At 70.1% G+C, this 56,819-nt stretch carries 52 protein-coding genes and 4 pseudogenes (2 of these 56 running past the window's edge); 34 read left to right on the forward strand and 22 right to left on the reverse strand.

The window, feature by feature from the left end; genetic code table 11:
- Both M2266_RS18595 and M2266_RS18600 read left to right on the forward strand, forming a co-directional pair.
- A protein-coding gene (locus M2266_RS18595) for a hypothetical protein (RefSeq protein WP_277439195.1) crosses the window boundary here: on the forward strand, positions 1–143 show its 3' portion. Its footprint begins 823 nt before the window's first position; 143 of the gene's 966 nt are visible here — the last part of the coding sequence; its start codon lies off the left edge, out of view; it ends in the stop codon at positions 141–143.
- 48 nt (positions 144–191) lie between these two features.
- Positions 192–845, forward strand: coding sequence for a class F sortase (locus tag M2266_RS18600; protein WP_277439196.1), 654 nt, complete (start codon positions 192–194; stop codon positions 843–845).
- 293 nt (positions 846–1,138) lie between these two features.
- Here M2266_RS18600 and M2266_RS18605 read toward each other — a convergent pair whose 3' ends face one another.
- Positions 1,139–2,965 (reverse strand): acyl-CoA dehydrogenase, encoded by a 1,827-nt coding sequence (locus M2266_RS18605; protein WP_277439197.1) that lies wholly within the window; start codon positions 2,963–2,965, stop codon positions 1,139–1,141.
- 194 nt (positions 2,966–3,159) lie between these two features.
- Between M2266_RS18605 and M2266_RS18610 the strand changes: the two genes are divergently transcribed.
- The 3 genes and pseudogenes from M2266_RS18610 to M2266_RS18620 all read left to right on the forward strand — a co-directional run bounded on the left by M2266_RS18610 (position 3,160) and on the right by M2266_RS18620 (position 4,912).
- A complete protein-coding gene (locus M2266_RS18610; RefSeq protein WP_203674324.1) occupies positions 3,160–3,543 on the forward strand; it encodes an SseB family protein in 384 nt (127 codons plus the stop codon).
- Positions 3,544–3,637: 94 nt separating this feature from the next.
- Positions 3,638–3,862 (forward strand): annotated as a pseudogene (locus M2266_RS18615) (pirin family protein); the annotation flags it as partial.
- A 78-nt stretch (positions 3,863–3,940) separates the two neighbouring features.
- Positions 3,941–4,912 (forward strand): pirin family protein, encoded by a 972-nt coding sequence (locus tag M2266_RS18620; protein ID WP_277439198.1) that lies wholly within the window; start codon positions 3,941–3,943, stop codon positions 4,910–4,912.
- A 434-nt stretch (positions 4,913–5,346) separates the two neighbouring features.
- On the opposite strand, the gene M2266_RS18625 is transcribed toward M2266_RS18620, so the two are convergent.
- From M2266_RS18625 to M2266_RS18655, 7 genes are all read right to left on the reverse strand, one after another.
- Positions 5,347–5,532: a hypothetical protein gene (locus tag M2266_RS18625; protein ID WP_277439199.1), complete on the reverse strand. Its 186-nt coding sequence runs from the start codon at positions 5,530–5,532 to the stop codon at positions 5,347–5,349.
- Positions 5,532–6,077, reverse strand: a complete 546-nt coding sequence (locus M2266_RS18630; RefSeq protein WP_277439200.1) for an HAD domain-containing protein — start codon at positions 6,075–6,077, stop codon at positions 5,532–5,534. The genes M2266_RS18625 and M2266_RS18630 overlap by 1 nt, the downstream gene beginning before the upstream one ends.
- 19 nt (positions 6,078–6,096) lie before the next feature.
- Positions 6,097–6,765: a class I SAM-dependent methyltransferase gene (locus tag M2266_RS18635; RefSeq protein WP_277439201.1), complete on the reverse strand. Its 669-nt coding sequence runs from the start codon at positions 6,763–6,765 to the stop codon at positions 6,097–6,099.
- 1 nt (position 6,766) lies between these two features.
- On the reverse strand, positions 6,767–7,681 hold the full coding sequence (locus tag M2266_RS18640; RefSeq protein ID WP_277439202.1) for a phosphotransferase: 915 nt from the start codon (positions 7,679–7,681) through the stop codon (positions 6,767–6,769).
- Positions 7,682–7,771: 90 nt separating this feature from the next.
- Positions 7,772–8,521, reverse strand: a complete 750-nt coding sequence (locus M2266_RS18645; RefSeq protein WP_277439203.1) for a hypothetical protein — start codon at positions 8,519–8,521, stop codon at positions 7,772–7,774.
- A 172-nt stretch (positions 8,522–8,693) separates the two neighbouring features.
- Positions 8,694–9,323, reverse strand: coding sequence for an HAD-IA family hydrolase (locus M2266_RS18650; protein WP_277439204.1), 630 nt, complete (start codon positions 9,321–9,323; stop codon positions 8,694–8,696).
- Positions 9,320–10,666, reverse strand: a complete 1,347-nt coding sequence (locus M2266_RS18655; protein ID WP_277439205.1) for a helix-turn-helix transcriptional regulator — start codon at positions 10,664–10,666, stop codon at positions 9,320–9,322. Before M2266_RS18655 ends, M2266_RS18650 begins: the two co-directional genes overlap by 4 nt.
- 283 nt (positions 10,667–10,949) lie before the next feature.
- Here M2266_RS18655 and M2266_RS18660 point away from each other — a divergent pair, with 283 nt between their 5' ends.
- Positions 10,950–11,135 carry a hypothetical protein gene (locus M2266_RS18660; RefSeq protein WP_277439206.1) on the forward strand — a complete coding sequence of 62 codons (186 nt, stop codon included), beginning with the start codon at positions 10,950–10,952 and terminating at the stop codon, positions 11,133–11,135.
- A 230-nt stretch (positions 11,136–11,365) separates the two neighbouring features.
- Here the strand turns inward: M2266_RS18660 and M2266_RS18665 are convergent, their stop codons facing one another.
- The 6 genes from M2266_RS18665 to M2266_RS18690 all read right to left on the reverse strand — a co-directional run bounded on the left by M2266_RS18665 (position 11,366) and on the right by M2266_RS18690 (position 19,374).
- Positions 11,366–11,956 carry a hypothetical protein gene (locus tag M2266_RS18665; RefSeq protein ID WP_277439207.1) on the reverse strand — a complete coding sequence of 197 codons (591 nt, stop codon included), beginning with the start codon at positions 11,954–11,956 and terminating at the stop codon, positions 11,366–11,368.
- A 376-nt stretch (positions 11,957–12,332) separates the two neighbouring features.
- Positions 12,333–13,982 (reverse strand): relaxase/mobilization nuclease domain-containing protein, encoded by a 1,650-nt coding sequence (locus tag M2266_RS18670; RefSeq protein ID WP_277439208.1) that lies wholly within the window; start codon positions 13,980–13,982, stop codon positions 12,333–12,335.
- Positions 13,979–14,629: a MobC family plasmid mobilization relaxosome protein gene (locus tag M2266_RS18675; RefSeq protein WP_277439209.1), complete on the reverse strand. Its 651-nt coding sequence runs from the start codon at positions 14,627–14,629 to the stop codon at positions 13,979–13,981. The genes M2266_RS18670 and M2266_RS18675 overlap by 4 nt, the downstream gene beginning before the upstream one ends.
- Positions 14,630–14,810: 181 nt before the next feature.
- The gene (locus M2266_RS18680) at positions 14,811–16,067 is read right to left on the reverse strand and encodes a DUF3631 domain-containing protein (RefSeq protein ID WP_277439210.1); all 1,257 of its coding nucleotides are present in this window, start codon (positions 16,065–16,067) and stop codon (positions 14,811–14,813) included.
- Between the two features lie 554 nt (positions 16,068–16,621).
- A complete protein-coding gene (locus M2266_RS18685; protein WP_277439211.1) occupies positions 16,622–17,278 on the reverse strand; it encodes a hypothetical protein in 657 nt (218 codons plus the stop codon).
- 344 nt (positions 17,279–17,622) lie between these two features.
- Entirely contained in the window at positions 17,623–19,374 is a 1,752-nt protein-coding gene (locus tag M2266_RS18690) for a recombinase family protein (RefSeq protein WP_277439212.1), read from the reverse strand.
- Between the two features lie 45 nt (positions 19,375–19,419).
- Here M2266_RS18690 and M2266_RS18695 point away from each other — a divergent pair.
- Positions 19,420–20,148, forward strand: a pseudogene (locus M2266_RS18695) (pirin-like C-terminal cupin domain-containing protein); the annotation flags it as partial.
- Between the two features lie 22 nt (positions 20,149–20,170).
- Here M2266_RS18695 and M2266_RS18700 read toward each other — a convergent pair.
- Positions 20,171–22,231 (reverse strand): SpoIIE family protein phosphatase, encoded by a 2,061-nt coding sequence (locus tag M2266_RS18700; RefSeq protein ID WP_277439213.1) that lies wholly within the window; start codon positions 22,229–22,231, stop codon positions 20,171–20,173.
- 120 nt (positions 22,232–22,351) lie between these two features.
- Between M2266_RS18700 and aspS the strand changes: the two genes are divergently transcribed.
- A complete protein-coding gene (aspS, locus tag M2266_RS18705; RefSeq protein WP_277439214.1) occupies positions 22,352–24,118 on the forward strand; it encodes an aspartate--tRNA ligase in 1,767 nt (588 codons plus the stop codon).
- 74 nt (positions 24,119–24,192) lie between these two features.
- Here aspS and metG read toward each other — a convergent pair whose 3' ends face one another.
- A complete protein-coding gene (gene metG / locus M2266_RS18710) occupies positions 24,193–25,923 on the reverse strand; it encodes a methionine--tRNA ligase (protein WP_277439215.1) in 1,731 nt (576 codons plus the stop codon).
- A gap of 267 nt (positions 25,924–26,190) precedes the next feature.
- On the opposite strand from metG, the gene M2266_RS18715 reads away from it, so the two are divergent.
- Positions 26,191–26,424 carry a DUF397 domain-containing protein gene (locus M2266_RS18715; protein ID WP_277441259.1) on the forward strand — a complete coding sequence of 78 codons (234 nt, stop codon included), beginning with the start codon at positions 26,191–26,193 and terminating at the stop codon, positions 26,422–26,424.
- Between the two features lie 12 nt (positions 26,425–26,436).
- Here M2266_RS18715 and M2266_RS18720 read toward each other — a convergent pair whose 3' ends face one another.
- Positions 26,437–26,928, reverse strand: a complete 492-nt coding sequence (locus M2266_RS18720; RefSeq protein WP_277439216.1) for an ATP-binding protein — start codon at positions 26,926–26,928, stop codon at positions 26,437–26,439.
- A gap of 180 nt (positions 26,929–27,108) precedes the next feature.
- On the opposite strand from M2266_RS18720, the gene M2266_RS18725 reads away from it, so the two are divergent.
- The 4 genes and pseudogenes from M2266_RS18725 (at position 27,109) to M2266_RS18740 (ending at position 30,463) form a co-directional block, all read left to right on the forward strand.
- A complete protein-coding gene (locus tag M2266_RS18725) occupies positions 27,109–27,975 on the forward strand; it encodes a helix-turn-helix transcriptional regulator (RefSeq protein WP_277439217.1) in 867 nt (288 codons plus the stop codon).
- A 64-nt stretch (positions 27,976–28,039) separates the two neighbouring features.
- Positions 28,040–29,498, forward strand: a pseudogene (locus tag M2266_RS18730) (aldehyde dehydrogenase family protein).
- A gap of 207 nt (positions 29,499–29,705) precedes the next feature.
- Positions 29,706–30,098 carry an STAS domain-containing protein gene (locus tag M2266_RS18735; RefSeq protein WP_277439218.1) on the forward strand — a complete coding sequence of 131 codons (393 nt, stop codon included), beginning with the start codon at positions 29,706–29,708 and terminating at the stop codon, positions 30,096–30,098.
- A 191-nt stretch (positions 30,099–30,289) separates the two neighbouring features.
- The gene (locus tag M2266_RS18740; RefSeq protein ID WP_277439219.1) at positions 30,290–30,463 is read left to right on the forward strand and encodes a hypothetical protein; all 174 of its coding nucleotides are present in this window, start codon (positions 30,290–30,292) and stop codon (positions 30,461–30,463) included.
- Between the two features lie 46 nt (positions 30,464–30,509).
- Here M2266_RS18740 and M2266_RS18745 read toward each other — a convergent pair whose 3' ends face one another.
- Positions 30,510–31,562, reverse strand: coding sequence for a YhjD/YihY/BrkB family envelope integrity protein (locus tag M2266_RS18745; RefSeq protein WP_277439220.1), 1,053 nt, complete (start codon positions 31,560–31,562; stop codon positions 30,510–30,512).
- A 273-nt stretch (positions 31,563–31,835) separates the two neighbouring features.
- Here M2266_RS18745 and M2266_RS18750 point away from each other — a divergent pair.
- Positions 31,836–33,981: pseudogene (locus tag M2266_RS18750) on the forward strand (SpoIIE family protein phosphatase).
- A gap of 24 nt (positions 33,982–34,005) precedes the next feature.
- On the opposite strand, the gene M2266_RS18755 reads toward M2266_RS18750, so the two are convergent.
- A complete protein-coding gene (locus tag M2266_RS18755) occupies positions 34,006–35,253 on the reverse strand; it encodes a helix-turn-helix domain-containing protein (RefSeq protein WP_277439221.1) in 1,248 nt (415 codons plus the stop codon).
- A gap of 425 nt (positions 35,254–35,678) precedes the next feature.
- On the opposite strand from M2266_RS18755, the gene M2266_RS18760 reads away from it, so the two are divergent.
- The 17 genes from M2266_RS18760 to crcB (M2266_RS18840) all read left to right on the forward strand — a co-directional run bounded on the left by M2266_RS18760 (position 35,679) and on the right by crcB (M2266_RS18840) (position 51,590).
- Positions 35,679–36,296 (forward strand): hypothetical protein, encoded by a 618-nt coding sequence (locus tag M2266_RS18760; protein WP_277439222.1) that lies wholly within the window; start codon positions 35,679–35,681, stop codon positions 36,294–36,296.
- Between the two features lie 314 nt (positions 36,297–36,610).
- The gene (locus tag M2266_RS18765; protein ID WP_277439223.1) at positions 36,611–38,293 is read left to right on the forward strand and encodes a DUF6801 domain-containing protein; all 1,683 of its coding nucleotides are present in this window, start codon (positions 36,611–36,613) and stop codon (positions 38,291–38,293) included.
- Between the two features lie 55 nt (positions 38,294–38,348).
- Positions 38,349–39,374, forward strand: coding sequence for an ATP-binding cassette domain-containing protein (locus M2266_RS18770; protein WP_277439224.1), 1,026 nt, complete (start codon positions 38,349–38,351; stop codon positions 39,372–39,374).
- Positions 39,371–40,198 carry an ABC transporter permease gene (locus tag M2266_RS18775; RefSeq protein WP_277439225.1) on the forward strand — a complete coding sequence of 276 codons (828 nt, stop codon included), beginning with the start codon at positions 39,371–39,373 and terminating at the stop codon, positions 40,196–40,198. The genes M2266_RS18770 and M2266_RS18775 overlap by 4 nt, the downstream gene beginning before the upstream one ends.
- A 2-nt stretch (positions 40,199–40,200) precedes the next feature.
- Positions 40,201–41,091 carry an ABC transporter permease gene (locus tag M2266_RS18780; protein WP_277439226.1) on the forward strand — a complete coding sequence of 297 codons (891 nt, stop codon included), beginning with the start codon at positions 40,201–40,203 and terminating at the stop codon, positions 41,089–41,091.
- Positions 41,088–42,404 (forward strand): MCE family protein, encoded by a 1,317-nt coding sequence (locus tag M2266_RS18785; protein WP_277439227.1) that lies wholly within the window; start codon positions 41,088–41,090, stop codon positions 42,402–42,404. The genes M2266_RS18780 and M2266_RS18785 overlap by 4 nt, the downstream gene beginning before the upstream one ends.
- Complete coding sequence (locus M2266_RS18790; RefSeq protein ID WP_277439228.1) at positions 42,401–43,432, forward strand: MCE family protein; 1,032 nt, start codon at positions 42,401–42,403, stop codon at positions 43,430–43,432. The genes M2266_RS18785 and M2266_RS18790 overlap by 4 nt, the downstream gene beginning before the upstream one ends.
- Entirely contained in the window at positions 43,429–44,487 is a 1,059-nt protein-coding gene (locus M2266_RS18795) for an MCE family protein (protein ID WP_277439229.1), read from the forward strand. Before M2266_RS18790 ends, M2266_RS18795 begins: the two co-directional genes overlap by 4 nt.
- Positions 44,488–44,510: 23 nt before the next feature.
- On the forward strand, positions 44,511–45,518 hold the full coding sequence (locus M2266_RS18800; RefSeq protein ID WP_277439230.1) for an MCE family protein: 1,008 nt from the start codon (positions 44,511–44,513) through the stop codon (positions 45,516–45,518).
- 44 nt (positions 45,519–45,562) lie between these two features.
- On the forward strand, positions 45,563–46,921 hold the full coding sequence (locus M2266_RS18805) for an MCE family protein (protein ID WP_277441260.1): 1,359 nt from the start codon (positions 45,563–45,565) through the stop codon (positions 46,919–46,921).
- The gene (locus M2266_RS18810; protein WP_277439231.1) at positions 46,918–48,171 is read left to right on the forward strand and encodes an MlaD family protein; all 1,254 of its coding nucleotides are present in this window, start codon (positions 46,918–46,920) and stop codon (positions 48,169–48,171) included. Before M2266_RS18805 ends, M2266_RS18810 begins: the two co-directional genes overlap by 4 nt.
- A complete protein-coding gene (locus tag M2266_RS18815) occupies positions 48,168–48,725 on the forward strand; it encodes a hypothetical protein (RefSeq protein WP_277439232.1) in 558 nt (185 codons plus the stop codon). Before M2266_RS18810 ends, M2266_RS18815 begins: the two co-directional genes overlap by 4 nt.
- Positions 48,726–48,748: 23 nt before the next feature.
- The gene (locus M2266_RS18820) at positions 48,749–49,369 is read left to right on the forward strand and encodes a hypothetical protein (protein WP_277439233.1); all 621 of its coding nucleotides are present in this window, start codon (positions 48,749–48,751) and stop codon (positions 49,367–49,369) included.
- Positions 49,370–49,419: 50 nt separating this feature from the next.
- The gene (locus M2266_RS18825; protein ID WP_346780947.1) at positions 49,420–49,941 is read left to right on the forward strand and encodes a hypothetical protein; all 522 of its coding nucleotides are present in this window, start codon (positions 49,420–49,422) and stop codon (positions 49,939–49,941) included.
- 23 nt (positions 49,942–49,964) lie between these two features.
- Entirely contained in the window at positions 49,965–50,696 is a 732-nt protein-coding gene (locus tag M2266_RS18830; RefSeq protein WP_277439235.1) for a hypothetical protein, read from the forward strand.
- A gap of 40 nt (positions 50,697–50,736) precedes the next feature.
- Positions 50,737–51,219, forward strand: a complete 483-nt coding sequence (crcB, locus tag M2266_RS18835) for a fluoride efflux transporter CrcB (protein WP_277439236.1) — start codon at positions 50,737–50,739, stop codon at positions 51,217–51,219.
- On the forward strand, positions 51,216–51,590 hold the full coding sequence (gene crcB / locus M2266_RS18840) for a fluoride efflux transporter CrcB (protein WP_277439237.1): 375 nt from the start codon (positions 51,216–51,218) through the stop codon (positions 51,588–51,590). Before crcB (M2266_RS18835) ends, crcB (M2266_RS18840) begins: the two co-directional genes overlap by 4 nt.
- A 24-nt stretch (positions 51,591–51,614) precedes the next feature.
- On the opposite strand, the gene M2266_RS18845 is transcribed toward crcB (M2266_RS18840), so the two are convergent.
- Positions 51,615–52,685, reverse strand: a complete 1,071-nt coding sequence (locus M2266_RS18845) for a magnesium and cobalt transport protein CorA (protein ID WP_277441261.1) — start codon at positions 52,683–52,685, stop codon at positions 51,615–51,617.
- Between the two features lie 275 nt (positions 52,686–52,960).
- On the opposite strand from M2266_RS18845, the gene M2266_RS18850 reads away from it, so the two are divergent.
- Both M2266_RS18850 and M2266_RS18855 read left to right on the forward strand, forming a co-directional pair.
- Positions 52,961–53,356: a DUF6344 domain-containing protein gene (locus M2266_RS18850; RefSeq protein ID WP_277439238.1), complete on the forward strand. Its 396-nt coding sequence runs from the start codon at positions 52,961–52,963 to the stop codon at positions 53,354–53,356.
- Between the two features lie 260 nt (positions 53,357–53,616).
- The gene (locus M2266_RS18855) at positions 53,617–54,198 is read left to right on the forward strand and encodes a hypothetical protein (RefSeq protein ID WP_277439239.1); all 582 of its coding nucleotides are present in this window, start codon (positions 53,617–53,619) and stop codon (positions 54,196–54,198) included.
- Here the strand turns inward: M2266_RS18855 and M2266_RS18860 are convergent.
- Complete coding sequence (locus M2266_RS18860; protein WP_277439240.1) at positions 54,186–55,310, reverse strand: hypothetical protein; 1,125 nt, start codon at positions 55,308–55,310, stop codon at positions 54,186–54,188. The two genes, M2266_RS18855 and M2266_RS18860, sit on opposite strands and share 13 nt — an antisense overlap.
- Before the next feature lie 172 nt (positions 55,311–55,482).
- On the opposite strand from M2266_RS18860, the gene M2266_RS18865 reads away from it, so the two are divergent.
- A complete protein-coding gene (locus M2266_RS18865) occupies positions 55,483–56,385 on the forward strand; it encodes a SigB/SigF/SigG family RNA polymerase sigma factor (RefSeq protein ID WP_277439241.1) in 903 nt (300 codons plus the stop codon).
- A 72-nt stretch (positions 56,386–56,457) separates the two neighbouring features.
- Here the strand turns inward: M2266_RS18865 and M2266_RS18870 are convergent, their stop codons facing one another.
- Positions 56,458–56,819, reverse strand: partial view of a DUF5949 family protein gene (locus M2266_RS18870; RefSeq protein ID WP_277439242.1) — the 3' portion only. It continues 142 nt past the right edge of the window; the window shows 362 of its 504 coding nt (coding positions 143–504); the start codon falls outside the window, past its right edge; it ends in the stop codon at positions 56,458–56,460.

A 56,819-nucleotide genomic window follows, 5' to 3' on the forward strand; every position in this document is an offset into this window, starting at 1 on the left:
GCGTCGCCGCCGGTGCGGAGAACGTGACCGCGAAGGACAACTCCGCGCTGATCGTCGCGGGTGGCGTGGCCGGCGCCGCGGGTGTCGCGGGCCTCGGGGTCCTGGTCCTGCGCCGCCGCCGCTCCGCGGTCGCCGGCGTCTGACCCCGGCCGGAACAGCAGGCAGCAGGAACTGAAGGAGCGAGTCGTCCCATGCCCGTGCCCACCGGATCCCGGTCACGCTGGATCGTGGTCGCCTGTGTGCTGGCGCTGGTCGCCGGTGGCTGGGCGCTCGTCTCCGGGCTCAGCGGCGGCGGTCACCCCGCCGCCGCGAGCGCCCACATCGCGGCCACCGCGCCGCCGGCCCGCCCCGGTGCCGCCAAGCCGTCCGCCCGTGCCGCCGCCGCGGCTCCGATGACCGCCTCGAAGCCGGTCCGGGTGCGGATCCCGGCGGCGGGCGTCGACACCGGCCCCGTGCTGGAGCTGGGGTTGGCCGCCGACGGAACGGTCGAGGTCCCCTCGGTCCGGCAGGCCGACCGGATCGGCTGGTACAAGGGCGGCGTCACCCCGGGCGAACTCGGGCCCGCGGTGTTGATCGGGCACTTCGACACGGTCGAGGGCCCCGCCGTCCTGAAGGACGTCGCGAAGGTCAGGGCCGGCGACCGGATCACGGTGGACCGCGCGGACGGTTCGACGGCGGTCTTCACCGTCCGCACGCTGGAGCAGGTGGACAAGGACGCCTTCCCCACCGCGAAGGTCTACGGCGACACGACCCGTCCCGAGCTGCGGCTGATCACCTGCGGCGGGGACCTGCGCGGCGGTCACCGCCCGGACAACATCATCGTCTACGCGGATCTGACGACCTGATCCCGGGCGACCGCGGCGGAGGTCCTGCGGACCGTGCCGCGGATCACGCCTCCCCGAACGTCCCCACCGTGCCACGACGCCCGCCGCGGCCTCGCACTCTGCCCCCGCCGAGTCGTGTCGTGGTGCCCGCACCGGGTTCCCGCGGTTCTTGATGCCACCGGGCCCGTGTTCGACCCGGAGGGCCCGGACGGGGGTGCGGACGGTGGCGCCGACAGGCCGCGGACGCGGGCGCGCCGCCCGCCCGGGGAATCGGGAACGGGCGGCGCGGCCTGTCAATGGGTGCGGCGAACCGCTCAGAAGGCTTCTTCCGGCAGGTCCATCACGTCGAGCGTGACGGTCTCGGCCAGCGACCGCTGGACGCCGACGTTCGGGAGGATGTTGGCGGCGAAGAACTTCGCGGCCGCGATCTTGCCGGTGTAGAAGGCCGCGTCCTTGGCGCCGGCGGACGGCAGCTTCTCGGCGGCCACGGCGGCACCGCGCAGCAGCAGGTAGCCGATGACGACGTCGCCGGAGGCGAGCAGCAGGCGGGTGGAGTTCAGGCCGACCTTGTAGATCGACCGGACGTCCTTCTCGGTGCCGGCCAGGTCGGTCAGCATGGCGCCGACGATGGCCTCCAGGTCCACGGCGGACGTGGCGAGCTGCTCGCGGGCGGCGGCCAGCTCCTCGCCGCCGACGGCCTCGGCGAGGAACTTCTTGATCTCCTCGGACAGGGTGGTCAGCGCCTGGCCCTGGTCGCGGACGATCTTGCGGAAGAAGTAGTCCTGGCCCTGGATCGCCGTGGTGCCCTCGTAGAGGGTGTCGATCTTGGCGTCCCGGATGTACTGCTCGATCGGGTACTCCTGCAGGTAGCCGGAGCCACCGAAGGTCTGCAGGGACTGGGCGAGCTGCTCGTAGGACTTCTCGGAGCCGTACCCCTTGACGATCGGGAGCAGCAGGTCGTTGAGGCCGATCAGCGCCTTGGCGTCCTCGCCCGCCGCCTCCTTGACCGCGATCTGGTCCTGGACGGAGGCGGTGTAGAGCACCAGGGAGCGCATGCCCTCGGCGTACGCCTTCTGCGTCATCAGCGAGCGGCGCACGTCCGGGTGGTGCGTGATGGTGACCTTCGGCGCGGTCTTGTCCATGAACTGCGCCAGGTCCGGGCCCTGCACGCGCTCCTTGGCGTACTCCAGCGCGTTCAGGTAGCCGGTGGAGAGCGTCGCGATGGCCTTCGTGCCGACCATCATGCGGGCGAACTCGATGATGCGGAACATCTGGCGGATGCCGTCGTGCTTGTCACCGAGCAGCCAGCCCTTGGCGGGGTGCTGGTCGCCGAAGGTCATCTCGCAGGTGTTGGAGGCCTTGAGGCCCATCTTGTGCTCGACGTTGGTGGCGTAGGCGCCGTTGCGCTCGCCCAGCTCGCCGGTCTCCCAGTCGAAGTCGTACTTCGGCACGATGAAGAGCGACAGGCCCTTGGTGCCGGGGCCGGCGCCCTCGGGGCGGGCCAGCACCAGGTGGATGATGTTCTCGGACATGTCGTGCTCGCCCGAGGTGATGAAGCGCTTCACACCCTCGATGTGCCAGGAGCCGTCCTCCTGCTCCACAGCCTTCGTCCGGCCCGCGCCCACGTCGGAGCCCGCGTCCGGCTCGGTCAGCACCATCGTGGCGCCCCACTGGCGGTCCACCATGAGCTGGGCGACCTTGGCCTGCTCCTCGGTGCCCTCCTCGAAGACGACGCCGGCGAACGCCGGGCCGGAGGAGTACATCCAGATGGCCGGGTTGGAGCCGAGGATCAGCTCCGCGTAGGACCAGATGAGGGAGGCGGGCGTCTTGGTGCCGCCGATCTCCTCGGGGATGCCCAGGCGCCAGTACTCGGAGTCCATGAAGGCCTGGTAGCTCTTCTTGAACGTGGCGGGCACCGGGGCGGTGTTGTCCGTCGGGTCGAAGACCGGCGGGTTGCGGTCGGCGTCGGTGAAGGACGCGGCCAGCTCGTTCTCCGCGAGGCGCGAGACCTCGCTGAGGATGCTCTTGGCGGTCTCCACGTCCATCTCGGCGAACGGGCCGGTGCCGTAGAGCTTGTCGCGGCCGAGCACCTCGAAGAGGTTGAACTCGATGTCGCGGAGGTTGGACTTGTAGTGGCCCATGACGACGGCTCCGTATCGCACTCGATCAGTTACGTGGCAGTACTACAGCAAGCAGTAATACAGAATGATGCTACCCGCCGGTAATAAGAAGCAACCCCTTGCCGCCCGGATGTGACGGGACACTCGCTAGTCTTGGGGTCGTGTACGGCTACGACCAGACCTCGCATCCCGGCCCACCGCCCGGCGCTGCCCCGATGCCGGGGGTGTACCCCGAGCCGTCCCCACCCTCGCTCGCGGACGCCGTCAGGGCCTTCACCACGGGTTCCCTGTCCGCGGAGGACTTCCAGGCGATCTTCTCGACGTCGAAGGTCTACTGCCCGCGCGGCGAGAACCCCGGATTCCTGGCGCTGCACGACACGCAGCAGCCGGTGATCCCGATGTTCACCTCGCTCAAGGAGCTGCGGCGGTACGCGGGCAAGGAGTCCAAGTACTTCGTCATCACCGGTGCCGAGGTGCTCGACCTGCTGCCGACCGGCTACGGCTTCGTGCTGGACATCGACGGCCAGCACCGGATGGTCTTCGACGCCAAGGCCGTCGAGCAGATGGTGGAGTTCACCATGCGCCGGATGTACGGCTAGCTTCTCAGCTCCCCGCTGACCTGCGGGAATAGGGCATGCCTTGCTGAATGTTCACTATTCAACTAAGTTGGATCCAGAACACGAGGAGGACCCCATGCCCGCCGTGACCGTCGAGAACCCGTTGACCCTGCCGCGCGTGTCCGCGCCCGCTGACGCGGTGCCGCGTCCGGCGCTGGCTGTCTCCACCGCGCCGAGCGGTTTCGAGGGCGAGGGCTTCCCCGTCCGCCGCGCTTTCGCGGGCATCGACTACAAGAACCTCGACCCGTTCATCATGATGGACCAGATGGGTGAGGTGGAGTACGCCCCGGGTGAGCCGAAGGATTCTATCAGTTGGGGGTGTTTCTCGACGGATGCTCGCTGACCTGCGGAAGCTCCCAACCAGAGAAGAGCCGGACCCATGCCTGCTGTAAGCGTCGACAACCCCCTGACCCTGCCGCGCGTGGCCGCATCGGCAGGTGCCGTGCCTCGCCCCGTGCTGGCCGTGACGACCGCCCCGAGCGGTTTCGAGGGCGAAGGCTTCCCTGTCCGCCGCGCTTTCGCGGGCATCGACTACAAGAACCTCGATCCGTTCATCATGATGGACCAGATGGGTGAGGTGGACTATCAGCCTGGGGAGCCGAAAGGCACCCCGTGGCACCCGCACCGCGGCTTCGAAACCGTCACCTACATCATCGACGGCATCTTCGACCACCAGGACAGCCAGGGCGGCGGCGGCACCATCACCAATGGCGACACCCAGTGGATGACGGCTGGCTCGGGCCTGCTGCATATCGAGGCGCCGCCGGAGCACCTCGTCACGTCGGGCGGTCTCTTCCACGGACTCCAGCTGTGGGTGAACCTCCCCGCCAAGGACAAGATGATGGCCCCGCGCTACCAGGACATCCGCGGCGGCAACGTCCAGCTGCTGACCTCCCCCGACGGCGGCGCTCTCCTGCGTGTCATCGCCGGTGAGCTGGACGGTCACGCCGGTCCCGGCGTCACCCACACGCCGATCACGATGATTCACGCGACGCTGGCCCCGGGTGCGGAGATCACCCTGCCGTGGCGTGAGGACTTCAACGGCCTCGCGTACGTGCTGGCGGGCAAGGGCTCAGTCGGTGCCGAGCGCCGTCCGATCCACCTGGGCCAGACCGCTGTCTTCGGCGTGGGCTCCTCGCTTACCGTCCGCGCGGACGAGCGGCAGGACGCGCACACGCCGGACCTGGAGGTCGTCCTCCTCGGCGGCCAGCCGATTCGAGAGCCGATGGCGCATTACGGGCCGTTCGTCATGAACACCAGGGAAGAGCTTCAGCAGACGTTCGAGGACTTCCAGAAGGGGCGGCTGGGCACGATCCCGGCCGTCCACGGGATGTCCGAGGGCGGGCTGTAGGGCTCGCTATGACCAGATGCGGACGAGCCCAGTCTGGACAGGGACGGGGCTCGTCCGCGCTTGCTCCCTGGCTCGGTTCGTCTTGATTGGTCGGCTGCGGGGTGGGCAGGAACAGCCCTTGGTTTCAATGGCCCACTGCTGCGCGAGCGTGAACCGTGCGCGCAAGGGCTCAGTGCCGGGGCCGTCTTCTGGGTCTCCTAGTAAACGGCCAGGTCGGCGACCTGCGGCGATCTTCTCGGCGGGGCGCTGACCTGGCCGTTCTTCGCTTGGTGGCGTTGGGGCCGGACGGCCAAGATCAGCAGTCTTGCGGACTGTGTGCGGACTGCCGGGGACAGCGCTGTGGCGCCCTGTCCTGCCGCCCAGGGGCGACGAGATGAGCGACATGATGACGATGGTCGCTGCTGGGCTGACACGATGAGGGCGGCTTGTCCGGGTCACACGGTCGGCGCCTCGGTGTCTGGGGCGGAGGCGGTGTGGCCCGTCCGGGCGTCGTTGATGATCTGCTGCTGGTGGACCGCCAGGCCCAGGGCGGCGATGCCCACGAGGTGGAGGGCGGCCCAGCTGGCGGTGAGGACCGTGCCGAGTCGGTCGCGGTCCGGTGCCGCGTGGCGGGCGCTCATCAGGCCGCTTCCTTGCTGCTGGCGAGGTCGATGGCCCACTCCAGGGCGGTCGTGACGTGTTCGGGCTGTAGGCCGGCGTGCGGGTCGGGCTCGACCAGCAGGGTCGCGCGTCCGGCGGCGGTGCGGTCGGCGGCCCACTGGTGGTCGAGCGGGGTGAAGTCGTCGTCGATCCACACGACTGGGGAATCTGCGAGCCACCGCTCGGCATGGTCGCGTTTCCACAGGTAGCCGTCGGGGTGGCTGGTGGTGATCGCGGGGCGGGGCAACTCGATGTGCTCGAAGGCGGGCAGGCCGAGCAGGGGGCCGATCAGGCGCGGGGCGTCGATGCGCCAACTGGTGCACCACATCGGCCGGACGAGCCCGGTGTTGATGGCGTCGGCCATCAGCGGGCCGTGCTCCGGATTGAGCCACACGCAGATCGGGTCGGCATAGCCAGTCACCTGGACCTGGTGGCGGGTGTGGGTCGCCGGGGTGGACTTGTCCTGGGCCGGGAACGGGATCAGCACCCCGTCTATGTCCAGCAGCAGGAACGGGATCTGGTGCATCGGTGCCTCCGGGGGTTGGTCAGGGCTTCCGTGCGGTGATCAGGAGGGTGGTGGGCCAGCGGGCGTCGGTCGGCGCGTGGAGGTGGTGGACGCCGGTGACCAGCAGCCCGGCCCGGTTCAGCGCGCGGGACCAGGCGGCGGGGTCCATGTCCCAGCGCTCGACGGTGTGGGTGGTGCCGTCCGGCAGGGTCACGGTGTCGCGGGTGCGCGGGCTGGCGGGGAAGGCGCCGGTCCGCTGTGGGTGCGGGAGGGAGAAGGCCAGGACGCCCCGGCGGGCGAGTCTGCGGGAGCACGCGCCCAGGATCCGGGACGGCTCGGTCATGCCGATCGCGCCGAAGACGGAGACGACCGCGTCCAGGCGCTCAGTGCCCCGGCCGAGGTGGACGGTCGCGCTGGCGTGCAGGAACTGGGCCCCGGTGTGTTCGTAGTGGGCGGCAGCACGACGGATCTGCCCGGCCGAGCGGTCCACGCCGACGACGGTGGCGCCGGCTGTGGCGAGGTGGGCGGTGTTGTGGCCGGCTCCGCAGCCGAGTTCCACGATCCGGCGGCCGGTCAGGTCCCCGCCCAGGATCTCGGCTCCGGGACCGATGCCCGGCCGCTGGGTCCACTCCATCCTCGGTGGCGGCTGAAGGCGGTCCGCGGGCCGCTGGGCGAGCTGGGCAGCGGCGTGGGCGTCCCAGAGATCCACCTCAGGTTTCCAGGAGCCGCACGGCCGTCTTCAGGTGGCGGCGGACGACGGTGATGTACGCCTCGTCCTGGGACGGGTCGTTGATCCAGCGCAGGGCTTGCTCCATGAACCACTCGATCGCCCAGACGCGGTGCCAGCCCATGGCCCACGCCTCCGGGGCGAGGCCGCCGCGCTCAACCAGAGCGCTGGGGTGGCCGCCGGCGGCGGCGTACGCCTGGATGAAGCGGCGGAGCCGGACGGGGTCGGCGTCCTCGATGGTGCCGTGCCAGGAGGCGAGGTCGATCAGGCCGGGGCCGTTGAAGGCGCGGGCGAAGTCGAGCAGGCGCCAGCCGTCCCTGCTGATGTGGAGGCTGGTGGGGTGGAACTCGGAGTGCACCCAGCCCCACGGGGCGGTGGTGGCACCCTCGGCGCGCTTGGCGGCGGCATCTGTCAGGGCGTCCAGCATGCCGACGATGTCGTCGGTGCCTTCCGTCCACCGGCCCTTGTCGCGCAAACGGCGCAGGTGGCCGCGTGCCAGGGCCGGGAGCGCGGAGAGGGCGTCGTCGTCGAGAACGGGCAGCATCGAGGTCGGGGCGGCGTCGTGCAGGGCGACGGCGGCCACGATGCCGTCAGCGTCCACCGCGTCCCGGACGGGCTCGCCCAGGTCTTTGATGACCATGCCCAGGACGTCATCGCGCACGATCGCGCCAATGACGGCCGGCACCGGGATGTTGGCCTCGCCGGCGGCGCGCAGGATTTGGTGCTCGCTGGTGAACGGCTCGGCGGCGAACTTGTAGATCGCGGTGGTGCCGTCGGGGAAGGTGATGCGCTCCACGCCGGACAGCGACCACACGCGTACCGGGTCGCGGCTGGGCTGGGGCAGGCCGACGCTGGAGCAGATGTCGGCCAGGATGTCGGTGATGAGCTGGGTGTCCACGGGCGGGCTCCGTACGACGTGAGGACTGGAGGCGGGGGCGGTCCGGGGCGGCGGCGCCTGCCGCCCCGGACCGGTGGGTCAACGCGAGGATCAGGCGGCGGTCACGCGGTGCGACTCGACCCGCTGGATCCACTCGTCCTTCATCCCGGCGAGCTCCACGGCGAAGTTCGCCATCGAGGTGCCGTAGGCGGCGACGACGCCGCCGGACTGGTCGGGGACGGACTGGCAGCCGTGCACCAGCCGTCCGCCGAGCGCGGTGTGGGCCTTGATGCCCTCGATCCGGCGGTGCTCGTTGAACCAGCCGCCGTGGTAGACCTCGTCGAGCATCTGGCCGTCCTGCTCGGAGAGGTCGAAGACGACCCCGGTGGCGGAGGGGAAGAACCAGCACGGGCCGACGTTGGAGATGCGCCCGTCCAGCTCGACCTTGTTCAGGGCCATGAAGGTCGCCGCCTCGCGGAGCATCCGCAGGTGATCGGCGGTGAAGTTCGGCAGGCCCAAGGTGGCCAGGTGCTCGTCACGGAACAGGTAGGAATACACCTGGTAGGCGATGGCCAGGACCTCCCCGGCGTCGCTGGCGGAGCGGCCGTGGGCCTTCACGAAGTCCAGGGCGATCTGCTCGACGGCCGACTCCTCTGTCTCCTCGGCGTGCAGCAGGCCGGACTTGACGGTCGCCCAGTCGATGACGAGCCAGGAGCTGTTCTCGAAGCGGAAGAAGTACTCCTGCGGGTCGATGGTGATGCGCTTGCCGTCCACGGTGATGCCGGGCAGGCGGTTCCAACGCTGGTCGAACGCCTCGGGCAGCTCGACCGTGATCGTCGTTGTTGCGACGGTGGTGGTCACCTGGGTCTCCGTTCCGGAGGGGGCACCCTGCTGGGTGCCTGCGGCTTGGCCGGCCGCCCCGGATCGGGGGGAACCCTGTCGCATCCGGGGCGGCCTGGAGACCACAGTGCCGCCCCGGCGTAGGTCGCATCCGCAGCGAGGTTGCGGGCCCGCAGCCCGGCTGCGAGTCGGTCTAGACCTGTTGATTGAGCGGGATGCCGAGCAGGGCTGCCATCTGCCCGATCGTGTCCACCGGGTCCTTCGCGAGGATCGTGGCGATACCGAGTTCTTCGGCAGGCGGAAGGTTGCGGGCGGTGTCGTCCACGAACACGCATGCCTCGCCAGGCAGTTCCATGAGATCGAGCATGATCGTGTAGATCTCGGCGTCGGGCTTGCGCATCTTGTAGTGCTCGGAGATCAGCACGGTGTCATAGAGCTGGTCGAAGTCGTACCCGGCGTAGACGTCGTGCGGCTCGGTGCCCAGGCTGTTGGAGAAGATCCCGACCTTGGTCCCGGCGGCGCGGGCGGCCTGGGCTGCGGCGATGACCGACGGCTCCGGGTGCAAGCCTTCCAGGACCCGGCCGAGCAGGTTGGTGCCGTCCACGCCGAGCAGGGCGGCCGTGCGCTCGTTCCACTCCGCCTGGGTGACCGCCCCGCGCTCCAGGTCCGCGTACAGGGCGGCACCCTCGACGTCCTTGGTGATGACGGACAGGAACGTCCCCTCGGGCAGGCCGGCCCGGCGGTCGAAGCCCACCGCGCAGGCGGGCACGCTCGTGGTCAGGACCCCGCCGAAGTCGAGGATCAGGCCCGTACGGCGGCTCACGCCGCACTGCCGGCGGTCTTGAGCAGGGTCCGGGTGTCGATCACGTGCTCGCCCAGGCTCCGCGTCCCCGCGGTCTTGTGGGTCCGAAGGCCGCGGTGCAGTTCGGTGACGCGGCGAAGAGTCTCGCGGTGCTGGACTTGGGCGACCAGGTCGAGGGCTGCGTGGCCGTCCTCGCAGGCGGCCTCGACGTTGTTGGCACCGGCGTGTGCCTCGGCGCGGGAGATATACGCGGTGCACCGGTGCCGCAGCATTTCGGGCGAGAGCCGTTCGATCGCCTTGTCCAGGGACGGCAGGGCCTCGGCATGCCGGCCGAGCCGGACCAGGTCGCTTCCCTCATAGGCGTCGGCCTTGGACAGGTCGAACCAGGCGATGCCGCCCCACCGTTCGTCGTCCATCGGGCCGGACAACAGGGTGCGGGCCTCCTCCAAGGAGGAACGGAAGCCGTGGTCGTCGCCCGTGGAGGAATACATCTCGGAGGCGACCGCGTTCGTCCACGCGCGCATCCGCTTCGAGGCCCCGCGCTCGGCGGCGTCCACGGCGGCGAGCGCGTAATCCAGGCCGCCGTCGGGATCGCCGCCGTAGGACGTGCGGAAGGCCCGCCCGCCCAGGATCAGCGCGGCCAGCTCCGGACTGCCGAGTTCCTTCGCGATCTGGTAGCCGAGATCCATGTAGGCGTCGGCCTGTTCCTGATCGCCAAGGTCGAGCGAGAGCAGGACGGCGGCGAGCGCGGCCATCTCCGCCATGTGCACCAACAACGAGTTCCGCAGAAGGGTGGGCTGGTCCTTCGGCCGCAGCGAGGTGACCAGTTGGAGCTGGTCATGGGCCACAGGGACCAGACTGGAGGCCGGGAACGATTTGTAGGACCGGCGGTAGCTGGCGCCGATCGATCGCAGCTCGTCCACGGTGGCCTGATCCACGCTGCCACCGGACGGCCGGCTGACCTGGGCTCGGGCGTCGGGCGACAGACCCGCGATGGCGGCGGTCAGACCGGCCAGCGAGCCAAGGGTGAAGGAACGTCGAAGCACAGTCTCTGAGCTTTCCGCATCGGTCGACATCATGTGTGGTGAACGCGGCGAAGGCTCGTGTGATCTGGGTGACTGCACTACCAACGAAACCGTGGCGTATCGCACGTCGAACGCCAAGATGTGATCAACAGTCAGCCCTAAGGCCCCTGCCATTCGCTCCGCCATGCGCAGGCTGTCCAGCGTGCTGACGCCGCGCTCCACCTGGCCCACCCACGATTCGGACCGGCCGACCGCAGCCCCGAGTTCGTGCTGAAGTAAGCCTTTGCGCCTCCTGCCCTTCTCGATGCGCTTGCCAATGATCTTGTCGATCTCCATCATCGGACACACCTCGAAGTCGGTGACCACGCCACTACAGGCAGCAACCGTACCCGCGAAGGGCCCTCCGTTGACAGGTAAGAGCCCGCGACATTCGCGAGCCCGTCGAGAAAGCGCAATCCCTATGGCCCACTGCCGCCTGGGATGCCAGCCTCCGGGCAAGAGTCGTCCGACGCGCTACGCGAAGCCCTGGACTGGGGCAACGCCCCCTCAACGTGACCCTGCCGCGCGGTCGGTGCGTGCAATGTCCACCCGCGCCTGAGGGGTAGACGCGTTCGACCTCCACGTGCTGGGCGGTGGAGCGGACAGCGGCAAGCTCATCGGCCAGGTCAACGACTCTCTGCACCGCTGGAGCCAGCAGCGACGCGCACAGCCCGTCGTCACCGCATACCCCGCCACCACCCCCGACGGGCAACGCGCCCCCGGCACCCGCGTCACCCGGCCCGAGACCAGCCTGACCATCTCCTGGTGATCAACCGCAAAGCAGCACGACGGCGACCTTCGGAACGTAGGTGCTCCGGCTCGGCTGCCCGTCCGGGAAGGAACGGTGAGTCGCCGAGCCGGACGTTCCACCAGCCTGGAGGGCTCCCCGATGACTTCAACCCTGCGACTGGCCCTTGTTGGAGGGCGTCACGCGAAGCTCGGGGGTAGGCCGCGGTTGGAGTGAGGCCGGCCCAGCGCTCAGATACCGCCTTCGGCGCTTCAGGCGCCCCGTGTTCGATCCGGAAGAGACTGGATCAGGTTCCGGGCAAGGGCGCGGGCTTGGGGCGTGAGGCCGTCGAGTATCTCCTGGGTGTACGGGGCATCGGGTCGGACTGCGAGGTCGTGGACGGCGGCCCAGTTCTCGGCGATCAGTTGCAGGGCCTGCTGTGCGCGGAGGATGGTCTTGTGCCGGTGGGTGCGATGATCCTCGGCGCGCTGGGCTGCCTGGTCCCATGTGATGTCGCCGCGCTTGGCGAGCTGGGTGAGGGCGGGAGTGGTATCGCCGTCGGCGAGGCGGATGGCATCGGATTCCTTCACCAGTTGGCGCAGTCGTTCGTCTTCGAGGCGTTGGTGGAGGGTTGCGGTGGCGGCGTCGAGGGTGAGGGTGTCCTCGGTGACTTGTTCGGCGAGGTCGGGGGCGTGCTGGCGCAGATCGTTGTGCTGGTTGATGACGGCTGCGGTGCGGGCCTTGCGATGACCGGCTTCGGCGTAGGCGGCGTCGAGACCGAGGGTGCCGAGGCGTACCTTCTCGGCGAGGTCGGGGGCGTGCTCCAGCACGACGTTGGCGGCGGAGAGCCGGCTGAGACTCATCGCGTGGAGTTTGGCGTGGGCCCGCAAGGAGTGTCCCGAAAGTGAACGCGCCATCGCGCCGATCATGGCCTGCTGGCCCTTGCTGACATGTCGGCGGCGGAGGTTGGCGGCCAGGATCAGGCTGGTGGGGTCGTTGCCTTCGTAGCGGGTGAAGCGGGGTTCGACGCCGGCGAGTTCGCAGGCGGCGAGGCGGTTGCGGCCGTCGAGGAGGACGCCGTCCCGATCGAGGACGATGGGATCGTGCTGACCTTCGGTCTTGATGGATTGGGCGAGGTCGTGCAGTTCGTCCTCCGGCAGGATGGGGAATGTGGCGGCGAGGGGGTGGATCTTCAGGATGGTCTCCTTGTCGGAAGGCGTTCGGCCCCGATGTGGGTGTTCACCGGGTTCGGCGGTGGTTTCTGGTGGGCGCGGTGGTCCGCGCCGAGGCAGGTGTGGTGGTTGTGGCCGGCTGCGGGCGTAGGCCGGTGATGCGGTGCAGGCGCCAGGTGAGGACTTCGCTGAGGGAGCCGGCGGTGTGCAGTTCCCGGTTTCGTGCGGCTTGGGCGAGCAGAGTGGCCGGGTTGTGGCCAGCTGCTGTCGTGGCGGAAAGCGTGGCGGCGAGCGCGGGCCAGGTGGGCTCGGCGAGGATCTCCTTGGCGAGGTCGGGCAATGCCTGGCGGATGATCTCGGCCTGGCGCTGCTGCAGGGGTAGGGCCAGGTGTCGGCCCCGCTGGTGGATCACGGCCAGGGGTTGACGGGCGGCTGCCTGGTAGGCGGCTCGCAGGTGTTCAGCGGTCTGTCGGGCCGCTTCAGCTTGCTGATCGTGGTGGTGGTTGTGGTGCCAGTGCTGGGCTGCAACGACCGCGAGGAGGAGCGCGTCGAGGAGGATCGCGAAGAGAGCTCCGTCCCGAGGCGCCGGTTCACGGAGGATGGCCTTGACGGCCCGCCGGGTGCTCTGGGCCTGCCGGTGCCTGGCATGGATGCGGGAGCGGCTGGCGCGCTCGAATGCTGTGGCGGCCTGGGAGAGCGGGATCCGCAGGCCGGCAGTGGCTGTGAGGGGCAGGACATCAAGGGTCTCAGCGAGCACCGTGATGTGCGCCTGGCTTGTGGCGTCGTCGGTCTGCGCGAGGAGGTCGGGGAGGTTGCCGGCTGCCTCGATGACCTGCTGCCAGGCCGTGTGCTGACGGTCGGAGGTCCCGCGTGGGTGCGTGGACGTGGCGGCGAGGCGCTCGGCGATCTTTGGGTAGGACAGGTCGGGGGCGAGCGTCGAGCCGGAGAACCAGACGGGCGCGCCGCTCTTGTTGGTGTCGCCTTCCAGAGCGGCCTTGTATCCGCGGATGTCACCCGAGGGGAAGTACTGGATGTCCACCAGGACGCCGGCGCCGGTTAGGAGGCGGAAGAACTCTTCGGTGCTTGTGGCGGCTGATACGGCGGTGCGGACGGTGGTCCGCAAGTGCTCTCGGGCAGTGATGGCACGTCCGGTTCGGCGGCCCTTTTCCTGCTCGGCGCGGGTGGGGCGTTGGGCGGCCGTACGATCGCCGCGCGCGACCTGCCGTAGGCCGTACTTCTCTTCGATGGCGGCCAGTTCCTTGTCGGCGCGCAGGTAGTCGTTCCAGTTGCGGGGCGGGGTGAGGTCGCCTCGGACTTTGGTGGCGACGATGTGGATGTGGTCATCGGCGTGGCGTACGGCTACCCAGCGGCAGGCGTCGGGGTCGTCGGTCGGGGCGATGCCGGTGGCGTTCAGTACCCGGCGTGCGACCGTGGCCCACTCGGCGTCCGTCAGCGCTCGGTCTTCGGGCGCGGCCCGGATCGAGCAGTGCCAGACGTGGTTCTTGGAGGCGCGGTCCCCGGCTTGCTTCACGCGCAGGTCGAGGGCGGTGGTCAGCTGGGCGAGTGTGGCTTCCGGATCCCGGCCGGGGTCGGGGGCGAAGCCGTCCCACGACGCTACGAGGTGGGGGTCGGTGTGGTCCTTGGCGCGTTTGGTGTCGTAGAGGTAGTTCAGGACGCCTCGGGTTTTGGAGCCGGGCTTGACGATGTTCGCGATCAACGGGTGGCGGGCTCTTTCGTTGTGGCGGCCACGTCGGCGGCGGTATCGATCGCGGCGGCGGCGGAACGAGCCTTGGCGAGCACGTCACCGGCCGCTTTGATGACGGCGGTGTCCTGCGGGCGGGGTTCTGCTCCGGCGTTGAGGCGGTGGGCGATTTGGTTGACGTTGTTGCCGATCCTGGCGACCTCGGTGCGCAGTGCGGCGAGTTCATCGATCAGGTCATCGATGGCGCCACGCTGGCCAGGAAGAGTGTGGGCACCTTCGATGAAGGCCATGACGACAGCGCCGACGAAGTGGGCGCCGGCCAGGCCCATGCTCTGGGCCATGTCCAGGATCTCGGTGTGCTCGTTCATGCTGTAGCGGACGTCGACGCGCTTCTTGCGCTGTTCGGTTTCACGGGCGCGACGGCGGGCGACGCGGCGGAGCGCGGCTTCGTCGGCTGCGCGCACAGGCCCGACGATGCTGGCTTCCCCCTCCGGTGCGCCCTCGCGCCGGAGCTCCTCCTCCGCCACCCCCGGGGCGGAGGAGGGCGCGTTGGACCGGCCCTTGGACGGTCCAACGCCATACCTTGCTGCTGGTTGGTGTGCCACGCCGAACGGACCGCTGCAGTGGCGGGTGGGAGTGGTGTCGGTGCTGTTGTCGGACATGGGGCGCTCCGATAGTCGTGTGGGTGGGGCTTCGTCACGTCCGTTGCATCCGTCGCATGCCTGGTCAGTGCAGTTACGGACACGGCTGCAGGTACGGAGTGATCCGTATTGGCGAGGCGATCCGTCCCCGCGCTGACCTGCGCGGGGACGGATGCGACGGACTGAGACGGACCTGGAGGGGTCAGTGAGTGCGCTTGGGCCCGGTGGTGCCACCGGGCGGGCCGACGGGCAGCGACCCGGTCGGAGGGGCTGGCGCCCTACCTTGGAACGGGCGGGCGGGCGGGGCCTGGTGCCCGGCTGCGGGTGCCGCCTGGGCGGGGTCGGGGCAGTAGCGGGCCCAGGCGTCGAGAAACTGATTGCGGGTGTATGCCTTGGCCTGTCTGCCGTTCTCGAAACGGTGGTTGGCCGGACTGATGCCGAAGTCCCGCAGCATGTTGGCCAAGTGGTAGGCGTTCAGGCCCTTGGTCCCGTACTCGGACCACGGCGCCTCTGCGTCCTGGATCAGGGCGGCGAGCAGGTCCTGGCTGCGCAGAGCCTGCTTGTTGCCCTCTTGCTCGAAGACGCGGCGGATGTCACGCAGCAGCCGCGTCTTCAGGGTCGTCTGCGCATCCTGGACCACCTCGTTGCCCGTCATGGCCAGGCAGGCGGCACGGGCCTGTGTGGGCCAGTGCCCGCCGGCCAGGTCGGCGACGATGATGAGCGGCTCCCAGGTGTCCGCGGCGCGGTCTTCGACCGGCATCTGCGGCACCAAGGCCGCAGCGGCGCCACGCAGCGGGGTCAGCCAGGCGGCCAGCCGGTCGCGCATCGCGTTCAGTTCGGGCACCGAATACCGCGAGCGGAACGGGGTGATCCGCTCACCGGGCTTGCGCTTCTGCATGCGGAGTACCACCGCCCGGTCCATGATCGTGTCCGGCAGGTCGCCGATCCCGGCGAGCGCGGCCATGGCGAAGGTGGGGAACGCGGTCGGTTTGTGCTCCGGTCCGGAGATACGCCAGGCGGGCCGGTTGCGCTGGTGCCCGGCGTTCAGCAGGCCGCGCAGGTCCTCCTTGTCGCCCGCCTTGGGGCCGAAGATGGTGTCGGCCTCGTCCACCAGCAGCGTGGGCGGGTTCTTGCCGATGACGCGGAAGACCACGGCCGGAGAGGTGTTCACCGTCATCATCGGCTGGTGCACGGTCTCGTGCAGCACGTCCAGGACGCGGGACTTGCCGCACCCCTTGGTCGGCCCTACCACCGCCAGCCGTGGCGCGTGCTGGAGGGCGGGCTGGATGTGGGAGGCCGCCACCCACAGCGTGACTGCGGCCAGCGCCTCCTCACTCGGCAGCACCACGTACCGGCCGACCGCCGCCCGCAGCTCATCCAGCAGCGCGGCTCCTTCGGCGGCCGCCTCGCCGCTCGCGCTGGGGTGGTCCCCGGTCCCCGATCCGCTGTCGGGGACCACGGTCCCCGCACGGTCGTGGGGACCGTGGTCCCCACCACCTGCTTGGAGCCCGGCCTGCTCGCACGGAATTCGGGGACCGGGCTCGGGAACCGGCGGACCGAAAGTCTCCGCCTGGTCTCCGACTTCTGGTCCGCCTGGACCAGGATGGTCCGCACCGTCAGGACCGGCGCGCAGGGCGCTGACCTGCGAATCTATTACTGGGACGCTGACAATTACGGGAGGCGCGGTCCCCGTCTGTTCCGGGGACCGGTCCCCGGGGTCCGTTGCACGGGGACCGGTCCCCGTCTCTGTGCTGTACAGGGGACCGCGGCGGTCTCCATCAGGCTCTGCGTCGAGAGAAAGAAACGTCTGTCCGGGGATGGCGACCGGCGGCCAGGGGACTTTCGGGGCGTTCGGAGGGTTGGTGAAAGCGTCTTCCATAGTGCTCCTGGGTGACGCGCAGGCAGACGCCTGCCACGCCGAGTGGATTGTTGGGGGTGGCCGCCCGTGTCGAATACGGTTGGCTTTCGGCGTCGGCCTGACGAGGGCGGCTGTGTGGCCGGAGCCCTCACAACTCAGGCGGCGAGGTCTATCGCAGTCCTGGAGGCCCAAGGACCGAGCACCTTCAAGTCCGGCTTGTGGTAGGAGACACAGCGGCCGTTTTGGGTGGTGAACTCGACCGTTCGGATCGCGAGATCGCAGAGTGCAGGGTCACCCACTGCGGCCAGCTGGGTGCGTATCTCCTCCACCGTCTCGGCGAAGCGCCAGGACGAAGACCTGAAGCGGAACGAGCCGACATCAGGACATCCGGCCAGGAGAAACAGCAGCGTCGTGACCGGCTGCGGCCCCTGGCCACGCCTGGCCCGCGCCCTGCGCTCGGCCATGGTGGGCGGGCACCCGCAAGGGTGACCTGCATCAGCTTCCGGGGACAAGAAGAGGCTCCCGTCGCAGTGGTGCGCGAGGCCACGGGAGTCCCACAGCTTCATCTGTGCTGTCAGCCTGTCTGGATCCTTGATGAGGACTCGGAGACTGGACTCCTCGCTTACGACTTCGAGTTGTTCCCGGCTGGTGGCCAAGCGCCGCTGCGGCTCGACCCCGAGTACGCTCGCGACGCCTTCCGCCGCTTGCGGTGACATCGTGAGCAGGCGCCAGACCGGCTGGGCGAGCAGCTTGCCGTCGACGACGCGGCCGAAGTCGCAGTCACCGATGACCTCTTCGGTTGCCTTGGTCACCGCGCACGTTCCGGGGTGGCCGATTCGTTGGCGGCGAGCGATGCGAGGGTGGGTGCAGCCATGCGTGACGGCTGCGCAATGCCGCTGGCGGCGGCCAGGACGATCACCGCCCGTCGGCGAAGCGGCGGCCGGACTGAATCCGGGTGCGGGTTGGTGCAAGAGACGGCTCCTGATGGCGTGGAGACGCAGGGGCGCCGGAGCAGCGTCGCGGCTGCCTGGCGCCCCCGAGGACACCGTCAATGGTCCGGAGAACCGCCGGTTTGCCCAACCGGCGATGTGGGCGTATGTTGCCTCGCCCTTCGCGGTTCAGCGGCACGGCAGACCGTTACCGCGAGCTCGTCCTTCTAACGCGATTCGTCAGCCTCCGCGTCATCGCCCTCGGTCTGTTCTGGTCGTACGAACTCAACCGTCGCCCGCTTCTCGACGGGCGTCGACTTCCCTGCACCAGTCGCCTTGGTGACCGTGACCCGGCGCACGAACAGCTTGACGAAGTCCCGCCGCTCCTGCGCCGTCGCGGCCTCCCACCACGAGCCCTCGCCGACCGGATCGACGTCCCCCGCGCCCATGGGCAGCCACAGGTGGATCGGGAGTGTCGGCGTTGCCGCCTCCTCCAACTCGGCGAGACGAGCCTCGGCCCCCTCCATGCGCCCGAGGAGCCGTTCCCTGCGCTCGCGGAACCGGCGCCGGCCGACCGGGTCGTTGTAGTCGCCGGCTTCCTCACGGTCGTACAGCTCCTCCAGCGCTTGCTTGGCATCGGCGCGTTCGGTGACAAGACTGCGGCGTTCACCCATGATCTCCGGCTGTTCCGTCTTTGCGGCGTACCGCCGAGCGGCTTCGGCGAGAATGACCGCCGTCTCAGGATCGTCCTCGGCAGTCTGGATCAGAGCGAAAATGCGTCGGGCTACATACAGGTCCAGGCTGTGCATGCTGATGGTGCATTCGCCCTCGTGCTGGCCCGGCAGAGTTTTCCGACGGCGGCAGCGGTACGCGGCCTTGTTGGGGGTGGTGGCGCGGTGCGACGTCATCACCGCGCCACAGTCGCAGAACAGGATGTCCATGGCGGAAAGGACGGCGTGTCCCCGCGAAAGACCCTTGCCCTGGCCCCGGCCGTCGAGCCACTTCTGCAGTTCGTGCCAGTCGTCCGGTGTGATGACCGGCGGATACGCCTGAATCGGCTTCATGGTCTCGGGATCGCGTTCGATGCGGTAGCTCTCGATGGTGCTGGTCAGCTTGCCGTCCTCCCGGCGCTTGTACACCGGGGTCGCCGCGTAGCCCGCGATGCGGGGGTCGCGGAGGATGCGCATGGCCGTCTTCGGATCCCAGACGCTTTCCTTCGTTTTCTTGCCGACCCGCTGCCCCTTCGTCGGCACGCCGTCGGCCGTCATCCGAGCGCAGATGCCCGTGAGGGAGCCCGGATGCCGGCGTCCCCCTCCGGGCCGGTACGGCATGTCCTTGTGCTCCTTGATCCGCGCCCAGATGTCCTGAATCACCGGCACCTCGTCGGAATCGTGCTCCAGGACATGGACCACGACGGGCCTGCCGTCAGCCGTCGTTCGCGTCGCGGGGACCATGCGAAAGCCATACGGCGGCTTGCCACCCACATAACCACCGAGTTCGCGGGCCGTCTTCTTCGCGCCCCGCACCGCGTCGCTCTTGTTCTTGCTCTCGCTGTGGGCCGCGTCCAGCCGCAGGATGAGATGGATCAGGTCCATCAGGTTGCCCTTGCGGAATTCGCCCTCGGTGAGGCTGACGATCGTCACGCCGAGGTTGAGCAGTTCCGTGACGATGGGGATGGCATCCAGCGGATCCATCCGTGACAGGCGGCTGATGTAGTAGACGATGATGAGGTTGATCCGGCCCTCGTGGCAGTCCTTGAGCAGCCGGTCGAAGTCCGGGCGGCCTTCGCCCGTGAAGGCGGATATGCCGAGGTCCTCGTATTCGGTGATGCTGAGGGCATCACGACGCTTCGCCTCGGCCGCACCCGCAGCGCGCTGCGTGACCGTGCTGACCTCGGACTTGTTGGCTCGCCCCACGGACTGACGCCCATAGACCGCTGCATGGATCTCCATGCCGGTCACCACCCCTGGTCTGATCATGGGGGGACTCTAGCTTGATTTTGGGCCCCCCAACTGGTTTCACTCAAGGGCACCCCCTGGCACCCCCACCGCGGCTTCGAGACCGTGACCTATCTGATCGACGGCACCTTCGTGCACCAGGACTCGCACGGTGGCGGCGGCGTGATCAACGGCGGCGACACCCAGTGGATGACGGCGGGCAGCGGCCTGCTGCACATCGAGGCTCCGCCGGAGGAGCTGGTCGTCAACGGCGGGCTCTTCCACGGGCTGCAGCTGTGGGTGAACCTGCCGAAGAGCGACAAGATGATGCCGCCCAAGTACCAGGACATCGGCGGCGGCCAGGTCAGGCTGCTGACGTCCGCGGACGGCGGCGCGCTGATCCGGCTGATCGCGGGCGACCTCGACGGCCACGCGGGTCCCGGGTCGACCCACACCCCGATCACGATGATGCACCTCTCCCTGAACCCGGGCGCCGAGGTCACGCTGCCGTGGCGGCCGGAGTTCAACGCCCTCGCCTACGGTCTGGCCGGTCGCGGCACCGCGGGCCCCGGCGGCCGCCCGTTCCGCACCGGGCAGACGGTCGTCTTCGGCAAGGGTGACTCGGTCACCATCAAGGCGGACGAGACGCAGGAATCGCGCAGCCCGAACTTCGAGGTCGTGCTGCTCGGCGGACAGCCGATCCGGGAGCCGATGATGCAGTACGGGCCGTTCGTGATGAACACCCACGCCGAGCTGGCGCAGGCGTTCGACGACTTCCAGGCCGGCCGCCTCGGCCGGATACCGGCAGGCGCCTGACACTTCGACGGCGACCGGCCGATCACGGCCGGTCGCCCGCGGCGGCCTCGTGGATCTCGAACCAGATCGACTTGCCGTCGCCCCGGGGATCGACGCCCCAGACGTCCGCCAGATCCTCGATCAGCAGCAGCCCGCGCCCCGACGAGGCCATCTCGCCGGGAGTGCGGCGATGCGGCATGTCGTCGCTGCGGTCGCCCACGTCGATCCGCAGCAGGCGGCTGCCCGCCACCCCGGTCAGGCGCACGGTCAGCACCGCGTCCTCGTCGGTGTGCACCAGGACGTTCGTGATCAGCTCCGAGACCAGCAGCACCGCCGCGTCCACCTGGTCGGGGACGGTCCAGTCGTGGAGCAGCGCGCGGATCTCGTGGCGCGCCTCCCGGATCTGCCGCGGCGCGCTCTGCGAGACGGTCAGCACCGTCCGGCGCCCCGGCACCTCGCAGGTCGGCCCGTCCAGGTCGCGGCGCAGCAGCAGCAGCGCGATGTCGTCCTCGCGGCGGTCGGCGAGCGGCCCGGTGATGCGGTGCGACGCCGGGCCGTGCACGGTCCGCACCAGGTAGTCGGCGAGCGCCTCCAGATCGTCCGGGGGACCGGACTGCATCGCGGCGCGCAGCCGCTGCCAGCCGGTGTCCAGGTCGTGGCCGCCCGTCTCGATCAGCCCGTCGGTGCAGATCAGCAGCACCTCGCCGGGCTCCAGTACCAGCCGGGTCGTGGGGTAGTCGCTGTCCGGGGCGATGCCCAGCGGCAGGCCGCCCGCGGTGCGGCGGATGATCGTGGTGCCGTCGCCCATCCGGATGGCGGGCTCGGGGTGCCCGGCCCGGACCACGTCCAGCGTGCCGGTCGCCGGGTCCGCCTCCAGGTACAGGCAGGTCGCGAACCTGTCGTCGTCGCCGTGGTCGTGGTCGCTGAGGCCGGCGAGGAACCGTGAGGCGCGCGACAGCACCGCGTCCGGGTGGTGGCCCTCGGCGGCGTAGGCGCGCAGCGCGATCCGCAGCTGGCCCATGAGCCCGGCGGCGCGTACGTCATGACCCTGCACGTCGCCGATGACCAGGGCGGTGCGGCCGGACGGCAGGTCGATGGCGTCGTACCAGTCGCCGCCGACCTGCAGGCCGCCGCCGGTGGGCACGTAGCGGGCGGCGACCGTCATGCCCTCGATGCCGGGGCCCCGGGTGGGGAGCATGGTGCGCTGCAGCCCATCGGAGAGCTCCCGCTCGGATTCGTGCAGGTGGGCGCGGGACAGCGCCTGGGCGAGCATCCGGGCGACGGTGGTGAGCACGGAACGCTCGTCGGGGGTGAATTCCACCGCATCGCGGAAGGCCGCCATCCACGCGCCGATCGTGTTGCCCGCGACCACCAGTGGGAGGAAGGCCCAGGAGGAGCGGCCGAACGGCTGGGCGAGCGGCCAGGTGGCCGGGAAGCGCTGCGCGTACGCCTCGGGGGTCGGCAGGTAGATCGCCCGGCCGGTGCGGACCACCAGCGCCGCCGGGTAGTCGGTGGCCATCGGCATGTCCATGAACGGGCCGTCGGTGCCGACGGAGTGGCCGTGGTGCCCGATGATCGACAGCCGGTCGCCCCGGACGCCGAAGACGGCCAGGCCGTCGGGCGAGAACCCCGGCATGGACAGCGTCGCGGCGACCCGCAGCACCTCGGCCGTGCTGTCCGCCTCCGCCAGCGCCCGGCCCGCGTCCAGCAGGAAGGCCTCCCGGGCCCGCCGCCAGTCCCCGGAGGGCGGTGCGCCGCCCGACGCGGCGACCCGCGTCTCGTGCAGCGTGCCGGCCATCGTGAGCGAGCCGGTCGGCCGCATCCTGATCCGCACGGTCCGCAGGATGTCGCCGTCGTCGCTCACCACCCGCATCAGGGACTCCATCACGGTGCCCTCGGCGCGGGCGAGGGCGACTCCGCCGCTCAGGGCCACGTAGTCCTCGGCATGCAGACACGCGCGCACGGCGGACGACCGCAACGTGACGGGAGCCTCGGGAAGCCCCAGCAGATCGGCCGCCGTGGCGTCCAGCCCCACGGTGCCGGCCGCCTCGTCCCAGTTCCACAGCCCTGTGCCGACGGCGGCCAGAACCTCCTCGGTGCGCATTGGGACAGTTTATGGTGGTTTGGCCGACTCATACGAATGGGGGTGGACGTCCTGGCGCCGGTAGGCTGTGACGGGCCCCTTCCGGGTTCCTTCACCGAAATCCGACGACTTGGATGAACGATGCATCGGTACCGGTCCCACACCTGCGGCGAGCTGCGCGCCACTGACGTCGACACCGACGTCCGCCTGTCCGGGTGGCTGCACAATCGCCGCGATCTGGGCGGTGTCCTCTTCGTCGACCTCCGGGACCACTACGGATTCGTTCAGCTGGTCGTCCGGCCGGGCTCGCCCGCGTACGAGCAGCTCAGCAGCCAGTCCAAGGAATCCGTCGTCCGCGTCGACGGCCGGGTGCTCGCGCGCAGCGCGGAGAACGTGAACCCGGACCTGCCGACCGGCGAGATCGAGATCGACGTCACCTCGTTGGAGGTGCTCGGCGCCGCCGACCCGCTGCCCTTCCCGGTCTTCCCGGAGGACAACGCCAACGAGGAGGCGCGGCTCACCAACCGCTTCCTGGACCTGCGCCGGCAGCGCATGCACAAGAACATCATGCTGCGCTCGGACGTCATCTCCTTCCTCCGCAAGGAGATGACGGCGCTCGGCTTCAACGAGCTGGCCACCCCGATCCTGTCGGCCACCTCCCCCGAGGGCGCCCGCGACTTCCTGGTGCCCTCGCGCGTGCACGCCGGCAAGTTCTACGCGCTCCCGCAGGCGCCGCAGCAGTTCAAGCAGCTGCTGATGATCGCCGGCTTCGACCGCTACTTCCAGATCGCGCCGTGCTTCCGCGACGAGGACTCCCGGGCCGACCGCTCGCCCGGCGAGTTCTACCAGCTCGACATCGAGATGAGCTTCGTCGAGCAGGAGGACGTCTTCGGCGTCATCGAGAAGGTCATGACCGACCTCTTCACCCAGTACGGCGGCGGCCGTGAGGTCACCTCGCCCTTCCCGCGCATCCCGCTGCGCGAGTCGATGCTCAAGTACGGCAACGACAAGCCGGACCTGCGCGCCAAGCTCGAACTCGTCGACGTCTCGGACGTCTTCGCCGGCTCCGGCTTCAAGGCCTTCGCCGACAAGCACGTGCGTGCGCTGGCCGTGCCGGACACCGCGGCCCAGCCGCGGAAGTTCTTCGACCAGATGGGCGAGTACGCCGTCGAGCAGGGCGCCAAGGGCCTGGCCTGGGTCCGGGTCGGCGAGGACAACGCGCTGACCGGCCCGATCGCCAAGTTCCTGACCGAGGACGACATCAAGGCCCTGCTGGCCGCCGTCGACGCCAAGCCCGGCCACGCGATCTTCTTCGGCGCCGGCGAGTTCGCCGAGGTCTCCAAGATCATGGCGGCCGTCCGCGTCGAGGCCGCCAAGCGCGCCGGCCACTTCGAGGAGAACGTCTTCCGGTTCTGCTGGGTCGTCGACTTCCCGATGTTCGAGAAGAACGAGGACACCGGCGCGATCGAGTTCTCCCACAACCCGTTCTCCATGCCGCAGGGCGGCCTGGAGGCGCTGGAGACCAAGGACCCGCTCGACATCCTCGCGTGGCAGTACGACATCGTCTGCAACGGCATCGAGCTGTCGTCCGGCGCGATCAGGAACCACGAGCCCGCGGTCATGTACAAGGCGTTCGAGATCGCCGGCTACGACCAGGCGACCGTCGAGAAGGAGTTCGGCGGCATGTTGCGCGCCTTCCACTTCGGCGCCCCGCCGCACGGCGGCATCGCCCCGGGCGTGGACCGCATGGTCATGCTGCTCGCGGACGAGCCGAACATCCGCGAGACCATCGCGTTCCCGCTCAACCAGCACGCCCAGGACCTGCTCATGGGCGCGCCGAGCGAGGTCGAGGAGAGCCGGCTGCGCGAGCTGCACATCCAGCTCCGCAAGCCGCAGCCGAAGGTCTGAGCCAGGCCGCCGGCTCCCCGCACATGACGAAGGCCGCCCCGATCGGGGCGGCCTTCGTCATGTGCGGATCCGGACTACGCGGCGGCGTCGTCCGGGTTGCCGCCGAAGCGCTCGCGGTAGGTGTCGAGGTCCTCTTCGGTGATCTTGGCGAAGAGCACCGGCGGGACGGTGAACGGGGTGCCGGGCGGCAGGAAGGACAGGGACTTGGCCTCGTCCTGACTGACCCAGGTCCGGTCGTCGTCGGCGAGGGCGAAGGCGCTGCGCATCGCGGCGGACGAGGACGGGATGAACGGTTCGGAGACCACCGCGTACAGGTGGATGAGGTTCATCGCGGTGCGCAGCGTGAGGGCCGCGCCGTCCGGGTCCGTCTTGATCTCCATCCAGGGGGCCTTCTCCTCCAGGTAGGAGTTGCCCGCGCTCCACAGGGCGCGCAGCGCGGCCGCCGCCTTGCGGAACTGGAGGGTGTCCAGATGGCCCTCGTACTCGGCCAGCAGCCCGGCGATCTGCTCGCCGAGCTTCGCCTCGGCCTCGCCGGCCGCGCTGCCGGCCGGGACGTCGTCACCGAAGCGCTTGCGGGAGAAGGACAGGACGCGGTTGACGAAGTTGCCCAGGGTGTCGGCCAGGTCCTTGTTCACGGACGAGGAGAAGACCTCCCAGGTGAACGAGGTGTCGTCGGACTCCGGGGCGTTGGCGATGAGGAAGTAGCGCCAGTAGTCGGCCGGCAGCAGGTCCAGCGCGGCGTCGGTGAAGATACCGCGGCGCTGGCTGGTGGAGAACTTCCCGCCGTAGTACGTCAGCCAGTTGAAGGCCTTGACGTAGTCGACCTTCTTCCACGGCTCACGGGTGCCCAGTTCGGTGGCCGGGAACATCACCGTGTGGAACGGGACGTTGTCCTTGGCCATGAACTCGGTGTACCGGACGTCGTCCGCCTCGTACCACCAGGACTTCCAGTCCCGGGTCTCCCCGTCGGGAGCGGCGTCCGCCCACTCCTTGGTGGAACCGATGTACTCGATCGGGGCGTCGAACCAGACGTAGAAGACCTTGCCGTCCGCCGCCAGCTCCGGCCAGGTGTCGGCCGGGACCGGAACGCCCCACTCCAGGTCGCGGGTGATCGCGCGGTCCTGGAGGCCCTCGGTGAGCCACTTGCGGGCGATGGAGGAGGCGAGAGTCGGCCATTCTCCGCCCACCTCGTCGATCCACGACTCGACCTCGCCGGCCAGCTTCGACTGCAGGAGGAACAGGTGCTTGGTCTCGCGGACCTCCAGCGCGCTGCTGCCGCTGATCGCGGAGCGCGGGTCGATCAGGTCCGTCGGGTCCAGCACCCGGGTGCAGTTCTCGCACTGGTCGCCGCGGGCCTTGTCGTAGCCGCAGTGCGGGCACGTGCCGACGATGTAGCGGTCGGGCAGGAAACGCTCGTCGGCGAGCGAGTAGACCTGGCGGATCGCGCGTTCCTCGATGAAGCCGTTGGCCTGGAGGCGGCGCGCGAAGTGCTGGGTCAGCTCGCGGTTCTCCGGGGAGGAGCTGCGGCCGAAGTGGTCGAAGCGCAGCGCGAAGCCGTCGTAGATCGCCTTCTGCGCCAGGTGCTGCTCGGAGCAGAAGGTGTCGACCGGCAGCCCGGCTTCCTTGGCGGCGAGTTCGGCGGGCGTGCCGTGCTCGTCGGTGGCGCAGATGTAGAGGACGTCGTGCCCGGTCTGACGCAGGTAGCGGGCGTAGACGTCGGCCGGGAGCATCGACCCCACCATGTTGCCCAAGTGCTTGATCCCGTTGATATAGGGCAGGGCGCTGGTGATGAGGTGTCGAGCCATTGCAGGCTGCTCCCAATTCGTTACGCGGGGTGAGTGATTGCTCTACGGACCGTCAATATCGTATCCGACCCCTCGGGCACCCCTTCTTGTTTTCCCCTGGAGCTCGAAACGGGGCCCCTTAACGAGCGCCGTCGAGCGCCGTGGATCGCCGCCGATCACCCTGGGTGACTGCATGTGCACATGCACGTGCACATGCACGTGCTGGTGGAACCGGTTATCATCTGGCTTACCCACCAGGGCAGTTACGGGGAATTTGGGGAGCGTCTTATGAGCCGGACACACAATGGCATGGCCTCGACAGATCTCCAGGGAGTCGTCTGGCAGAAGAGCCTGCACAGCAACGCGAACGGTACGTGCGTGGAGCTGGCACGGCTGCCCGGTGGGGACGTCGCGGTGCGCAATTCACGCTTTCCGGACGGACCGGCGTTGATATATACGCGGGCCGAGATCGAATCACTGATTCTCGGGGTCAAGGACGGCGAGTTCGACCACCTTATGTGACCGTATATGGGCTTATAGCGACGGGTCTTCATCCATTCCGAGTGGCGAATGGAAGAGGGCCCAGACGACTTTTCCCGCCCCGGTGAGCGGATGCCAGCCCCAGGTCTCGCTGTAGGACTCCACCAGGTGCAGCCCCCGTCCGGACTCCGCGACGAAGTCGGGCGTCCTGGCCACCGGCCCGACGGCACTGGGGTCGCGAACGGCGCAGACCACACGCGAGGTCCAGCGCACCAGGCTGAGGTGGACCGGCGCACCGCCGGCACCCGGTGGCACGGCGTAACGCAGCGCGTTGGTGACGAGTTCCGAGGCGACCAGCTCGATGCTGTCGAAGAGTGGTGCCAGATCCCAGCGCTGAAGTGTCGCCCGAGTGAACCTCCGGGCGTCGCGGACGGCTTCGAAGCGTCCCGGCAGCTCGCACGTGGCGCCGCTGGACGCGGCAAGGCCTCCGGGGGCGAGCACTCCATCCCATAACGGCTCAAGCACAGTTGCGGCCTCAGTCCTCATGCGCGCCCACTGGGTATCTGCACGAACCCCATGGTCCCCAACGCCCACACGGTATGCAAGGGCGGATGCACGTGCAGATGCAAGAAACGATGCACGTGTGGTGCTGTGTGACCGGATGAGTACTCAACGCAGCGCAAAGGTGGCAGACTGCTGACGACCTAGGGGCGGAGCGTGACGTTAATGACCACAGGGCAGCCGGGAGGCGGGTCCATCGTGCGACGTATCTTGCTGGGGGCCCAGCTGCGGCGTCTTCGCGAAGCGGGAGGAATCACCCGTGAAGCGGCCGGGTACTCCATCCGTGCGTCCGAATCCAAGATCAGCCGCATGGAGTTGGGGCGTGTGAGCTTCAAGGAACGCGACGTGGCCGACCTCCTCACCCTCTACAACGTGGTGGAGGAAGAGGACCGCGCGGCGCTCCTCGGGCTCGTGCGCGAGGCGAACGTGGCGGGCTGGTGGCATGGGTACGGAGACGTCCTCCCCGCCTGGTTCCAGACCTACGTGGGTCTCGAGGAGTCCGCCTCGCTCATCCGGACCTTCGAAGTCCAGTTCATCCACGGCCTGTTGCAGACCGAGGAGTACTCCCGCGCGGTCGTCGAGCTCGGCCACCCCGGCGCGGCGAAGTCCGAGATCGAGCGCCGGGTCGGCCTGCGGATGGAGCGCCAGAAGCTGCTGGTCTCGGAGCGGGCACCGCACTTCGTCGCCGTCATGGACGAGGGTGCGCTGTTCCGGCCATTCGGCGGACGCGACGTCATGCGCGGGCAGTTGGAACATCTGATGGAGGTCGCGCAGCAGCCGAACGTGACCGTCCACGTCCTGCCGTTCGAGATCGGCGGCCATGCGGCGGGCGGTGGCGCGTTCACCCTGCTGCGGTTCCCCGAGTCGGACCTGTCGGACCTGGTCTATCTGGAGCAGCTCACCAGCGCGCTGTACATCGACAAGCGCGAGGAGGTGGACTTCTACGGCAAGACCATGGAAAGGCTCTGCGCGGACAGTCTCTCCGCCGAGCGTTCACTGGAGCGACTCCGCAAGATCCATCAACAGCATTGATACGAAGGTAATATGACACGCCATCACCACCGCGCGCCGTAGAGGCCACCGCGAAAGGGATTACGTGTCGTACTTCTCCGAGTTGGCCCTTCAGTACATCGACGGCGAGTGGCGCTCCGGCTCCGGCTCCTGGGACATCGTCGATTTCAATCCCTACAACGGGGACAAGCTCGCCTCCATCACGGTGGCGACGAAGGCCGAGGTGGACCAGGCGTACCGGGCCGCGGAACGGGCACAGACCGCCTGGGCCGCGACCAACCCGTACGCGCGCCGGCTGGTCTTCGAGCGTGCGCTGAAGGTGGTCGAGGAGCGCGAGGCGGACATCACCGAGGCGATCATCGCCGAGCTGGGCGGCACCCACCTCAAGGCCGGCTTCGAGCTCGCCCTCACCAAGGACATGCTGCGGCAGTCGATGCAGCTCGCGCTGCACCCCGAGGGGCGCATCCTGCCGTCCCCGGTGGACGGCAAGGAGAACCGCCTCTACCGGAAGCCGGTCGGCGTCGTCGGGGTGATCAGCCCGTTCAACTTCCCGCTCTTCCTCGGCCTGAAGTCCATCGCCCCGGCGCTGGCGCTCGGCAACGCGGTGGTGCTCAAGCCGCACCAGAACACCCCGGTGGTCGGCGGGACCCTGATCGCGAGCATATTCGAGGAGGCGGGCCTGCCCGCAGGCCTCTTCAACGTCCTCATCACGGACATCGCCGAGATCGGCGACAGCTTCATCGACCACCCCGTGCCCAAGGTCATCTCCTTCACCGGTTCCGACCACGTGGGCCGGCACGTGGCCACGGTCGCCGCCTCGCACTTCAAGCGCACGGTGCTCGAGATGGGCGGCAACAGCGCGCTCGTCGTCCTGGACGACGCCGACCTCGACTACGCGGTCGACGCCGCGGTGTTCAGCCGCTTCGCCCACCAGGGCCAGGTGTGCATGGCGGCCAACCGGGTGCTGGTGGACCGCTCGGTGGAGCAGGAGTTCACCCGCAGGTTCGTCGCGAAGACCGCCTCGCTGACCGTCGGAGACCCGGCCGACCCGGCCACCCAGATCGGCCCGCTGATCAACACCCTGCAGGCCGAGCGCATCACGACCGAGGTCGCCCAGGCCATCGAGGCGGGCGCCACGGCGCTGCTGCTCGGTGAGGCGGACGGCGCCGTCGTGTCACCGACGGTGCTCGGCGACATCCCGGCGGACGCCGCGATCCTGCGGCGCGAGCTGTTCGGGCCGGTGGTCCTCGTGGTGCCCTTCGACGGTGAGGACGAGGCGGTGCGGATCGCGAACGACACCCCGTTCGGGCTCAGCGGCGCCGTGCACACCCGGGACGTCGAGCGCGGGGTGCGCTTCGCGCAGCGCGTCGACACCGGCAATGATGCACGTCAACGACGGCACCATCGCGGACGAGCCGATCGTTCCCTTCGGCGGCGAGAAGTCGTCCGGTGTGGGACGGCTGAACGGCGATGCCACGGTGGACGCGTTCACGACCGTGCAGTGGATCTCCATCCAGCACGGCCGCAGCCGGTTCCCGTTCTGAGCCGGCACCCGTCCTGAACAGCACTCCCACGTCGCGGTAGCCCGGTTCTCCACGGTCCATCAGATCGATCTTCACTCCAACGGGTGAAGATACGTATCTGTTCCGGGCTACCGACTCCCCTGTGCTATTTCCCGACCGATACGGTGACCGTAGGTCACCCCAGGCCCTGGTGGTCGCTCGCACGGTCGATCGCGGGAGGGGATGCCGGTGCAGGATGACGCCCGCAGGGATCCACCGCCGGGCCCACCCGATCTGGTCCCCCGGGCCAACCCGTATGCGCGCACCTACCGTGTCGGCGACTTCACCGTCGTGGAACTGCGGGGTGAACTGGACATCGACACCGCGCGGTTCGTCGCCCCGCACCTGGATCTCGTCTCCGGCGGAACGCCGCCGCTGATCGTCGTCGACCTGTGCCGGTTGGAGTTCGTCGACTGCTACGGCCTGTCCCTGCTCTGCCGCGCCCGCCGCCGTGTCCAGGCCCGGGGAGGCGAGCTGCGGACGGTCTGCGACCGTTCGTCGACCCTGCGGCTGCTGCAGCTGACCGGCCTGGCCACCACCTTCCTCCCGGTGCCGACGCTCACCAGCGCCTTGGACGGCTAGGCCGTGTCTGACACATACCGGCGTCCGCCCGGAGGGCGGGGCCCGGGGCGTCTGGTGCGTGCGACGCACCGCGCCGGACGCCGCGAACCAGGCAAACCCTTCCGGCCAGAGCACGAGAGCACTCGCGGGTGGTGGGGAATGGTGTTTGCCTTGGATGGTCCGCATTGGACACCATTCAGGAGGAATTGTTCATGGCCAAGCAGACAGCCCGCAGCGCCCCCTCCAAGGGCATGAGGCAGGCCGACCAGGTGGATGCCGCGCAGGCGAGGCACCGCGCCAACGAGGTGCGGGAGAACCTGGACGCTTTCGAGTACAGCGAGAGCCCCGAGGCGGAACCGGGGATCGTGCGCGAGCCCCGGGAGTAGCCGCCGTCGGTCGAGGGGCGGGCCCGTAGGACCGCGGGCGCGCCCCTCAGCCGTTGACCGGGGGTGTGCCCAGCCGCCCGGCCAGCGGCTCCTCGTGCGCGAGGACGTGGCCGGCGCAGATGCCGACCGTGACGACGGCGAAGAGCACGATCAGCCAGGAGAGCAGGGCGAAGAGCGACCCGAACGGGCCGAACTGCCGAAGGGCGCGGTCGACGGCCCCCGGCATGTAGATCGCCGACCAGGCCCCGACCCCGAGCACACCCGCCGAGACCAGCATCGCTCCCGGCAGCAGCGGCAGCCACGGGATGCGGGAGCCCAGCAGGAGGTGCTGGGTCCACCACCACAGCAGGGTCGCCGAGACGAACTGCACCGGGACGCCGAGGGCCGGCCCCACGCCGAAGCCGTTGTGCAGCGGGCCCTGGAGCAGCAGGTCGACCAGCCAGACCGCCAGCCAGGCCACCCACCGCCAGGCGACCACCCGGGCGCCGGCCCTGGGCAGGTGCCAAGCCCGTTCGCACGTCCGCTGCAGGGCGCGGCTGCAGGCCGTCGCCGAGAGCAGGGTGATGATCACGCCGACGACACCGATGGAGTTGCTCTCGGCGTTGTCGTCGGCCGCGTAGACCTGCCGGACCTGGTCCAGCGCGTCGTCGTGCAGTCCGAGTACCGAGTGCAGCGAGGAGACGAGCTGGTCGCGGACGCCCTGGGGCGCGAACGCGGCGATCACGAACAGGGCGGGAAGGGCGCCGAGGAAGGCCTGGGCGGCCAGCCGGGTGGCGCAGTCCAGGACGTTCACCGCGGTGAACTCGCGGACGAGGCGCCCGATGAACGGAGTCCCGCGCAGCACCCGGTCCAGCACCGTCACAGGCGAGGGGGGGTCCTCGAAGTACCGCTGCTCGTAGACGCGCTCGGACTGGTGGCGGCGGTCCGTGCGCCGGCGGCGGTTGAACGACAGCAGCATCCCGAGGAGCAGCGTCACCGCCCCGCCGATCATGCAGATGGTGCCCAGGACGTTCAGGTCGATCCACCGGGTGTGCCAGGTGATCGCGTATCTCAGGATCGCCCCGATGAGGATGAGGGCCAGCCCACCGGCTGCGGTCATGTCGAGGTTCCTTCCGGGGCGGGTACGGCGTCGGTCGGCACCGGCTCTGCGCCCAGCCTGCGGGACCCCGCCGCGGCTGTCCTGTCGGGAGCCGTCGGGTTGGGCCGTTGGTGTCGGGCCCGTCCGGTCGTCGTCTGAATGCGGGCAAATACGACGAAAGCTATGCTGGCGAGGCGATCCCGGTATCGGACGCGGACATCCGGGTCCGACGGCTCGGAAACGACGTGCTGCCGGGTCGACCGGCGGGAACCGCGACACCGCGGGGGTAGGGATATGCCCGAACAGGACCGGCCGCCCGACCGCGGCAAGCCCTCGGGCGCCGGCACGCCCTCCGCCGGCACGCCCCGCACCGGTCCGGCCGAACGCCTCGCCCTGAACCACATGGGCAGTTTCGACTGGGACCTCCGGCTCGGCACCCTGGAGCTGGACGGGGCGGCCCTCAAGGTTTTCGACCTGCTGCCGGAGGAGTTCAGCGGCCGGCCCGAGTCCCTGGCGAGCCGGGTGTCGCCCGATGAGGGCGACCGGCTCGACACCGTGTTCCGCCGCGCCCTGCACGAGCGGGCGGCGTCGTACGGCATGTACTTCCAGGTGTTCCTCCGGGACGGCACGGCGCGCTGGACGCACACCCAAGGCCGCATCGTGCGCGACGAGAACGGCAGGGGCGTGCGCGTCATCGGCATCGTCCGCGACGCCACCTCGGAGCTGACGCACTCCACGATGCTGCGCACCATGGAAGCGGACCGCGCGCGCCAGACCTCCATGGTGGAACGGACCACCCAGGCCCTGTCGCGGGCGGTCACCGTCGACGACGTCACGGCGGCGCTGACCGGCAGCGGCGGCCTGGAGCGGTTCGGCGCCGACGGGCTCGCGCTGGGCCTCGTCGACGGCGGCATGCTCAAGATCATCGCGCTGACCGGCCGGTCGATGGAGGTCCTGTCCGACCTGCGGCTCACCCGGCTGGACGACGACCTCCCGCTGTCGGAGGCGATCCTCAGGCAGCGCCCCCGCTTCATCGCCTCGCTGCCGGAACTGGCCGAGCGGTTCCCCCGGCTGCGCCCCTACGTGGCCGACCTGAAGATCGAGGCGGCCGCCTACCTCCCGCTGGTGGCCCAGGCGCGCTCCATCGGCGGCCTCTGCCTCTTCTACCGGGACCGCACCCACTTCACCGCCGAGGACCGCAACCTCTGCCTGGCCCTGGCGGGCATCGTCGCCCAGTCGCTGCAGCGCGCCATGCTCTTCGATCAGGAGCGCGAGTTCGCCACCGGACTGCAGGGCCTCGATGCTCCCGCGCCGGATCCCCGACGTCGTCGGCGGGGAGATCGCCGTGCGCTACCACGCGGCCTGGAGCGGCCGGGAGGTCGGCGGAGACTGGTACGACGTCATCCCGCTGCCGCAGGGCCGCATCGGGGTCGTCGTCGGCGACGTCGAGGGCCACGACACCCACGCGGCGGCCATGATGGGCCAGCTCCGCATCGTCCTGCGCGCCTACGCGGCCGAGGGCCACGCCCCCTCGACGGTGCTCGCGCGCGCCTCGCAGTTCCTCGCCGAGCTGGACACCGAGCGCTTCGCCACCTGTACCTACGCCCAGGTCGACCTGGCCACCGGCGACGTCCGCGTGGTGCGCGCCGGCCACCTCGGGCCGCTGATCCGCCACACCGACGGGCGCACCGGCTGGCCCAACGTCCGCGGCGGACTGCCGCTCGGCCTGGCCACCCACTTCGAGGACCACGAGTACCCGGAGACGCGGCTGGACCTGGTGCCGGGGGAGACCCTGCTGCTGTGCACCGACGGGCTCGTCGAGCAACCCGGCAAGGACATCACCGAGGGCATGGACGAGCTCACCGAAGCCGTACGCAACGGACCGCAGGGCGCGGCCGCGCTCGCCGACCACCTGGCCGACGGCCTGTGGGCCCGGCCGGGCGCTGAGGACGACATGGCGCTGCTCCTGCTGCGCCGGGCGCCGGACACGGGCACCCTCAAGGCGCCGCGCATCCACCAGTACGTCCACCAGGCCGACCCGGAGGGACTGGCGGAGTCCCGTGTGGTGCTGCGCCAGGCCCTGGCGGACTGGGGCGCGGGCGAACTGATCGACGACGTCGAGCTGGTGGCGGGCGAACTCCTCACCAACGTCCTGCTGCACACCGAGGGCGGGGCCGTGATGACCCTGGAGCTCGTGCCGGCGGTACGGAGCCGCGTACCGCGCCGGGTCCGGTTGGCAGTCCAGGACCGCTCCAGCGTCTGGCCCCGGCGCAGGACCCCCGGTGAGGCCGCGACCTCGGGCCGCGGTCTGCTGCTCATCGACTCACTCGCCACCCGCTGGGGCGTGGAGCCGCGGGGGGAGGGCAAGTCGGTGTGGGCCGAGTTCCGGCTGACTCCGGCGGGGCGGGAGCGTCCGGGCGCGGGGTCTCCGGCCGCCTGACCAGACGGTTCCGGGTCGACGGCGTCAGAAGGGCTCGCGCGCGCCGGAGGGCGGGCCCGGCAACCCCGAAGGGCCCGCGCGCTCCTGGAGGTGCAGGGCGCGGAGCACGATCTCGGTCGCGAACCGGGCGTCGGCGTCAGCGAGTTGGTCGCCGAAGGCGCGGTCGAGGATCCGCATGCGGTAGCGCACGGTCTGCGGGTGCACGTCGAGGAGTTCGGCCATCTGGGCGGCGGTGCCGCGGGTGGTGAGCCAGGTGCGCAGGGTGTCGACGAGCCGGGTGCGCTGGGTGGGGGTGAGGCCGGCCAGGGGGCCGAGGTGCTTCTTGCTGAGCTGGTTAATCAGGGCGGGGTCTCCGAGCAGCCACAGCGGCAGTAAGTGGTCCTCGCACCGCACCACCGGCGGGCCTTCGACGATTCCGGCGTCGGCCAGGGCGAGGGTCTGCCGCGCCCAGCGCAGCGAGTCCGCCGCGTCGCCCAGCGGGGTGGTCAGCCCGACCGCCGCCCGGCTGCCGGCCAGCGCGGTGTCGAGCGCGGCGCGCCGGTTGTCGTCGAGCGGGCCGGGGACGAGCAGATGGGGCTCGGGCCCCGACAGGTCGGCGAGGACGTCGCGGTCCAGGGCGGCCCGCGTCAGCTTGGACTCGGGGCCCAGGGCGACGAGCGTGACCTCGTCCGGCAGCGGCCAGGCGGCGTGCTCGGCGAGTTCGGCGATCGCGGCGGGCGACACGGCGGGGGTGGCCAGAATCAGCCGCAGCACCCGGCGGCGCCGGTTGTCCGGCTTCTCGCCCAGTTCGGCCATGGCTTCGAGATAGCCCTCGCGGGAGAGCGACGCGAGTTCGCCGACGTAGGCGAAGAGCGAGTCGGCGAAGGTCATCATGACGGAGGGCGGGAGGTTGTAGCGCTCGGAGACCTTCATCGCCCGGCGCAGCCCGACCCGGGCGCCGATCCGGTACGCGGCCTGCAGGCTGTCCAGGCTGCGGCCCTCGTACGCCTCGAAGCGCCCGAACCTGCGGCACATGTCGTCGCGGAGCGTGGAGGTCGTGGAGGGGGCGGCGATCTGGTCGACGAAGGTGGCGATGTTCTGCTCGATGCCGATGCGTATCGCGTGCCCGTAGGGCCCGTCCAGGATGTGCGAGTACTCCGGTAACGCCCCGATGATCTCGGCGGACATCTCCTGGAAGAGGCTGGGCAGTTCGGGCCACATGATCGCCGCGAGCTCCTGCGGGATCGGCCGCAGCGGTTCGGCCGGCCCCGTGGCCCGTCTCGCTCCGGACACTCGTCCCCCTTGACTAGCGGCGCCGGGTGGGGCGACGGACGTGTCGGGAGTGACGTGCGACACGCCGTAGCACGTCGAAACATAGACCAACGGCGGCCGGAGCGCAGCACCCAGGGGCCGTAAACGTGCACGGGGCATGTGTCCGGCGGGCGGTCGCGGGCCGGCGTGCGTGCTCACTTCCGGACAGTTCGCAGCGCCGAATTACTGCTTCAGCGATAAGAAAATACTCGGGAGTAAGGTCGTTCTCCCAATCTCTGGCGGGAGTATTGCGCCATCCAGTTACCGATGCGTAACGTGCCCATTCGCAAGGGCAGCCGAATTCATTCGGTGCCGCGTTCCAGGTATTGAGCCGCAGTCGCGACCCTCGTCTGAACAGCGCGGATCGCGGTTAATCAGGTACGCCAACTCCCTGAAAGGATCAACCCGTGCGCAAGCTGACCAAGAGCACGATCGTCGCTGGTGCCGCCCTCGCGGCCGCCGTCGGATTCTCCACCTCCCCCGCGTCCGCGGCCGGAACCTGGACCGTGACCGGCGGTGGCGCGTTCACGGCGATCGCGACCAACCCGATCCTGACGGACACCAACACCGGCACCCAGCTCAAGTGCACCAAGTCCAACGCCGCCGGCACCGCGGCGAACGGCACCGGTCTGTCGGGCACCGCCATCGCCAGCATCTCCTCCGTCTCCTGGACCAGCTGCTCGGGTCCCGCCGGCATCTCCTTCACCGTCACGGCCCAGGGCCTGCCCTGGAAGCTCAACGCCGCGTCGTACTCGGGCGGTGTCACCACCGGCACGCTGACCGGGGTGAAGGCGCACATCAGCGGTCTGTGCAACGCGGACTTCAACGGTCCGACGGCGGGCAGCACCGCCACCCTGACCGGGAAGTACACCAACTCCACCCACACCCTCACCATCAGCGGCGGCAACCTGAAGGCGTACAACGTCTCGGGCATCTGCCTCGGCCTGATCAACAACGGCGACAGCGCCACCTACAGCGCCAACTACGTCGTGACGCCCAGCACCCTGCAGATCACCTCCCCGTGAGCCACGGCCTGTCCGCAGGACAGGCCCGGTGCCCGCTGTGCGGACCCCGGCCCGGATCCCCGGGCCGGGGTCCCGCGCGGAGCGCGTGCTCACCGGTACTCAATGGAATACAACGCTCCGCTCAGCATTTATCACCGAGTGATAAAGAACCCGGCGGTCGCAAGATCGCGGAACATTCCTGTGTTCGATCACTTGTCCTCGTTATTACCCGCCCGTAAAGTCCTGCGTCTCGAACGAGTTCGCCCCGTTACTTTCACGCGCCACCGTCCGGAGTACCCGCAGTCCTGCGTCGAGCCAGTCCGAGGAGTACCGCAATGAGGGGTGCACAGGTCCCACGCCGCACGGTGCGGCTGGCGGCCATCGCGGCGGCGGCGCTCCTGGCGGGACTGCTGCCCGGCGCCGGATCGGCGGCGGCCGGCCGGGACGGGCCGCTGGCGATGGCGTACACGTGCGCCTTCCCCGGCGGGGATCAGGCCGTGCACGTCTCCCTGGTGCAGTCGTTCCCGGAGACCGGGGCGGTCGACAAGCCCATCCAGCCCGGTGATCTGACGATGGCGGTGACGCTGCCCCGCGCGGCGGTCGACGGGCTCGTGTCGGACGCCGCAGGAACGCTGGCCGGTGCCGGAAGCCTCACCGCCCGTGTCACGCAGGGCACTTCCGCCGCCGACGCCCCCTGGCCCGGACTGCGGGCCCCCGCCGTGCCGGTGGCCGGCAAGGACGACCTGGTACTGACCTTCAAAGGCGAAGTGCCGTCGGTGACCGTCACCGCGGCGGGCGAGGTGGGTTTCGGCGCGGGCGACCTGGCGCTGGAACTCACGGTGGGCAAGGCGGCCGCGGCGGTGGGGACCCCCGCGGCCGCCACCCCGGCAGGCACCACCCCGGCGGCCACCGCCCCGACCCCCGCCACCTCGGCGGTACCGGCCACGTCGGCCCCCGCGAAGGTGGCGTGCTCCCCGGCGGCCGGGCAGAACGCCGTGCTGGGCGCGGTGCCGGTCGCCGTGCCCGACCCCACCCCCTCCGGCACCCCGTCTCCCTCGACCTCGACCTCCGGGTCCCCGTCGGCGACGCCTTCGACGCCGGGCGGGCCGAGCGCGGCTCCGTCGGGGCCGGCCAAGGTCGCCCCGGGCGCGCCGCACAACAGCACCATCAAGGTCGAACCCCCGGTGCACTCCGGCAAGTACGACTGCGGCGGCGTGCTCCCCAAGGGGAAGCTGGACTTCGATCACCTCCCGCTGGCGGACGAGAAAGCCGCGGACGCCACGGTCACCGAGACCGACTTCGACCTCGGCTCGTGCGCCTACGCGGTCGGGTACTCCAACGTCCACAAACTCGACGGCGCCGCCCTCATCAACGATCCGCGCGGCGCCAGAGGCCCGTCCCTGACCTACATCAACATGAACGTGCGGATGGCGGTGCAGCCGAACCCGCCGCAGTACTACGAGTTCGACTCGCTCGGTTCCATGACGCTCCCCGTGGCGGACTCCACCTTCCTGACCTACGGGTTCATGCCCACGACGGCGAAGATGGCGTTCACCCCCGACCCGAAGAAGCCGCTGCTGACCATCGTCACGACCGGCACCAACTTCGTGGAGCAGAACGTCATCACCACGATCCACGGGTACCAGTGGATCCGGCTCTACGACGTGAAGATCAACGGCACCCCGCTCGACGTGGGGCCGAACTGCCGTACCAGGGCGCCGATCGAGCTGGCCCTCGTCGGCCTGCAGGACGCGCACATGCCCGGCGGCGGCGACGGCAAGCCGGACTACACGATCCTCGACGGCGGTCCGCTGCACCAGGAGAACCTGACGATCCCCGCCTTCACCGGCTGCGGCACCCACGGGGAGAAGCTCGACGCGCTTTTCACCTCCGCGGTGTCCGGCCCGGGGAACTCGCTCAACCTCAACCAGGGAACGCTGTGCGCGCCCTGGGCCGGACTCGGCTGTGACGCGGCGGCCGGAACCGAGATCCAGATCCCGCCGCTGCCGCACCGCTGAACAAGTCCGCCACCGGCGCCGCGGACGGCGCCGGCCAATCGTCCCGGGAGGTGTTATGGGAATCGAAGTGGTCGTCGAAGGCCTGACCAAGTCGTTCGGCAGTCAGACCGTCTGGTCGGATGTGACGCTCACTCTGCCGCCCGGTGAGGTCAGCGTGATGCTGGGCCCCTCGGGTACCGGAAAGACCGTGTTCCTGAAGTCGGTGATCGGGCTGCTCAAGCCCGAACGCGGGCGCGTCATGGTCAACGGCGTCGACATGGTGAACAGCCCCGAACGCGACGTGTACGAGGCGCGCAAGCTCTTCGGCCTGATGTTCCAGGACGGCGCGCTGTTCGGGTCGATGTCCCTCTTCGACAACATTGCCTTCCCGCTGCGCGAGCACACGAAGAAGAAGGAGTCCGAGATCCGCCGCGTCGTGATGGAGCGGATGGACATGGTCGGGCTCCTGGGCGCCGAGGCGAAGCTGCCCGGCGAGATATCCGGCGGCATGCGCAAACGCGCCGGGCTGGCCCGCGCCCTGGTCCTCGACCCACAGATCATCCTCTGCGACGAGCCGGACTCCGGCCTCGACCCGGTCCGCACGGCGTACATCTCGCAGCTGCTCATCGACCTGAACGCGCAGCTCGACGCGACGATGCTGATCGTCACGCACAACATCGACATCGCCTCGACCGTCCCGGACAACATGGGCATGCTCTTCCGCCGCCGGCTCGTCGCCTTCGGACCGCGCGAGGTGCTGCTCACCAGCCAGGAGCCCGTCGTCGCGCAGTTCCTCGGCGGGCACCGGGCCGGTCCGATCGGCATGTCCGAGGAGAAGGACGAGGCCACGATCGCCCTGGAGGAGCGGCACGGCGTCACCGGGAGCAGCTCGGCGCCGCGCACCATCGAGCCGCAGCTGGAACCGACCCCCGGACTGCCGGTCCGGCAGGCGGTGCTGCGCCGCAGGGAACGGGTGCTGGGCATGCTGGACACCCTGCCGCCGGCCGCGCGGCACGCGATCGAGTCCAGCTTCGACCGCACCGGGCACGTTCCCGCGGGCCGGGCCGCGCCCGCGGGGCACGCGGGCGGAGGGCTGTCATGACGGCTCCACCCCCGACGGCGCCGGCCCGGGAGGACGTTCCCGCCCAGCGGCGCCCGGTGCCCGGCCTCGGCTGGCTGCGCGAGACCGGCCGGCTGTTCTCGCTCGCCGTGACGACGGTCGGCGCGATGTTCCGCAGGCCGTTCCAGATGCGTGAGCTGATCGAGCAGTTCTGGTTCATCGCGAGCGTGACGATCCTGCCCGCGGCCCTCGTGTCGATCCCGTTCGGCGCGGTGATCGCGCTCCAGGTCGGGTCGCTGACCCAGCAGCTCGGCGCCCAGTCGTTCACCGGCGGCGCCAGTGTGCTGGCCATCATCCAGCAGGCGAGCCCGCTGATCGTCGCCCTGCTGATCGCGGGCGCGGGCGGATCGGCGATCTGCGCGGACCTCGGTTCGCGCAAGATCCGCGAGGAACTCGACGCGATGGAGGTCATGGGCGTCTCGCCGGTGCAGCGCCTCGTCGTGCCCCGGGTGCTGGCGGCGATGTTCGTGGCGGTGCTGCTCAACGGACTGGTCTCCGTCGTCGGCACGCTCGGCGGCTACTTCTTCAACGTGATCATGCAGCACGGCACGCCGGGCGCGTACCTCGCCAGCTTCTCGGCGCTGGCCCAACTGCCCGACCTCTACATCAGCGAGCTGAAGGCGCTGATCTTCGGCTTCATCGCGGGCATCGTCGCCGCCTACCGGGGACTCAACCCCCGTGGCGGGCCGAAGGGCGTCGGCGACGCGGTGAACCAGTCGGTGGTCATCACCTTCCTGCTGCTGTTCTTCGTGAACATGGTGCTCACGGGGCTCTATCTGCAGATCGTCCCCCCGAAGGGATCCTGACGATGGCCCTCCTCGACAAGGACGCCCCACAGGACGCCCCCGTCCCGCCCGACCGCGAACCGGCCGCGCCCCGCGCCGGCTCCCGGTCCGAGCGCTGGTTCGGCTGGCTGGACCGCAGCGGCGACCACCTGATCTTCCACATCACCGTGCTGCTGTGGATCCCCAAGACGCTGCGCCGCTACTTCAAGGAGATCCAGCGGCTGCTGGCCGAGGTGGCGTTCGGCAGCGGCGGGCTCGGGGTCATCGGCGGCACCGTCGGCGTGATGATCGCGATGACGCTCTTCACCGGTACGGTCGTCGGCCTTCAGGGCCACGCGGCGCTCAACCAGGTCGGCGCCGCCGCGTTCACCGGCTTCGTCTCGGCGTACTTCAACACCCGGGAGATCGCGCCGCTGGTGGCGGGTCTCGCGCTGTCGGCCACCGTGGGTGCGGGCTTCACCGCGCAGCTCGGCGCGATGCGCATCAACGAGGAGGTCGACGCCCTGGAAGGGATGGGCATCCGCAGCGTGCCGTACCTGGTGACGACGCGGGTCGTCGCGGGCGTCGTCGCGATCATCCCGCTCTACGGGATCGGCCTGATCAGCTCGTTCTTCGCCTCACGGCTGGTCACGGTCTACGTGAGCGGCCAGTCGTCGGGCACCTACGACCACTACTTCCACACGTTCCTGTCGCCCGACGACGTCCTGCTGTCGTTCCTCAAGGTGATCGTCTTCAGCGTCGTGGTGATCCTCGCGCACTGCTACTACGGCTTCCACGCCGAAGGCGGTCCCGCCGGAGTCGGGGTGGCGGTCGGCAAGTCGGTGCGCAACGCGATCGTGGTGATCAGCGTGACCGACTTCTTCCTCAGCCTGGCCATCTGGGGCACCACGACGACGGTGCGGGTGGCCGGATGAACGCCCGCACCGCACAACGGCGCTTCGCGGGACTGGTGTACCTGCTGGTCCCGGCGCTGCTCATCTGGCTCTCCGTGGCGATCTACGACAAGAAGTTCTCCGACGACGCGACCGTGACCGTCAGGACCGGCAGCGTCGGCAACGCGATGCATCTGTACGCGGACGTCAAGATGCGCGGGGTGGTGGTCGGCCAGGTGCGCGGCATCACCGCCGACGGCGAGGGCGCCCGTGTCACGCTCGCCATCCAGCGCGACAAGCTGCAGGGCATCCCCGCCGACGTCACCGTGCAGATGCTGCCGACGACGCTGTTCGGTGAGCGGTTCGTGGCCCTGGTACCGCCGCGGCAGAGCACCTCGGGGTCGAAGCTGCTGGCCGGCAGCACCATCGCGCAGGACCGTTCCAGCAATGCCATCGAGCTGGAGCAGGTGCTCGACAACGTCCTGCCGCTGCTGACCGCGGTGCAGCCGGAGAAGCTCTCCGCCACCCTCAGCGCCGTCTCGCAGGCGTTGCAGGGGCGCGGCACGACGCTGGGCGACAGTTTCGTCACCCTCGACGCCTACCTGGCGAAGCTGAACCCGAACCTGCCCGCCCTCAACCGTGACATCCAGGAGCTGGTCAAGGTCAGCCGCGTGTACGGAGACGCCGCCCCCGACATCCTGCAGGCGCTCACCGACTTCACCACGACCAGCGGCACCATCGCCGAGCAGCGCGCCAACCTCAGCACCCTGTACGGGTCCACGACCAGCACCTCCCAGGACCTGACCGCGTTCCTGCGGCAGAACCAGGACACCATCATCCGGCTGTCGGCCGACAGCCGGGGAACGCTCCAGCTGCTCGGCGAGTACGCGCCGTCGTTCCCCTGCACGCTGCGCACACTGGCGAACTTCGTGCCGGCGATGGACAAGGCGCTCGGAAAGGGCACCGACGAGCCGGGACTGCACGTCACCGTGCGGACCGTTCCCTCACGGGGCAAGTACGTGCCCGGCAAGGACAAGCCGTCGTACACGGCGAGCACCGGGCCGAACTGCTACCCGGTGCCGTACCTCGGCCGGCCGACCCGGACGGACGACACGGTGGCACCCGGGCTCACGGGCCCGGCCACCACGAAGCCCCCCGCGTCGGCCTCCGACCTCACGGTGGCCGGTGCGGGAAGCGGGAACGGCGGCCTCGGGCTCGCCAACTCGCCGCAGGAGAACGAACTCGTCAACGAACTGCTGGCGCCCTCGATGAACCAGGCGCCGCAGTCCCTCCCCGACTGGAGCAGCCTGCTGGCCGGCCCGGTCTTCCGCGGCGCGGAGGTGAGTCTCAAGTGAGGCGCCGGAGCATCGCGGGCCCGCTGATCAAGTCGCTGGTCTTCATCCTCGTGACGGCCCTGGCCACCACGGTGCTGGCCTTCAGCATCGCCAACACCGGCATCGCGGACACCGTCGGCTACAAGGCGCGGTTCACCGACACCACCGGGCTGATCACCGGCGACAGCGTGCGGATCGCCGGGGTGAAGGTCGGCCAGGTCGAGGACATCAGGGTGGTGGACCGGCGGCTCGCCCAGGTGACGTTCTCGGTCGAGAGGGGCCGGGCGCTGCCCGCCTCGGTGACCGCCTCGATCAAGTACCTGAACATGGTCGGCCAGCGCTACATCGACCTGCAGCAGGGCACCGGACCGATGGACCGGACGTTCACGCCGGGCTCCACCATCCCGCTGGACCGCACCTCGCCCGCCCTCGACCTGACCCAGCTGTTCAACGGCTTCCAGCCGCTCTTCGAAGGACTGTCGCCCAAGGACGTCAACCAGCTCGCCGGAGAGATCATCCAGGTGCTCCAGGGCGAGGGCGGCACCGTCAACAGCCTGATCAGGAACGTGGGTTCGCTGACGACCACGCTGGCCGCCAAGGACAAGGTCATCGGTGAGGTGATCACCAACCTCAACACCGTGCTGACCAGCGTCAACACCCGCGAACAGGGCTTCAACGACCTGGTGGGCACCCTGCAGACCCTCGTCACCGGCTTCGCGGGCGACCGGCAGCCGATCGGGGACGCGATCACCGCGATCTCGCAGCTCACCACCAGTACGGCGGGGCTGCTGGACGACGGCAGGGCGCCGCTCAAGGAGGACATCCGCCAACTCGGCAGGCTGTCGTCCAACCTGTCCGCGAGCACCCCGCAGATCGAGAACTTCCTGCAGAAGACGCCCGTCAAGATGCGGACGATCACCCGCCTCGCGTCCTACGGGTCCTGGCTCAACCTCTACCTCTGCGAGGCCAAGGTGTCGGGCGTGACCACTTCGGACGGCAGCAAGGCGCCGACCGGTATCGCGATCACCGAAGCGAGGTGCAGGTCATGAGCCGGCTGTCGCGCCTGCGGCGGCGGGCGACGCGACGGCGCCCGAAGCCGATGGCGGAACGCAACCCCGTCACCGTCGGCATCGTCGGACTGCTCGTCCTCGTCCTGCTGGGTGCGGTCGTCTACAACGCCGACGCGCTGCCGTTCATCGGCGGCGGCACCACGTACACGGCGGACTTCACCGAGGCGGCAGGGCTCGACCCCGGTAACGAGGTGCGGGTGGCCGGGGTGAAGGTCGGCAAGGTCACCGCGGTGGGGCTGGACGACGGCAAGGTGAAGGTGACCTTCAAGGTCAAGGACACCTGGATCGGTGACGCCAGCACGGCCGCGATCGGCATCAAGACGCTGCTCGGCGAGAAGTACCTGGCCGTGGACCCGCTCGGCTCCGCCGCGCAGAACCCCGGCCGCCGCATCCCGTCGAGCCGCACCACCTCCCCGTACGACGTGACGCAGGCGTTCAACGGGCTCGGCCGGACCTTCGGGGAGATCGACACCGCGCAGCTCGCGAAGAGCTTCGACACCATCTCCGCCACGTTCAAGGACACCGCGCCCCAGGTGCACACCGCCGTCACCGGGCTCTCCGCCCTGTCGAAGACGATCTCGGACCGCGACGCCCAGCTCGCCAAGCTGCTGGCGGGCAGCAAGCAGCTCACCGGGACGCTGGCCGCGCAGCAGACCCGGTTCGAGACGCTGATCACCGACGGGAACCTGCTGCTGGGCGAGGTGCAGAAGCGCCGGGACGCCATTCACGGCCTGCTCACCGGCACCCAGGACCTCGGCATCCAGCTGACCGGGCTCGTCGAGGACAACAACAAGCAGTTGGAGCCCACCCTAAGCGCGCTGAGCCGGGTCACCACCGTGCTGCGGAAGAACCAGAAGAGCCTGGACGCGGCCCTCGCCGCGATCGGGCCCTACTACCGGCTGGTCGGCAACACGCTCGGCAACGGCCGCTGGTTCGACACCTACCTCTGCGGTCTCGTGCCGCGGAACTACCTGCCTGCCGGCACGCCTCCCGCCACCGGATGCATGCCCCCCAAAGCCCAGGGCGGTCGCTGATGACGGCATGGAGGACGGCACGGATGTCCAGGAGGCGCGGGCTCGCGCTCGGCACCGTACTGGTGCTCGTACTCGTCGCGGTCGCCGGCGGGATCTACGTGTTCGGCGGGAGCGGCGGCAAGCGCGTCACCGCCTACTTCGACCAGGCCGTCGGCGTGTACCCCGGCTCGGACCTGCGGGTCCTGGGCGTGAAGGTCGGCACCGTCGACTCGGTGTCGCCGCAGGGCCGCCAGGTGCGGGTGGACCTCACGCTGGACAAGGGCGTGAAGGTGCCGGCCGACGCGGGCGCCGTCGTCGTGGCGCCCAGCATCGTCTCCGACCGCTACGTCCAGCTGAGCCCCGCCTACACCGGCGGCGCCCAGATCCGCGACGGGGCGGAGATCCCGTCGAGCCGCACCGCGACCCCCGTGGAGGTCGACCAGCTCTACGAGAGCATCACGAAGATCAGTGAGGCGCTCGGCCCCGCCGGCGCCAACTCCACGGGGTCGCTCTCCGCGCTCCTCGACACCGGCGCCGCGAACCTCGGCGGCAACGGCAAGCTGCTCGGGCAGACCATCGAGCAGCTCGGCAAGGTCACCAGGACGCTGTCGAAGAACAGCGGTCCCTTCTTCGAGACGCTCACCTATCTGCAGTCCTTCACGACGATGCTGAAGAACAACGACGGTGACGTCCGCAAGGCAGCCGAGCAGCTCTCCCAGGTCACCGGTTTCCTCGCCGAGGACAAGGAGAACCTGGCCGGCGCGCTGAAGCAGCTCGCCACCGCGCTGGGCGAGGTGAAGGGCTTCATCCACGACAACAGGACCCGGTTGAAGTCGGTCGTCGACCAGCTCGCGCCGCTCACCCAGTCCCTCGTCGACCAGCGGGCCTCCATCGCCGAGGCGCTCGACACCGCGCCGCTCGCGGCCTCCAACGTCCTGAACGCCTACGACCCGGCGCACCGGACCATCGACGGCCGGGCCGACATCAACGAACTGAGTTTCCCGCTGCCGACCGTCGGCACCGTCTACGGCACGCAGGGAGCGACCCGGTGAGACGTACGAACCGGGTCGCCGCGGCGGCGGCCCTCACGCTCGCGCTGGCCGGCTGCTCGACTCCGGGGCTCGGCGGCATCGAGACCCTGCCGCTGCCGGGCGGAGCCGACCTCGGCAGCCATCCCTACACCGTCACCGCCGAGTTCGCCGACGTCCTGAGCCTCGTCCCGCAGTCGGCGGTCAAGGTCAACGACGTGGCGGTGGGCCGGGTCACCGCCGTCGACCTCGCGCCGAACGGTTGGACGGCGAAGGTCACCATGCGCGTCAACGGCAAGGTCGACCTGCCGGCCAACGCGTACGCCCACCTCGAACAGTCCAGCCTGCTCGGCGAGAAGTTCGTGCAACTCGCCGCGCCGGACCGGAAGACCGGCGAGCCGGGCACCGGCCGGCTCGGCGACGGCGCCCGGATTCCGCTCGATCGCACCAACCGCAACCCGGAGGTGGAGGAGGTGTTCGGCGCGCTGTCGATGCTGCTCAACGGCGGTGGCGTCGCCCAGCTCAAGACGATCACCGTGGAGCTGAACAAGGCCCTGCAGGGCAACGAGCCGCAGGTGCGCTCCATGCTGACCCGCGTCAACACCCTCGTCACGGACCTGGACGGGCACAAGCAGGACATCACCGCGGCGCTCGACGGCGTCAACCACCTCTCCGCGACCCTCGCCACCCGTGACCGGCAGATCGGCACGGTGCTCACGGGGCTCAGCCCCGGTCTGAAGGTCCTGGAGGAGCAGCGCGGTTCGCTGGTGACGATGCTCCGCTCCCTGGACACCCTGTCCGAGGTCGCGGTCACCACCGTGAACAGGAGCAAGGACGACATGGTCGCCGACCTGAAGGCGCTCGCGCCCACCCTGCAACGGCTCGCCGACTCCGGGAAGGCGCTGCCGGACTCGCTCCAGGTGCTCCTCACCTATCCGTTCACGGACGAGGTGCTCAGCGGCGTCAAGGGCGACTACCTCAACGTCTACCTGGACATGACGGCGGCGCCCGGCACGCGGATCATCCCCGAACTCGACTACTCCGACAACGTCTACCCGCCACCGACCCAGGACCCGGGCGAGGACGTGGGAGGCACGGACGCGGGGACGGACGCGGGCACGGACGCCGGTACCGATGCCGGGACGGACGCGGGCACGGACGCCGGGACGGACGCGGGGACGGACGCGGGCACGGACGCCGGTACCGATGCCGGGACGGACGCGGGCACGGACGCCGGCACGGACGCGGGCACGGACGCCGGTACCGATGCCGGCACTGATGCCGGAAGCGACGCGGGTGCTGACGCCGGCGCCGATGGTGGCGGGACGGAGGGCGGTGCGAGCGCCAGGAAGTCGTCGCTCTTCCCGCTGCCGTCCGTCGGACCGGTCAGGACCGTGCCGTCCCCCTCGGCGGGAGGCCACTCGTGATCACCCTCGGCACCCGGCTGAAGAACGTCGCCTTCCTCGCGATCGCCGTCCTCGTCCTGGGCTTCATCGGCGCCAGATACGCCGACCTCGGCCACTACTTCGGCATGCGCGGCTACTACGTCGTCAAGGTCCAGCTCCCGGAGACCGGCGGCTTGTTCACCCACTCCAACGTCACCTACCGCGGCGTCTCCGTCGGCCGGGTCGGGCCGATCACGCTGACCGACGACGGTGTGGAGGCTGAGCTCCGCATCGACGACTCGGCGCCGCCCATTCCCGACCGGCTGCAGGCCGTGGTCGCCAACCTGTCCGCGGTCGGGGAGCAGTACATCGACCTGCGCCCGACGGCGGACGGCGGGCCGTACCTGGCCGACGGCGCGCGCGTCCCGGTGGCGGACACCCGCACCCCCGCCCCGGTGACGAACCTGCTCACCAGCGTCGACACCCTCGCGTCCTCCGTGCCGCTGACGTCGCTGCGGACCGTGGTCGACGAGTTCGGCCAGGCGTTCCAGGGCCAGGGGGACAACCTGCAGTCGCTCGTCGACAACAGCACCGACTTCATCCGGGCCGCCGACAAGAACGAGCCCACCACCACCAAGCTCATCATCGACGGCGCGACCGTGCTCGGCACCCAGGCGCAGGAAGGCGACGCGATCAGGTCGTTCGCCACCAGCGCCAAGGACCTGGCCGCGTCGCTGAGCGGCTCCGACACCGATCTCCGCCGGCTGATCACGGCCGCACCGGAGGCCGCGACCCAGGTCAGTGGATTGCTGCGGGACCTCAACCCCAGCCTCAGCGTGGTGCTCGCGAACCTGCTGACCACGTCCGACGTGGCCGTCACCCGCCAGCACGGCATCGAGGAGCTCCTGGTCAAGCTGCCCGCGGTGGCCGCGGCCGGTGCCACGGCCATCAACGGCAAGGGCGCCAACCTCGGGATGTCGGTGACGTTCTTCTCGCCGCTGCCGTGCACCGCCGGATACGGGGGGACCACGTACCGCAACGGGCTCGACCTCAGAACGGCGCCGGCGCTCAACACCGGGGCGCGCTGCACCGCTTCGCCGGGCAGCGGCACCAACGTCCGGGGCTCCGGCAACGCCCCGAAGGGCGGTGTACCGGCCGCGATCCGGCCCGGCGCGCTGCTGCTGGGCACCGACGCGGGCGGCACTCTGCCCGCGGCCCTCGGCCTGCCGTCCCTGCCGACCGCCGGTCCCTCCGACATGAGCGGACTGCTCGGACTGGAGCCGCGCCCGTGACCGGTCGACGGCTGCCCGTGCCCCGCCTCCCGAAGGTCTCCGCGTCGGCCAGGAGCGCCGTCGCCTGGGGGGTGACGGCGGCGATCGTCGTGTTCTGCGCCTTCGCCGGCTGGTCGTACCGGCAGGCGCGGACCGACGAGTCGCTCGCCTACGCCAAGGCCCGCGACGCGGTCCTGGCCGACGGGCGGCAGAACATCGCCCGTCTCAACAGCATCGACGGCACCGATGCCCAGCATGTCCAGGACGGTCTGCGGCAGTGGCTCGACGCCACGACCGGGCCACTGCACGACGAGATGGCGCGGACCAACGCCAAGAGCGGCACGTCGCTCCAACAGGCCGGCACCAGCGCCCGCTGCACCGTCACCGACGCGGCGGTGACCGAACTCGACACCCGGTCGGGCACGGCCAGGCTCATCGCGACGGTCCAGGTGGCGCTGACCCCGCGCGGCGGCGCGCCCACCACCGACCGCAAGCGTTTCGAGGCCGGGCTCGCCCGTACCTCCGGGGGCTGGAGGCTCACGGCGATCAACGCGGTACCCGTCGGCGCGGGCTGATCCGGGAGAAGAGGGCGAAGAACGTGAGCACCACAGGAGACACCAGGACCGAGCCCGTCGATGAGGCGGTCGAGGTCGAGAAGACCGAGTCGAGCGAGAACCCGCCTGCCGGCTCCGACCCTGGCCCCGGCCCCGCCCGGCGCCGCCGCGTCACCCCGACCGTGATCGTCGCCGGGCTGCTCGCCGCACTGCTGCTGACGGGTACCGGGCTCCTGGTCCGCACGCATCAACTGACGGACGCGGGGGCCACATCCAACACGGCGCTCACCGACACCGGAGCCACCAGCCGGGTCATCGGCGACGTCAGCAACACCCTCGGCAAGGTCTTCTCGTACACGCCCGAGGACACCCGGGCCACCGAGCTGGCGGCGAAGGAACTGCTCGGCGGAACGGCGGCCGGACAGTACGAGGCGCTGTTCGGGCAGGTCAAGCAGCAGGTGGCCGCGCAGAAGCTGACGCTCACCACCCATGTGGTGCGGGCCGGGGTCACCCGGCTCGACGGCGACAGCGCGCAACTGCTCGTCTTCCTGGACCAGACGGCGGAGCGCAAGGGGAAGAAGGCCACCACCGCGGCGGCCCAGCTGTCGGTGACCGCCCGGTTCCACGACGGCCACTGGCAGATCACCGACATCACGTCCCGGTAGTCCCGGCAGGGGAGAGGCAGATGCAAGGTACGAAGACGTGGAACCCGCTGCTGGTGGCAGCGGTCACGCTGGCCGTCCTCGCGGCGGCCGCCGCGGGCTGGGGCGGCTGGTCCTGGTACGGGGCGGCCCACGACGACTCCGCCGCGTACGCGCAGACCCGCGACCAGGTGTTGGCCGCCGGTGAACAGGGCGTGCAGAACATGAACACCCTCGACCACAAGAACCTGACCCGGGGACTCGACACCTGGCAGAACTCCACCACCGGAGACCTGCGCACCCAACTGGTGCAGGGCAGGACGGAGTTCGAGAAGCAGGTGCGGCAGGCGCAGACGGTGACCACGGCGAAGGTGCTGTCCGGATCGGTGACCGAACTGGACGTCCGGGCCGGAAAGGCGAGCGTGATGGTGGCGCTGCGCATCACGGTCACCGCGCCGAAGGGCGCGCCCTCGGCCAAGGAGAGCCGGCTGCTCGGCGAGCTGACCCGCACGTCCGACGGCTGGAAGCTCAGCGCGCTCGGTCAGGCGCCGGTCGGGGAGACCGCCCCCACCCCGCAGCCTTCCGCCGCCGGTTAGAGGACCCGAGAGGACCCGCGCACATGTCGACGACCCGCCACCTCATCAACCGGCAGCGGCGCCTGGCCGCCGCGCCGCCCGCGAGCCGGACGCGCCCGGGACCGCCGCCGACGCCCGAACCGGACGAGCAGGATCAGGAGCCGGAACAGAACAGGCCGCGACAGAAGAAGGACGAGAAACCGGAGCGGAAGCCGAAGCTCGTGCCCAAGCCGTCGGGCAAGAAGCCCGACGGCAGCGGCAACGGCCCGCGCCGGGTAGTGGTGGCCCTCGGCGTGGTGACGGTGCTGCTCGGCGGGTTCGCCGGCTGGGCCGCCCTGGAGGCGGCCACCCTCCACGACACGGCGTCGACCCGCAATTCCGCCCTCACCGACACCGCCCGCACCAGCGAGGTCAAGGGCATGGTGACGCAGGCCGTGAACTCGGTCTTCTCCTACAACTACGCGGACACCGCCCGCACGGACCAGGCCGCGAAGAAGCTGCTGACCGGCAAGGCGGTGCAGCAGTACGCCGACATGCTCGCCCAGGTGCGCCAGCAGGCGCCGGTGCAGAAGCTCGTCCTGACGACGACGGTCACCGACAGCGGCGTCGAGCTGATCGACGGCGACCGGGCCCGGGTGCTGATCTTCGCGGACCAGCGGAACACCCGTACCGCCCCGAAGGAGGAGACGACCTACGCGGCGGCCATGTTCGCCGTGGACGCCGTCCACCAGGACGGCGGCTGGAAGATCAGCAACATCGACACGTTCAACCGCTGACCTGCGGGTCGCCGAAGCCCGGCCGGTATCGTGACGCGCGATGTCCCGTCACGAGGCTGCGCGCGAGCCCACCGACCCCGACGTCGACCTGCGCGTGCCGGCGCAGCGCGACGAGCTGCTGCGCCACCACGTCCAGGTCCTCGCCGTGATCTCGCTGGGCGGCGCGGCCGGCGCCTGCGCCCGGTACGGCGCCGCGCTGCTCCGCCCCACCCCGGCCGGCGGTTTCCCCTGGACGACGCTGCTGGTCAACACCGTCGGCTGCGCGGTGATCGGGGTGTTCATGGTGCTGATCACCGAGGTGTGGACCGTGCACCGGCTGGTGCGGCCGTTCTTCGGGACCGGCGTGCTGGGCGGCTTCACCACCTTCTCCACCTACGCCGTGGACATCCGCGACCTGCTGGAGCACGGCGAGGCGGCCACGGGGCTCGCCTATCTGGCGGGGACGGCGCTCGCCGCCCTGGCGGCCGTATGGGCGGCCGCGACCCTGACCCGCCGTCTGGCGTCGCGAGGTGCGGCGCGGTGAACTGGCTGCTCGTCATCGCCGGAGCCGCCGTCGGCGCCCCGCTGCGCTACCTCACCGACCGTCTGGTCCAGGCCCGGCACGCGACGGCCTTCCCGTGGGGAACCTTCACCGTCAACGTGGCGGGCTGCCTGGTGCTCGGGATCGTCACCGGCGCGGTGACCGCCGGGGCCGCCTCGTCCTCCGCGCAGCTGCTGCTGGGCACCGGCCTGTGCGGGGCGCTGACGACGTACTCGACGTTCTCGTTCGAGACGCTGCGGCTGGCCGAGCGGGGGGACCGGTTCTTCGCCGCCGCGAACGTGGCGGCGAGCATCACCGCCGGGCTCGGAGCCGTCTACACCGGCGTGGCCCTCGCCCAGGCGCTGTGGGGCTGACCTGGGGGGCCTCCGAAAGCGTCCTCACAGCCAGTTGCGCCGTTTGAAGACCATGTACAGCCCGACGCAGACCACCCCCATCAGCCCGATGGCGAACGGGTAGCCGAAGACCCACTTCAGCTCGGGCATGGATGCGAAGTTCATGCCGTAGACGGTGCCGATCAGGGTCGGGGCGAAGAGGATGGCCGCCCAGGACGAGATCTTCTTGATCTCGTCGTTCTGGGCGTTGCTGGCCTCGGCGAGCTGCTTCATCTCCTCGTTCTGCGCCTGGGTGACCAGGGTGGCGTTGACGGCGAGGATGTCCGCGATCATCTGCCGGAACCCGTCCACCCGCTCGACGACGGTGGTGGCGTGGTCGTCCACATCGCGCAGGTAGCGCCGCAGCTCCTGGTCGGTGCCGTACTTCTCGAAACCGGCGGTCAGCGCCGAGAGGATGCTCAGCAGCGGGCGGGTGGCGCGCTGGAACTCGACGACCTCGCGGGACAGCTCGTAGATGCGGCGCGAGACCTTGGGGTCGCCGCCGAAGACCTCGGTCTCGATCTCGTCGATGTCGTTCTGCAGACCGGCGATGACCGGCGCGTACCCGTCGACCACGGAGTCGAGCACGGCGTAGAGCACCGCCTCGGGGCCGAGCCGCAGCAGCTCGGGATCGGCCTCCAGCCGGGCGCGCACGGTCGACAGGTCCGGGGACTGGCTGTGCCGGACGGTGAGGACGAACTCCGGGCCGACGAAGAGGTGCAGCTCGCCGAAGTCGACCTCCTCGGCGTCGTCCAGGTAGCGGGCGGCGCGCAGCACGACGAAGAGGGTGTCGCCGTAGCGCTCCAGCTTCGGTCGCTGATGGGCGACGACGGCGTCCTCGACGGCCAGCTCGTGCAGCCCGAAAGCCTCGGCGGCGGCCAGCAGCTGGGCCTCGGCCGGCCGGTAGAGGCCGATCCAGGCCATGGCGTCCGGTGTGTCGGGCAATTTCCGGTAGGCCTCGGCGAGGGTGGCCGGGGTGTCGATCCGGCGGCCGTCGCGGTAGAGCGCCGCGTCGATCACGCTGTTCTCCACCGGCCCGGAGTCCGTGGTCTCGTCCGCCGCGTGCCGGGGTTCCATCGAGCGCTCGGGGGCCGCCGCCTCGGCCTGTTCTCGCTGGTCACGCTTGTGCGGGCGCAGTGCCCTGGGACGCCGGTCCGTCATGGCGGGCTCTTTCCTGGCGGAGCGGAGCTGCTCGGTCACCCATCACGCTACGGGGGCGCGACGCGAATACCCGGGGCCGTTGGTCCGTCCGGGTGGTGTTGATAGGACAAGCGGCGCGGATCCCGCGATCGTCCCGCCCCGTCCACATGATGAGGGACATACGCAGACCAACCGATCGAAAGCGAGGGGCCGTGGCCACCGCAACGAGCACCGCACCTGCCGGGACCAGCAAGGTCGCGCAACTCTGGACTCTCTTCCTCGGCGTTCTCGCCGGGATCCGCACCGCGCTGCGGCTCACCACTCCGGCCCGTGCCGCCGGCCGGCAGCCCCGGACGTCCGAGCGGCCCGCACCGGTCGTCCCGCCGGCGCGCCACGCGGCCTTCGACTGCTTTGCCGGGAGCGAGACCCGCCGCGAACGGTCCCTGCCGCCCACCATCAAGCAGCGCATCCGGGCCGAGGCCCACGGCGCCTCACCTGTCTCCCGCCAGCGCACCGCCGGCCTCGGCGAGACGGCCGGCCCGGCTGTCGGCGCCCCCGCCCCGGTTCCGGCGGACGAGCGCTTCGACCGCCTCCCCTGCGCGGCCTGACCCAACCCGGAGCGACCCGGTTGACCGCCTGAACCGGTAGGTGAACCGGCCCGTGCACCGGCCCGCGTGAACCAGTACGCAGGAACCGGCAGCCCCCGCAACTCCCCTGACGTCACCGACCACATGTCGTGTCGAGACCGCCTCCCCCGGAGCGCGGGAACCTCCACGGCCCGTGATCAACCCGCCCTCCGCACGGGGGCGGCAGCGCGCACCCGACTCGCGCCTGGTAGGTATGGCCGGTGCGATTCGAGACTGTGCCGATGCCGTCGACCGTCCGGGCCAGGCCACGCGACCCCCGCGGCTATCCCGTCCCGGCCATCACCCCGTGGGACGGTGACGAGCCGCAGTTCGCGCTGACGGACTACGGCCGCAGCGCCGACTGCGCCCGCCTGCGGCGGTGTTCCGTCTGCGACACGCTGATGCGGCCAGGACCTGTGTGGCGCGTGGTCGCCGCCTCGGAGAGCGCCGCGATCGCCGACGCGCTGGCCGCCGGGCGGCCGTACCGCAATCTCGCCCCCACCCTGGAGGGCCCGGGGCACCGCGCCTGCATGCTGTACGCCTCGATGGTCTGCCCCTACCTGGCCCGTCCGAACGCGCGCCGCGGACTGTCGGCGCTGCGACCCGACGAGATGACCGAGCACGTCGTCCGCGGTGCGGCGCGGGGTGCGAACGGCGCGGTGGTGGGCTTCGGCGACTACGAGTTCGCCGTCACCGAAACGCAGGTCCTGTTCCGCTTCCTCGACGTCGTCGAGTACCTGCCGCACGAGACGTCCGACGCGCACCTCGAAGAGCTGCGCGCCGAACTCGCCGCCGGGGACCGGCCAGGGGATCAGCCGCGGTAGGTGGGCAGCCCCGTGTACGTGGAGACCAGCTTCGGCGCGGCCGAGCCCTTCGTGGAGAGCGTGACGATGCCGGCCCGGGTCCTGGCGGCGATGGTGCCGCCGTCCGGGGAGAAGGCGGGCTCGGTGTAGTCCGTGGTGGCGTTCGGCGTCAGGTCCCGGAAGACCGGCCCCGAGTCCGTCGAGCGCTCCAGGAACAGGTGGTCGTGGCCGCCGACCGAGCGGACGAAGACGATCTCCTCGGCGTCGGCGTGCGACATCGCCGGCTGCGAGCCGTGGGTGAGCGCGGACCCTCCCTGGCGGAGGTAGTCGTCGCGGATGAAGACCTCACCGGTGGCGGAGTTCGCGTACACGGCGCTGCCGTGGGTGCCGCCCGCGCTCGGCCAGGCGTTGCCGGTCTGCGGGAGGGGCTTGACGTCCTCCCCGGACTCGCCGTTCAGGGTGAGCTTCTTCGGCGTCCCGTTGACGGCGGTCGCGGGAACGGTGTCCAGCTGGGACACCCCGTTCTTCCGAACCGCGAAGAGGATGTTGTTACGGCCGGACAGCTCCGGCACCGACTCGTACCCCGTCACCTGCCACGTCGGGTGCGACCAGTTCTGCCCGCCCGGGTTACGGGCGACGGTGACGCGCCCGCTCCCGTTCGGGTTGGCGACCGCGAGGTTTCCCGAGCCGTCGATGAAGACGGCCTTTCGGCCGTCTGGGGACCAGGCCAGGTCCCTGACGGCGGTGCCGAAGTCCACCCGGGTGCCGTTCATGACCACGTACCGGGTTCCGTCGCTGATGGTCAGCCCGCCGTGCGCCGTCCCGTTCAGGACCGGGTTGCGCGAGCCGGCCGGCGGAGCGGGCGTACCCGTGGGCGTGCTCGTCGGCGGGTTCGTGGGCGTGCCGGTCGGCGTGCTGCCGGGAGCGCTCGTGGGTGTGCTCGCGGGTGTGGATCCGCCGACCGGGGAGGTGGCGGAGGCGCTCGCGGTCGGGGCGCCGGTGGCGGGTGCGGTGGCGGTCGCCCGCGCGCCCGTCGCCGGGTCGCAGCCGGTGAGGAGCGCCGCGGTGGCGGCGGTGAGGGTGGCGGTGATCGCGACGGCGACGGCGGTGCTGCTACGGGTACGAGCGGACATGAGCGGTTCCCCCCCAGGGACGTTGATAGGAGAAGTGTTGCGATCACACGTCCGCGGCCTGTGTGGCGGGTGTCACAGGAGTGCAACACCCGTCGGAAAAATCGTGGGTGTGTGGTCGTTAGGTCGGGGTAGGCGGGTGCTATTGCCGGTTGCTCCTGGGAGGATGAGGAACATGACAGCGCTAGTGAACTCGGCCGACACCGCTGTGGTCTCCGACGCAGACGTGATCGACGGCCCGACCACGGGCGGCTGTGCCTCGTCGGTGACGGAGCTGCCGTGGATCGAAGAGGCGGGCAAGGTCGCGCCGAAGGATGCGCGCGCCCTGTCGAAGTTGTTCTTCGACCGCCTGCAGACCTTGGAAGAGGGGACGCGCGACCACCAGTACGCGCGCAACACCCTGATCGAGCTGAACCTGTCTCTGGTCAGGTTCGCCGCCGGCCGGTTCCGCAACCGGTCGGAGGACATGGAGGACATCGTCCAGGTCGGCACGATCGGCCTGATAAAGGCGATCGACCGGTTCGACCTGTCGCGCGAAGTCGAGTTCACCACGTTCGCCATCCCGTACATCTCGGGGGAGATCAAGCGGTTCTTCCGGGACACCAGCTGGGCCGTGCACGTGCCGCGGAGCCTCCAGGAGCGCCGGATCGCGCTGGCGCAGGCGAAGGACGCGCTCGCCCAGCGGATGGACCGCTCCCCGACCACCGCGGAGCTGGCCGAATACCTGGACCTGACCCCGGCCGAGGTGAACGAGGGCCTGGTCGCCAGCAACGGCTACACCGCCGGCTCCCTGGACCTCCCCTCGGGCGAGAACAACGAGGAAGCCGCGGGCAGCTCGTTCGTCGACCGGCTCGGTGAGGACGACCCGGGCATGGAGGCCGTCGAGAACCTGCAGGCCCTCAAACCGCTGATGGCCGAACTCGGCGAGCGTGACCGCGCCATCCTGCGGATGCGCTTCGGCCAGGAGATGACGCAGTCCGAGATCGGCGCCGAGCTCGGCGTCTCCCAGATGCACGTCTCCCGGCTGCTGACCCGCACCCTGACCCGGCTGCGCGCCGGGCTGCTCACCCAGGCGTAGGAACCGCCGACACGAAGGTCCCCGCTGGGCACTGCCCGGCGGGGACCTTCGTGTCGGTGCGGGCCGGGGCGGTCAGCCCTGCAGGGAACCGACCGGCACGAAGCAGTGCGCGGAGCCGGCGAGCATCGTCTCGTCGCCCACGAAGGACTTGAGCAGTTCTTCGCCGACCGGCCTCCCCGGCGCCGCCGCCGGCCACGGCCGGGTGGCGAACATGAAATACACCATGCCGCGCTCACGCGCCGCGACCACCCACTGATCGGGCACGGGGCAGGCGGCGTGCAGGTAGGGCATGGTCAGGACGGCCTGGCCGCCCTCGACCAGAAGCTTGACGGGGGCCTTCGGCAGCTGGGCGATGTCCAGCACGGCCCCGCCGATCGGCAGGCCGACCTCCTCCAGCGCCGCCGTGATGGCGCTCTCCGCGACCTCGGGGCCGC

It is taken from the genome of Streptomyces sp. SPB162, from assembly GCF_029504575.1.
In the GTDB taxonomy this organism is placed as follows: Bacteria; Actinomycetota; Actinomycetes; order Streptomycetales; family Streptomycetaceae; genus Actinacidiphila.

Excerpts from the sequence above, each read along its gene's own strand:
- M2266_RS18600 (WP_277439196.1), top strand. The coding sequence starts at position 192 with ATGCCCGTGCCCACCGGATCCCGGTCACGCTGGATCGTGGTCGCCTGT.
- M2266_RS18605 (WP_277439197.1), bottom strand. The coding sequence starts at position 2,965 with ATGGGCCACTACAAGTCCAACCTCCGCGACATCGAGTTCAACCTCTTC.
- M2266_RS18610 (WP_203674324.1), top strand. The coding sequence starts at position 3,160 with ATGCCGGGGGTGTACCCCGAGCCGTCCCCACCCTCGCTCGCGGACGCC.
- M2266_RS18620 (WP_277439198.1), top strand. The coding sequence starts at position 3,941 with ATGCCTGCTGTAAGCGTCGACAACCCCCTGACCCTGCCGCGCGTGGCC.
- M2266_RS18625 (WP_277439199.1), bottom strand. The coding sequence starts at position 5,532 with ATGAGCGCCCGCCACGCGGCACCGGACCGCGACCGACTCGGCACGGTC.
- M2266_RS18630 (WP_277439200.1), bottom strand. The coding sequence starts at position 6,077 with ATGCACCAGATCCCGTTCCTGCTGCTGGACATAGACGGGGTGCTGATC.
- M2266_RS18655 (WP_277439205.1), bottom strand. The coding sequence starts at position 10,666 with ATGATGGAGATCGACAAGATCATTGGCAAGCGCATCGAGAAGGGCAGG.
- M2266_RS18665 (WP_277439207.1), bottom strand. The coding sequence starts at position 11,956 with ATGAGTCTCAGCCGGCTCTCCGCCGCCAACGTCGTGCTGGAGCACGCC.
- M2266_RS18675 (WP_277439209.1), bottom strand. The coding sequence starts at position 14,629 with ATGTCCGACAACAGCACCGACACCACTCCCACCCGCCACTGCAGCGGT.
- M2266_RS18690 (WP_277439212.1), bottom strand. The coding sequence starts at position 19,374 with ATGATCAGACCAGGGGTGGTGACCGGCATGGAGATCCATGCAGCGGTC.
- M2266_RS18700 (WP_277439213.1), bottom strand. The coding sequence starts at position 22,231 with ATGCGCACCGAGGAGGTTCTGGCCGCCGTCGGCACAGGGCTGTGGAAC.
- aspS (WP_277439214.1), top strand. The coding sequence starts at position 22,352 with ATGCATCGGTACCGGTCCCACACCTGCGGCGAGCTGCGCGCCACTGAC.
- metG (WP_277439215.1), bottom strand. The coding sequence starts at position 25,923 with ATGGCTCGACACCTCATCACCAGCGCCCTGCCCTATATCAACGGGATC.
- M2266_RS18715 (WP_277441259.1), top strand. The coding sequence starts at position 26,191 with ATGAGCCGGACACACAATGGCATGGCCTCGACAGATCTCCAGGGAGTC.
- M2266_RS18720 (WP_277439216.1), bottom strand. The coding sequence starts at position 26,928 with ATGAGGACTGAGGCCGCAACTGTGCTTGAGCCGTTATGGGATGGAGTG.
- M2266_RS18725 (WP_277439217.1), top strand. The coding sequence starts at position 27,109 with ATGACCACAGGGCAGCCGGGAGGCGGGTCCATCGTGCGACGTATCTTG.
- M2266_RS18740 (WP_277439219.1), top strand. The coding sequence starts at position 30,290 with ATGGCCAAGCAGACAGCCCGCAGCGCCCCCTCCAAGGGCATGAGGCAG.
- M2266_RS18745 (WP_277439220.1), bottom strand. The coding sequence starts at position 31,562 with ATGACCGCAGCCGGTGGGCTGGCCCTCATCCTCATCGGGGCGATCCTG.
- M2266_RS18765 (WP_277439223.1), top strand. The coding sequence starts at position 36,611 with ATGAGGGGTGCACAGGTCCCACGCCGCACGGTGCGGCTGGCGGCCATC.
- M2266_RS18770 (WP_277439224.1), top strand. The coding sequence starts at position 38,349 with ATGGGAATCGAAGTGGTCGTCGAAGGCCTGACCAAGTCGTTCGGCAGT.
- M2266_RS18775 (WP_277439225.1), top strand. The coding sequence starts at position 39,371 with ATGACGGCTCCACCCCCGACGGCGCCGGCCCGGGAGGACGTTCCCGCC.
- M2266_RS18780 (WP_277439226.1), top strand. The coding sequence starts at position 40,201 with ATGGCCCTCCTCGACAAGGACGCCCCACAGGACGCCCCCGTCCCGCCC.
- M2266_RS18785 (WP_277439227.1), top strand. The coding sequence starts at position 41,088 with ATGAACGCCCGCACCGCACAACGGCGCTTCGCGGGACTGGTGTACCTG.
- M2266_RS18795 (WP_277439229.1), top strand. The coding sequence starts at position 43,429 with ATGAGCCGGCTGTCGCGCCTGCGGCGGCGGGCGACGCGACGGCGCCCG.
- M2266_RS18800 (WP_277439230.1), top strand. The coding sequence starts at position 44,511 with ATGTCCAGGAGGCGCGGGCTCGCGCTCGGCACCGTACTGGTGCTCGTA.
- M2266_RS18830 (WP_277439235.1), top strand. The coding sequence starts at position 49,965 with ATGTCGACGACCCGCCACCTCATCAACCGGCAGCGGCGCCTGGCCGCC.
- crcB (WP_277439236.1), top strand. The coding sequence starts at position 50,737 with ATGTCCCGTCACGAGGCTGCGCGCGAGCCCACCGACCCCGACGTCGAC.
- M2266_RS18845 (WP_277441261.1), bottom strand. The coding sequence starts at position 52,685 with ATGGAACCCCGGCACGCGGCGGACGAGACCACGGACTCCGGGCCGGTG.
- M2266_RS18855 (WP_277439239.1), top strand. The coding sequence starts at position 53,617 with ATGCCGTCGACCGTCCGGGCCAGGCCACGCGACCCCCGCGGCTATCCC.
- M2266_RS18860 (WP_277439240.1), bottom strand. The coding sequence starts at position 55,310 with ATGTCCGCTCGTACCCGTAGCAGCACCGCCGTCGCCGTCGCGATCACC.
- M2266_RS18865 (WP_277439241.1), top strand. The coding sequence starts at position 55,483 with ATGACAGCGCTAGTGAACTCGGCCGACACCGCTGTGGTCTCCGACGCA.